Origin of the sequence: Paenibacillus sp. ICGEB2008, assembly GCF_000307675.1 — a bacterium.
GTDB classification, from domain to species: Bacteria; Bacillota; Bacilli; order Paenibacillales; family Paenibacillaceae; genus Paenibacillus; species Paenibacillus polymyxa.
On sequence record NZ_AMQU01000008.1, the window covers coordinates 57,672 to 115,342 of the forward strand.

Below are 57,671 nucleotides of genomic sequence, written 5' to 3' on the forward strand. Positions count from 1 at the left end.
TAAAGAGCTGGAGGTGCGTAGAGCATGAAAGTTAATACGTTGGCGGATTGGATACAGCAATCGCAGAATATTGTTTTTTTCGGCGGAGCAGGGACATCGACGGAAAGTGGTATTCCAGATTTTCGTTCAGCAGCAGGCTTGTATCAGAGCGAGGAAAAATTACCTTATTCTCCCGAGGTTATGCTTAGCCGCTCTTTTTTTGTGAAGCATCCTGAGGTATTCTTCGGTTTCTATCGCAGCAAAATGCTGCATCCCGATGCGAAGCCGAACGGCTGTCATCATTTCCTCGCGTCTTTGGAAAAGCAAGGCCGTCTTAAAGCGGTTGTGACGCAAAATATTGACGGATTACACCAGGCTGCAGGAAGTATGAATGTACTGGAGCTTCACGGCTCGGTACATCGCAACTACTGTATGGAATGCGGTCGCTTTTACGATCTAAATGAAGTGATGAACAGTTCCGAGGTTGTACCTAAATGTCCGGTAGATGGAGGAATGATCAAACCGGATGTCGTTTTATATGAGGAAGAGTTGAATCAAGATACCCTTATTCAATCCATTCAGGCCATTTCTCAAGCAGATCTGCTGTTAATTGGAGGAACGTCACTGACAGTTCACCCTGCGGCAGGCTTGATTGCTTATTTTCGCGGTAAACATACAGTTCTGCTGAATACAGACCCCACCTCATATGATCACAAGGCGGATCTTTTGATCACTGAACCGATCGGTAAAGTTATGGAAAAACTTGCTCATCAATTGGGCTTGTAATCGTTTTCTTGTCAACGCCCGGATAAAAGCGCTATGATGATGTTGTGATGGACATAACAATGTTTCGAGAGAGGCTGTGATAGCATGGTTTATTTAGCTGGCGAAGATCGTTATGAAAGTATGAAATATAACCGTACAGGGAGGTCAGGTCTTAAGCTGCCCGCTATTTCGCTGGGCTTGTGGCACAATTTTGGCGGGATTAACAACGCGGAGAATGGTCGCAGCATGATTACTCGCTCCTTTGATCTGGGCATTACGCATTTTGATTTAGCTAATAACTATGGTCCTCCTGCGGGTTCAGCTGAGGAATTTTTCGGACAAGTGTTAGCCAGTGATATGAAGCCGTACCGGGATGAATTGGTTATCTCCACCAAAGCAGGCTACCATATGTGGGAAGGTCCATATGGTGACTGGGGATCTCGCAAGTATATGATATCCAGTCTGGATCAGAGTCTGAAGCGAATGGGGCTGGACTATGTCGATATATTCTACTCTCACCGCTTCGATCCGAATACGCCGCTGGAAGAAACGATGGGAGCACTGGATCATATCGTACGTTCCGGTAAAGCGCTGTATGTGGGTGTGTCTAATTATAGTGCAGAGCAAACGGCAGAAGCAGCTCGTATTTTGAAGGAGCTTGGCACACCGATGTTGATCCATCAGCCGAGATACTCTCTGCTTGACCGCTGGATTGAAAATGGATTACAAGATGTACTGGACGAAAACGGGATAGGCAGCATTGCCTTTTGTCCACTGGCTCAGGGACTGCTGACCAATAAATATTTGAACGGAATTCCCGAGGATTCACGTGCAGCAAGCACATCGGTTTTCCTGAATGAGAACCATGTGACGCCTGAAACTCTTCGCAAGGTGCGCGCCTTGAACCAGATGGCTGCTGCACGTGGACAAAGTTTGGCTCAATTCTCACTGGCATGGGCTCTACGCGGTGAACGTCTGACCTCTGTCCTGATTGGGGCTAGCCGTGTAAGCCAAATCGAAGAGAATGTTGAAGCCTTATCCAATCTGGAGTTTTCACAGGAAGAGCTGGACCGGATTGATTCGATTCTAAATGCCGGGAACGGACAAGACAGCGGCACAGCCTAATGACAAAAGGCATTTCGGAGTCATTGACCTAATTTCACATTCTCTTATACGATATATACTTAACAGCCCGCATTCGCTTGAAGGATGCGGGCTGTTTGTTATTGGCAGGGAGCTAGGGAAACCTGCCAAAGCTTACTTTACAACTGAGGATACTGCTTAACCTTGCTCCGGTACTCGGTTGGAGACTGACCACAGAAACGTTTGAATTGACGTGAGAAGTATAAAGCATCGGTTAAACCTACAGATGCAGCCACTTGCTCGACCGACAGCTCAGGACGTTCACGCAGCAGTTGACGTGATTTGTCGATCCGTAGTTTAAGCAAATAGGTGACGGGGGAGATGCCCGTTTCTTTTTTGAATATCCGTGATAAGTATGCACGGTTATAACCAAGTCCTTCAGACATTTGCTCAATGGAAACGGGGTGTGCGTACTGAGTGGACATGTATTGAACCATCTGCTTGACTGTACGTCGAATTTGCGAATCCGCCCCAGACGGATCAGTCCAGTCACTTAGGTAATTACTTGCTTCCCCCATAATTAGGTACAAGTAGCCCAAGGCTGAGAGATGGGAGCTAGATTTTCTGCTGTAAAAGGCCAATTGCATTTGTTCCAGATAACCGGGAATAGGACTTTGATCGGCAGCATGGAAAACAGGCTGATGAACACGCAGTCCTGCCTCTTGCACCACCTGCTCCGTATGGTGTCCGGTAAAAGCAGACCAACGATAGCGCCATGGTTCTTCTTCATCAGAGGTATAGCTCACCAGCTGACCGGGATGAATAAGGAAAAAATCGTTTTTTTTAAGCTGATATGTGTGCTGTTCTGTTCGAAAGATGCCTTTGCCCGACTCTACAAAGTGGAGCAGATAGTAATCATAGATTTTCGGCCCCACAGCATGACCGGATTTGGTCTGGCTCTCTCCTGCAAAAAGCACATGCAGCGGGCTATTTTCATAAAACACCGGATTAGAGGCGACAGCATAACTATATGAATGCGCTTGCAAAATAGAGTCATCCTTCCTGCATTTGTGAATAGTTTAGCGGATGCGGTATACTTACATTGTACATGTCCAAGTCACATTTATCCATAGCTTAAACACATGGATGCATTACATTGTGTGACGCTTTCATTTATACTGAAATCATAAGAGATGTCAACCTGATTAAGATATTACAGGGAAATCAGGGAGACTTTTACTAACGGTGAATGAGGTGGATGCGGATATGAACTCTACTGAATTAAAGAAACATTTTATTGAAAAATATGGTGAAAGCAGCAATGAACTGCTGATATTTCATGCACCTGGGCGCGTCAATCTGATTGGAGAGCATATCGACTATAATGGTGGTTATGTACTCCCGGCTGCGCTGGAATTTGGTACGACGCTGATCCTTCGTGCGCGCAATGATGACCAAATTCATTTTGCTTCGACAAACCTGTCGTACGAAGTGTCTATCCCCCGCGGAGAGATAGGTAAAAGCAAAACGGATGAGTGGGTGGATTATCCGGTGGGTGTGCTGGTGGAGTTGGCTCAAAAGGGAGTGTATCCTTCTAGCGGATACGATCTGCTCTATCATGGAGAAATACCGAACGGAGCTGGATTATCCTCCTCAGCCTCGATTGAGGTCGTGACCGGCTACGCTTTCCTGACTACCGAGAAGCAGAAAACCGACACAGTCGAAATTGCTTTGTTATCCCAGCGTGCAGAAAACAATTACGTGGGTGTCAATTGCGGCATTATGGACCAGTTCGCTGTAGCGAACGGAGCGGCTGATCATGCAATTCTGCTGATGTGCGATACGCTGGAGTACCGTAAAGTGCCATTCCGCACGGGAGCTTATAAGCTTGTGATCGGCAATACAAATAAGCGCCGCGGTTTGGTGGATTCAGCCTATAACGAGCGTCGCAGTCAATGTGCGGAAGCACTGTCCATTTTGCAGCAGCAGGAGTCGTCATTGGAGTACCTTGCACAGCTGGATGAGGCTCGGTTTGGAGAGCTTCAGCATCATATTGCAGATGAAACAGTTCGCCGCCGGGCACAGCATGTGGTGGAGGAAAACGCTCGTGTGCTGGCCTCTGTCGAAGCTCTCGCGGCGAATGAACTTGCAGCTTTCGGTCAGTTAATGAACGCTTCACACGATTCATTACGTGACCTGTATGAGGTCAGCTGCACCGAGCTGGATGTTATGGTGGAAGAAGCACGACGCATTCCTGGCACGCTGGGTGCTCGCATGACAGGGGCTGGGTTTGGAGGTTGTACGGTTTCATTGGTTCATGAGGACGATGTGGAACGTTTTGTGAAGGAAGTCGGCGAAGCTTATCAGACCCGTACAGGGCTGGAAGCCAGCTTTTATGTATGCAAGGCAGGAGACGGAGTTAAAGAACTGAAGGAGGACGAATAACATGGCCATTTTAGTCACAGGTGGAGCTGGATATATCGGTTCACATACCGTAGCAGAACTGTTGGATCTGGGAGAAGAAGTTGTCGTGCTGGATAACTTGCAAACCGGACACAAAGGAGCATTACTTGGAGGCAAGTTGTATGAAGGTGATTTGAGAGATAAAGAACTTCTGTCCAAACTGTTCTCTGAAAATAAAATCGACGCTGTTATTCATTTTGCAGCCAACTCGCTGGTTGGGGAAAGCATGCAAAATCCTGGGAAGTATTATGACAACAATGTATTTGGTACGTTGAGCTTGCTGGAGGCGATGAAAGATGCCGGCGTAAGCAAGATCGTATTTTCCTCGACTGCCGCTACTTATGGCGAACCGGAAAAGGTGCCGATTGAAGAAGGTGACCGTACTGAGCCAACTAACGTGTATGGTGAAACAAAGCTGATGATGGAGCGCATGATGTCCTGGTTTGATAAAGTATTAGGCATCAAATACGTGTCTTTACGGTATTTTAATGCAGCTGGTGCCCATGAGAGCGGCAAAATCGGTGAAGATCACCGACCAGAAAGCCATCTGATCCCATTGGTGCTCCAGACAGCATTAAAACAGCGTCCACATATCGCTGTGTTTGGTGAGGATTATGCGACACCTGATGGTACGTGTGTCCGTGATTACATTCATGTAAGTGATTTGGCGGATGCTCATGTGCGCGCAGTGAATTACTTGCGTGAAGGTAATGACAGCAACATATTCAATCTGGGCAACGGGCAGGGCTTCTCTGTGAAGGAAGTTATTGAAACGGCACGCAAGGTTACTGGACTCGACATTCCAGTTGTGACAGAACCCCGCCGTGCAGGCGATCCAGCAATATTGGTTGCATCTTCTGACAAGGCCCGTTCGGTGCTGGGCTGGAGTCCAAAACGTACCCAGCTGGAGGATATTATTAGCGGAGCATGGGGATGGCATCAGTCGCACCCTCAAGGCTACGGCGACGAATAGACGGGAGACGATGACATATGAGCGAGCGCCAATCTGTAGATAAAGGCCAAGACCGGGAACTTTCCCGGCACCTGGCCCATGACATCGACGAAACTGTACAGCAATCGGCTCTATATGCGGTGGAGCAACTGGTTGCTTTCGCACATAAGAAGGGCTTGATTGGTCTGCAAGATACGGATTACAGTCGTAATCTGCTATTGGAGCAGTTCGGGTTTTCGGAGCCTTATTCCGGTGGGGAAGCAGGGGGCATTATTGCCCCCGAAGCTCTCCAGCCTGTGCTTAATGTATTGATAGATTATGGTTTTGCCATAGGGCTTATCCCTGAAAACACGGATACGTATCGTGATTTGCTGGATTCCAAAATCATGGGCCAGCTAATGGCGAGACCGTCTGAAGTCATCCGTGACTTTCATCAAACGGAGGCTGAACGTGGTATAGAAGCGGCTACAGATGCTTTTTATCAATTATCCATCGATTCGAACTACATTCGAATGGATCGGGTGGCCAGCAATGTGTACTGGAATCAGTCAACGCCTTACGGAGATATGGAAATTACGATTAATTTGTCCAAGCCAGAAAAAAGTCCCAAGGAAATTGCAATGGCGAAGCTTTTACCGCCGCCTGTTTACCCCAAATGTCAATTGTGCCGTGAAAACGTTGGATATGCCGGAAGGGTAAACCATCCGTCCCGCCAAAATTTGCGTATTATTCCGGTCGAATTGAATAGGGAACCGTGGTTTTTTCAATATTCACCTTATGTGTATTACAACGAGCATTGCATTGTGTTCCATCATGATCATGTACCCATGAAGCTTACAAAGGATACGCTGCGGCGGTTGCTGGCCTTTACGAAAGCGTTTCCGCATTATTTCATTGGCTCTAATGCGGATCTGCCTATTGTCGGAGGGTCTATCCTAACTCATGATCATTTTCAGGGTGGTCGTCATACATTCCCAATTGAAAAAGCGGGTGTGGACGGCGTATACCATAATGAAGAGTTTCCGCAGGTTACGGCAGGTATTGTAAACTGGCCGATGTCGGTCATTCGTTTTACGTCAACAGATCCCGACGCACTGTTGGAGGCGGGGAATGCTGCTTTTGAAGCCTGGAAGGGTTATAGTGATCCATCGGTAGACGTTCTCTCTCATACCGAGCTGGAGGGGGAAACGATTCCGCATAATACAGTAACGCCGATTGTGCGCCGGGATTCTGAAGGAAGATATCAGATGGATCTCGTACTGCGGAACAATCGAACGAGTGAAGAATATCCGGAAGGTATTTTCCATCCCCATCGCGAGATGCATCATATCAAAAAGGAAAATATCGGTCTGATCGAGGTGATGGGGCTTGCCATCTTACCAGGTCGACTCAAGGATGAGCTGGATGGAATTGCTGATATCTTGTGTGGGGACGACGAATTGGCCGTGGCTATGCAGCAGGAAGGACATCCACTGTTTAAGCATGCAGACTGGATTTACCAGTTGAATACCCGGTTCGGTCGCCTGTCTGATAAGGAGACGGCTGTTCGTACCGTACAAAATGAGGTTGGACTGAAATTCAGTGAAATTTTAGAGCACGCAGGAGTGTATAAACGGAATCCATCCGGTCAGCAAGCGTTTGGCCGTTTTATGAAACAATTGGGCTATACCTTGGGAGAATAAAGTTGCTTATGTTGCCACATAATACAATACGAGAACCCTCCCAAGATGTGAAATGTAACCATACTCCTTAAGGGGTATGGTTTTTTTCTGAAAATAAAGCAATTTGTTTCCTGTAACCATAAAGGTTATAATAGAGTAGTTTCTTAACATTAAACTTTAGAATTATTGGAGGCGAACGTTTGCGATGAAAGCATTCGAATTTTATAATCCTACACAATTGATCTTCGGTAAAGGACAATTGGAGGCTCTCAAGCGTGAAGTTCCTAAATATGGAAAACGTGTACTACTTGTATATGGCGGCGGCAGCATTAAGCGCAGCGGTTTGTACGATAATGTAATAAAATTGCTTGGTGAAATTGGTGCAGAGGTAACAGAACTGGCGGGTGTAGAACCAAATCCTCGCTTGTCTACGGTACATAAGGGTGTTGAATTGTGTAAAACAAATCAAATCGACCTTGTACTGGCTGTGGGCGGTGGTAGTGTACTGGATTGCTCCAAAGCTATTGCTGTCGGTGCAAAATATGATGGGGACATGTGGGATTTTGCAGAGCGTAAAGCGGCTCCCAAAGCAGCCTTGCCATTAGGTACGGTTCTGACCATGGCTGCAACCGGCTCTGAGATGAACGCAGGTTCTGTTATTACAAACGAAAAAACTCAGGAAAAATTGGGCTGGGGTAGCGTACATGCGTTTCCTGCGTTTTCCATTCTTGATCCGGTGAACACATACTCTCTGCCACAAAATCAAACGGTTTACGGAATTGTGGATATGATGTCACATACGCTCGAGCATTATTTCCATTTGGAATCCAATACTCCGGTTCAACTGGGCTGGTGTGAAACGATTTTGCGTACGGTCATAGATGCGGCGCCGGGACTGGTTAACGATCTGGAAAACTACGAGCTGCGTGAAACCATTATGTATTGTGGTACGATGGCACTGAACGGCTTCCTGAACATGGGGCTGACAGGTGACTGGGCTACTCACAATATTGAGCATGCTGTGTCTGCTGTTTATGATATTCCGCATGGTGGAGGACTGGCTATTCTGTTCCCGAACTGGATGAAACATAACCTGCATGTGAAGCCTGAACGCTTCAAACAGCTGGCTGTGAATGTGTTCCATGTAAACCCAGAAGGTAAGAGTGATGAAGAAGTAGCGTTGGAAGGTATTCAAGCGTTGCGTGATTTCTGGAGCTCGATTGGTGCACCAAGCCGTCTGGCTGATTACGATATTGATGCGTCCCAAATTGATGTAATGGCTGATAAAGCTGTGAAATTCGGACCTTTCGGTGGCTTTAACAAGCTCAATCGCGAAGATGTAGTCGAAATTTACAAAGCATCCCTGTAAACAGCATTTGGATCATAATAGGCACGTTTGTGCGTCATTAGACGTACGAACGTGCTTTTTTGGGTTTAATTTGGAATATTGGAGGTAAATTTTGAAACTTTTTAAGGTTGAATACGTAAACATAGTTATAGACTGGAAACCAGGCTGAAAAGGTACATGGAAGGAGGAGTCGCATGGAAACCTTATTTTGGTGGTTGTTGGCAGGAGGCGCAATCTTTACTGTGGTTAGTGTGTTGATCGGGGATGTACTCGGTAGCTGGCTGGATGGGGCGTTAGAGTTGCCGGGCCTTGATTGGTTCAGACCTGTCGTTCTACTTGGGGCTATGACTGCTTTTGGCGGGGCTGGAGTACTACTGACAAAGTATACTGGGCTGACCATGGGCTGGGTTGTTGTGCTAGCTTTAGGGATTGCACTTGTTATTGGAGTGCTAGTGTTTTTTGCATTTATCAAGCCCATGGCGAATTCAGAGGTATCCAGCGGCTTCTCGATGCGTGAACTAACTGGCAGAATCGGTGAGGTTACCATTCCTGTACCTGAGGTTGGTTACGGGGAAGTTATGATCCGCTTGGGTGCAGGCAACACCATACATACAGCATCTAGCTTTGATCACAAACCGCTAGCTGCGGGAACCCGTATTGTCGTGGTTGAGGTCGCAGAGGGCGTCGTCCGCGTAGCGTATCTGGACACATAGACGGCGCATTCGCTTAACTTGAAGGGAGCGTGATCGGGAGTGTCAAGTTTGCAAGATATTGTGTTGATCCCTGGAATTGTTGTCATTGTTATCGTCATATTAGGGATTGCTTTTTGGGCCCGTTACAAAACGGTAGGACCGGATGAAGGAATGATTGTGACAGGTTCTTTTCTGGGAAATAAAAATATTTCCGAGGATGATTCTGGTCGCAAGATTAAAATTGTACGTGGTGGGGGCGCTTTCATTTGGCCTATTTTCCAGCAGTCCGAATTTATCTCTCTGTTGTCTCACAAATTGGACGTAACTACACCGGAAGTATATACAGAGCAAGGAGTACCCGTGATTGCGGATGGTGTGGCGATCATCAAGGTTGGCAGTTCCATTGAGGATGTAGCCACAGCAGCCGAGCAGTTCATCGGAAAGCCGCTGGAAGCGCTTAGAGGAGAGGCTCAAGAAGTGCTGGAGGGACATTTGCGGGCAATCCTCGGCTCCATGACGGTAGAGGAAGTATATCGTAATCGGGATCGGTTTGCGCAGGAAGTACAGGGCGTGGCTGCGCGCGATCTAAAAAAGATGGGTTTGCAGATCGTTTCATTCACCATCAAAGATGTGCGCGATAAACATGGGTATCTGGATGCGCTTGGTAAGCCGAGAATTGCTGCTGTCAAAAGGGATGCAGAGATTGCAGAAGCCGAGGCAGTGCGGGATGCCCGAATTCAGAAGGCACAAGCAGAACAGGAAGGACAGAAGGCCGAGCTATTACGGGATACGAATATTGCCGAGGCGGCCAAGGAGAAGGAATTGAAGGTGGCTTCGTTTAAGAAAGAACAGGATACAGCCAGGGCAGAAGCCGATCAGGCTTATCACATTCAGGAGGCCCGTGCTAAGCAGACTGCTGTCGAGGAACAGATGAAAGTTGAGTTGGTACGTAAGGAACGGGAGATTGATATTCAAGCCAAGGAAATACAGGTACGTGAAAAGCAATATGATGCGGAAGTGAAAAAGAAGGCGGAAGCCGATCGGTATGCAGTAGAACAAGCGGCGGAAGCCGACAAATCACGTAAAATGCGTGAGGCGGAATCGCTGCAATACTCGATTGAAACACAGGCTAAAGCGTCAGCTGAACAAAAACGTCTAAACGGGCAAGCAGAAGCGGATGCAGAACGGGCCAAAGGTACAGCCGATGCAGATGTCATCCGTTTGCGTGGTCTCGCGGAAGCTGAGGCCAAGGAAAAACTGGCGGAGGCGTTCCAGAAGTTTGGAGAGGCTGCCGTGCTCGATATTATCGTGAAAATGCTGCCGGATCTGGCAGGACGCATTGCCGAACCGATTGCATCCATTGATAAACTGACTGTTGTGGATACGGGTAAAGGGGAAGGAGCAACTCGTGTCAGCAATTATGTCACGGAACTGATGGCGACGGCTCCCGAGATGCTTAAGAGTGTATCCGGTATTGATGTAGAGCAGTTGATCAAGGGACTAACCACTGGAAAAAAAGGCATTCATTCCGTACCTTCCTCCGATGATGCGAACAAGCTACACAATCCACCCTTGGTTGAGGTGGCACTAACGGATAAAGAATAACGATAAGCCTCTGGGGAGTAGATTCTCAGCCTTCAAAAGACCGCTTTTCATCACAGCATTTCCTGGAAATTGTGATGAAAAGCGTTTTCTTTTTATTGACCTTTAGCGGAATATTTGGTACTTTAACGTGGATTCCTCTGAGCTTCATGCTATAATTCTTAGGATCAAGGTTCTGATAAAAGAGGTGCGGATGTGAGCAGCCTAAAAGTGGCCAAAGCGCTGAATAACAATGTGATTATAGGGATGCATCCCGAGCATGATGAGGTTGTCGTGATTGGAAAAGGAATCGGTTTCAATCGCAGACCCGGCGATCTAATGCCGTTGGATTCAGTTGAAAAATTATTTATATTAAAAAGCCATGAAGAGCAGGAGCAATACAAACGATTGCTTCCTGAGCTGGATGAAAAGCTCATTGAGGTCATCGGTGAGGTGCTTCATCTTGTTCAGCTTCAAGCAAAAAAGCCTCTTAATGAGCACATACTAATTGCTTTAACTGACCATATTGCCTTCTCCATCAACCGTCATAAACAGGGGATTACGATTCATAATCCGTTCTTGTATGAAACTAGGGAAATATATCCTCAGGAATACAAGATGGCTGAGCAGGCTGTTGCTTTGATCAAGGATAAGATGGACGTGGATCTGGGAGAAGATGAAATCGGATTCGTAGCTCTGCATATTTATAGTGCTATGACGAACCAACATATCTCCGAGGTTAGGAAGGATTCTCGTCTGATTGCTGACATGGTTCAGGTCGTCGAGACGACACTCGATTACCGAATTCCTATCCAATCCCTTGATTATTCCCGTCTGCTGACTCATCTGAGATTTGCGATTGAACGTGTACGACGAGGAGAGATTGTGCAGGAGATTTACCGATTGGACAAGCTTTTGAATGAAGAATATCCAGAAATGTATATGCTGGCCTGGAAACTTACGAAGATTATGGAGAAAAGGCTACGTAAACCGGTGTATCCAGCTGAAGTTAGCTATTTGACGATGCATCTGCAGCGTTTGTCCCAACGCAAGCAGGGAGAGCAACAAACCGTGATAAAGCCCGAATAAAAAAGTATTGCCTCGCATTTAGCGTGGTGCTATAATCAATTTTGCAATGAGGAAGACAACAACTAAACATTTTAACGTGTTACTGATTCGATCAGGCATGAGTTGTTTTAAGTTATGATTGTTTACAGCCTAGTGGGGTATGCTATATCCCAAGGTTGTGTTCAAACATACTTAAATCGGCTCATGCCTTTTTTGTTGTTTTACCTCTGTTCTAAATTTCAGAGAAGGATGTGGATGGTATGTTTAAAAAGCTTTTCGGCGTTTTACAGCGTGTCGGTAAAGCGTTAATGCTTCCAGTAGCCATTTTGCCAGCTGCGGGGCTTTTATTGGGTATCGGCAACATGCTGGTCAATCCTGATTTTCTCCAGTACATCCCTGCGTTAAATGCGGGCTGGGTTCAATCGGTAGCGACAATCATGATGAACGCCGGACAAATTGTTTTTGATAATCTGGCGCTGTTGTTTGCAGTCGGCGTAGCCGTCGGTCTGGCGGGCGGCGAAGGTGTAGCAGGTTTGGCTGCGATCATCGGTTACCTCGTAATGAACATTACGCTGGGTACAGCTGTAGGTGTTACACCTGGTCTGATTGCTCAAAAAGTACCGGGTTATGCGAATGTGTTGGGTATTCCTACACTTCAAACCGGGGTGTTCGGCGGGATTATCATCGGTATACTGGCCGCTGCTATGTACAACCGATTTTTCAAAATCGAGCTTCCTTCGTACCTGGGCTTTTTTGCGGGTAAGCGCTTCGTTCCAATTGCAACAGCAGTATCTTCACTGATTGTCGGACTGGCACTGGTTTTGATCTGGCCCCCAGTTCAACAAGGACTTAACGCTGTATCTCACTTTATGGTGTATTCCAACCCGACCTTGTCGGCGTTCCTGTTCGGAGTTATCGAACGTGCGCTCATTCCGTTTGGTTTGCATCACATCTGGTACTCACCGTTCTGGTTTGAGTTTGGTGAATATGTGAACAAAGCAGGTCAAACCATTCACGGTGACCAGCAGATCTTCTTCAATCAGCTTCGCGACGGTGTGGCACTGACAGCAAGTACGTTCCAAGTAGGTAAATTCCCATTCATGATGTTCGGATTACCGGCAGCAGCACTTGCGATGTATCATGAAGCAAGACCGGAGCATAAAAAATATGTAGCAGGCATCATGGGTTCAGCAGCCTTGACTTCATTCCTGACAGGTATTACGGAGCCACTGGAATTTTCCTTCCTGTTCGTAGCTCCATTGCTGTTTGCAGTACACTGTGTATTTGCAGGTTTGTCATTTATGACGATGCAAATTTTGAATGTTAAAATCGGCATGACGTTCTCTGGTGGATTTATTGATTTCCTGATATTCGGGATTATTCCAACCCGTACACCATGGTGGTATGTAATTATCGTCGGTCTGATTTTGGCGGTTATTTACTACTTCGGATTCCGATTCATCATACGGAAATTCAACTTGAAGACACCAGGACGTGAAGAAGCTACAGATAATGTGGAGGGTGCAGCAAGCGGTAGCAGTGACGAGCTTCCACATAACATTTTGGCTGCTTTCGGTGGTTCATCGAATATCAAGCATCTGGATGCATGTATCACACGTCTTCGGATCGAAGTTAATGAGAAATCAAACGTGGATAAAGCTCGTCTGAAACAACTTGGCGCCTCAGGTGTCCTTGAAGTAGGTAACAATGTACAGGCGATCTTCGGTACCCGTTCCGATACGATTAAAACTCAAATGGCTGATATCATGGCAGGACGTACACCTGCACCTGCTCCTTCAGAACCAGCTCCACAAGAGGAAAAGGAAGCCGGAGAACAAAAGCAAACGATCGTTGTGGAAGATATTGTGATGCCAGTAAACGGTGAATTGGTTGACATCTCGTCCGTTCCCGATCCGGTCTTTGCAGAACGCATGACAGGTGATGGATTTGCAGTTGTGCCAAATGATGGAACAATTGTTTCTCCTGTTTATGGTAAAGTATTCAATGTATTCCCAAGCAAGCATGCGGTTGGTATTCAATCCGATGGTGGTAAAGAAGTGCTTGTTCATATCGGGGTGAATACAGTGAAGCTTAAAGGTCAAGGATTTGACGTTTTGGTGAACGAAGGCGATCTTGTGTCAGCCGGCCAGCCTATTATGAAAGTAGACCTGGAATACGTGAAGGCAAACGCTAAATCCATCATCTCACCTGTCATTTTTACCAACCTTCCAGAAGGATCTTCGGTAACTTTAAATAAAACTGGAGTATTGAAGGCTGGCGAAGATGGTATAATTACGATAAAATAAACTCTATGTGTTTCGGATTAGTTGATTAGGCGGCTTAGGCCGTCTGATCAATTATCCGGTATGCTGCGTGTAAACAAATATTATTTTTAGGAAAGTGGGAGGAACAAATTATGCAAACAACTTTTAGAATTACGGATGAAGACGGTATCCATGCACGTCCTGCAACTGCGCTGGTAAATACAGCTAACAAATTCAGCGGTGCTGAATCTTTCGCCGAAGCTAACGGTAAAAAAGTAACTTTGAAATCCATTCTGGGTGTATTGTCTCTGGGTCTGGAACAAGGGGATACTATTAACATTATCTGCGAAGGCGCTGAAGCTGCTGAAGCATTGAAAGCTCTTGAAAATGTAATCGTTAACGAAGGGCTGGGCGAAGTTCATGCTTAAAATTTCCGGGATTGCCGCTTCGGCAGGCATAGCCATTGCCCGGGCGTTTATCTTGGAGCATCCGAATTACGCTGTAGAGAGACGCGCGGTTGGTGATGTTGAAGCTGAAATCGCAAGATTGGATGCGGCTTTAGCAGAATCTCAAACCGAATTGGAATCGATTAAGGAGAAAACGCTTCGTGAACTGGGTGAGAAAAAAGCAGAAATTTTTGCATCTCACCTGCTGATTCTGAATGATCCTGAATTGATCGATCCGGTTAAAGCTAAAATCAGAGACGAGCAGCTCAATGCTGACTATGCTTTGAATGAAGTAGCTACACAGTTTGTTTCCATGTTTGAAAACATGAAAAGTGCATATTTGCAAGAACGCGCATCGGACATGCGTGATGTAACCAAACGGGTGCTTAATCACCTGCTTGGTGTTCATTTTGTCAGCCCTGCAGAAATTGCCGAAGAAACGATTGTACTTGCGGAAGATTTGACACCTTCCGACACAGCTCAGCTGAATCGTGAATTTGTTAAAGGCTTTGCAACAAATATCGGCGGACGCACTTCGCACTCGGCTATTATGGCTCGTTCATTAGAAATTCCTGCTGTTGTAGGAACAAAAAATATATTGTCTCAAGCTAAAAGCGGCGATTTGATTATCGTCGATGGTCTGGATGGTCACGTGTTCGTGAATCCTACCGAAGAAATCGTTGCAGAATACCGTGCTAAACAGGTGGCATATGACAAGCAACGCGAAGAGTGGCGTAAGCTGCGCGGCGAAGCTACGGTTTCCGTCGATGGTGTCCATGTCGAATTGGCAGCCAATATTGGTACGCCTAACGATGTAGCTGGTGTTCTAGACAACGGTGGTGAAGGCGTTGGCTTGTATCGTACGGAGTTCTTATACATGGGACGCGACAAGCTCCCATCCGAAGATGTACAATATACAGCTTACAAAACGGTTCTGGAAAGAATGGAAGGCAAACCGGTTGTAGTCCGTACTTTGGACATCGGTGGAGATAAAGAACTTCCTTATCTGGATCTGCCGAAAGAAATGAATCCGTTCCTCGGATTCCGTGCTATTCGTCTGTGTCTGGATCGCCAGGATATTTTCCGCACTCAATTGCGTGCTTTGTTGCGTGCAAGCGTGCACGGTAACCTGCGCATTATGTTCCCAATGATTGCTACGCTGAACGAATTCCGTGAAGCTAAAGCTGTTTTGTTGGAGGAAAAAGAAAAGTTGGTAGCCGAGGGTGTATCCGTATCTGAAGAAATTCAGCTGGGCATCATGGTAGAAATTCCTTCTACAGCGGTATTGGCTGACCAATTCGCTAAAGAAGTGGATTTCTTCAGTATTGGTACTAACGATCTGATTCAATACACAATGGCAGCGGATCGTATGAACGAGCGGGTTTCTTACCTGTATCAACCATATAATCCATCCATTTTGCGTCTGGTGAAAATGGTTATTGATGCCGCTCACCGTGAAGGACGTTGGGTTGGTATGTGTGGTGAAATGGCAGGAGACACAACAGCAATTCCGTTGCTGCTGGGTCTGGGACTGGATGAGTTCAGCATGAGCGCAACTTCCATTCTGCCAGCACGTAGTCAAATCTCCAAGTTGTCCCGTGCGGACATGGAGAAATTGGCTGCAAAAGCTCTGGATATGCAAACAGCCGAGCAGGTTGTTGAATTGGTTCAAAGCATCGAAGCATAAGGAAGGGTATCACATTTTCAAAGGTTATATCTTTTTCCAACAAAAATTGCTGTATACATACAGCAGCCGGTATCTCAACAGATACCGGCTTTTTTGTATGCTTGGATTGTTGTGTTTGAATTTAACCTTAACTACATGCGCAATTCAGCACAGGCTTACGGGCTGCAGTGGTTTCATCCAGGCGTGTGAGTGGAGTGGTATAGGGTGCATTGAGCACCAGCTCAGGGTTCTCCTCGGCTTCGCGCGCAATATGAATCATAGTGTCGACAAAAGCATCCAGCGTCTCTTTGCTTTCTGTTTCCGTCGGCTCGATCATGATGCATTCCTCTACATTTAGCGGAAAATAAATGGTAGGCGGATGGTAACCGAAATCAAGCAATCGTTTGGCTACATCCAGCGTGCGTACTCCAAATTTCTTCAAACCTCGCCCTGACATGACAAATTCGTGTTTACAATGCCCAGGATAAGGCAGGTCAAAGTGCGGAGCCAGCCGATGCATCATGTAGTTGGCATTGAGTACAGCGCATTCGGACACCCGCTTCAAGCCATCAGGACCGTAGCTGCGGATATAGGCATAGGCTCGGACGAGAATGCCGAAGTTTCCGTAAAAGGCTTTGACCCGCCCAATAGAATCTACGTGCTCCCGATCCCAGCGGTACACACCCTGCGGATCACGTACGACAAACGGCTTGGGCAAATAGGGAATCAGTCGCTGCTTTACGCCGACGGGTCCAGCGCCCGGGCCCCCTCCACCGTGCGGAGTACTCATCGTTTTGTGCAAATTGAGATGCACCACATCGAAGCCCATGTCCCCGGGGCGGGTAATCCCCATGATGGCGTTGGAGTTTGCCCCGTCATAGTAGAGCAGACCACCTGCGTCATGCACGATCGCGGCAATGTCAGTAATTTGCTTCTCGAACAAGCCCAGCGTGTTCGGATTGGTCAGCATGAGCGCAGCGGTGTCGTTGCCTACCGCTTGGCGGAGCGCGTCCAGATCCACCAGCCCCTCAGGGGTGGAGGGAAGGGTGATTGTTTCGAAGCCCGCTACGGTTGCACTGGCGGGGTTCGTACCGTGCGAGGAATCCGGCACGAGCACCTTGGTACGTCGCTCACCACGTGCCTCGTGGTACGAGCGAATCATCATCAGCCCGGTCCATTCGCCATGGGCGCCAGCAGCGGGCTGGAGCGTGACGGCATCCATGCCGGTCAACGCAGCCAGATCGTTTTGGAGCGTATGCAGCAGATCCATAGCCCCCTGGATGCTATTCTCCGGCTGATATGGATGAATTTTAGCGAAGCCTGCGTAACGGGCGACATCCTCATTCACTTTTGGATTGTATTTCATCGTACACGAGCCAAGCGGATAAAACCCGTTGTCGACGCCGAAGTTGCGCTGGGACAGGGCGGTATAATGGCGAATAACATCTACTTCGTATACCTCGGGTAATGCCGCAGGTTCGCTGCGCAGCGCATAATCCGGCAAAAGCTCTGCCACGGGGCGACGAGGAACGTCGCACTCGGGAAGGGAATAAGCGATGCGACCCGGACGGCTCAATTCAAAAATGAGCGCTTGATCGTGTTCCTTCAACAGCTCTTGTTTCTGATCCGGTCCGGTGTGTGTCATAGCAATCCCTCCAAGGTGTGTATAAATTGGTCAATCTCTTCTTTGGTTCTTTGCTCCGTCACGGCAATCAGCATATGACCTGCAAGTTCCGGATAGTCCCGGCCCAAATCATAGCCTGCGATAAATCCGGCAGCTAGCAGATTGTCCTGAAGTTGGCTCATATTCGTACCTTCAGGCAGCCTAAGGGCGAACTCGTTAAAGGTCGGTGCGTGAAACGAGGCAGTTATGCCATTCAAGCTCAGCAATTGTTCTAACGCATAGCGGCTTTTATGCAAATTCAGCTCGGCTACTTCCTGGATACCCTGTTTACCCATGACAGACAAGTACACAGATGCAGATAAAGCAAGCAACGCTTGGTTGGAACAAATGTTAGACGTGGCCTTTTCGCGGCGGATATGTTGTTCCCGCGCTTGCAAGGTCAGCACGAAGCCGCGTTTGCCGTTGCGGTCCGTGGTTTGGCCTACGATACGCCCAGGGATACGACGCATATGTGCCTGAGAAACGGCAAAGTAACCGCAGGTTGGACCGCCGAGGGAGGACGAGATCCCAAGCGGCTGCGCGTCTCCTACAACAATATCCGCGCCCTGCTTACCGGGCGCCTCCAGCAAGCCAAGTGCCAATGGGTTGGCACTGACGACCATTAGCCCCTTGTGTGCATGGATCAGGTCAGCCATCGGCTTCAGATTTTCCACGGCTCCAAAAAAGTTGGGGCTTTGGATCAAGACAGCCGCCGTCTGTTCCGATACGGCCGCGGCAAGCGCATCGACATCCGTTACGCCGTCCGAACAGCCGATCTCCACGATGTCCAAGTCCAATCCGCGCGCATAGGCTACCAATACCTGGCGTGCCTCTGGATGGACAGACCTTGATACGATAAGCTGTTTACGGCGCGTGGCTGCGGCGGCCAGTGAGCCCGCTTCCGCCAGAGCTGTCGCTCCATCGTACATGCTGGCATTCGCTACTGCCATGCCTGTCAATTCGCAAATATACGACTGGAATTCAAAAATGGCTTGCAGCTCGCCCTGGCTTACTTCCGGCTGATAGGGGGTGTAGGCTGTGTAAAATTCGGAACGTGAGGTGATGTGCTGAATGACGGACGGAATATGATGATCATAAATACCTGCACCAAGAAAGCTGGCATGTGTGTCTGTATTGGCGTTGTGTCCGGCCAGCTCGGCCATGTGGCGAGTTAAGGCTCTTTCGTCAAGCCGAGAGGAAAGAGGGAGTTCCCCTTGGTATCGAATTGCCTCTGGAATGTCACTGAATAAATCATCAATGGATGATACGCCCACCACACGCAGCATTTCGGCTTGATCTTGTTCGGTCATGGGGAGATAGCGATGCTGCTTCATAAGTTCTGGCTCCTTTCGAAAAGCAAAATTTAGATAGTAAATTAGCTAATACATAATCGTAGTTGGAAAATCCAGAATTTCGTATCTGACATGATCATTTTTTTGAAATGAAGAGGATTTAGGATCAGCGTGGCCGCTTATAAAAGGGGGCTGCGACCACTTCCGCACGCAGGCGTTTACCTCGAATTTCGACCTCTAACGGTGTAGATAGGGTGCTAAAACGACTGTCCACCAGGGCTAGCCCCAAATTACGCTTCAAGGTGGGCGATTGAGTCCCCGTTGTGACCTCACCAATGTGTTGGCCTTCCGCGAAGACTGGATAATGAGCGCGCGGGATACCGCGGTCAATCATTTCCAGCCCGATCAACTTGCGAGGAATTCCTTGTTCTTTCTGGTGTTGCAGTGCTTCTCTGCCGATAAAATCTCCTTTATTCAGCTTGACGAAGAAACCTAAACCAGCCTCAAGCGGTGAAATGGTGGCAGATAACTCTTGTCCGTACAGCGGCAGCCGTGCCTCAAACCGTAGTGTATCGCGAGCACCAAGCCCAGCGGGAATTAGCCCATACGATTCACCGCAACGAAGCAAACCATTCCACACGGCGGGCGCTTCCTCAGCAGGTATATAAAATTCAAAACCGTCTTCGCCGGTATATCCGGTTCGGGAGACGAGTGCTTTTGCTCCGAACAATTGCACGTTCTCATGGAATCGGAAAGATGCCAGATTCGTAATATCTGTATCTGTCACGGCTGCGGCAATATGTGCTGCTTCCGGACCTTGTAATGCCAGCAATGCGATCGCATCAGACACATTCTCCAGATGAACCGATGCAGGTACGTGGCGCATGAGCCAATCCCAATCTTTGTCGATGTTGGAGGCATTCACAACGAGCATGTAGCGCTCTGGTCCTTTGCAGTATACAAGCAAGTCATCCACTACGCCTCCATCGGGGTAACACAGGAGTGAATATTGTGCCTGGCCCGGTTCCAACTGGCTGACATCATTCGTGGTTACCCATTGCAAAAAAGCCTCGGCTTCTTTGCCCTCAACCAAAAACTCGCCCATGTGCGAGACATCGAATAAACCCGCGCGTTGCCGGACGGCCTCATGCTCTTTTTGGATGCCGTTAAACTGAACGGGAAGCTCCCACCCGCCAAAGTCAATACAACGAACCCCGGGCTGCGTCCCGTAAGACGAAAATAATGGTGTTCTTCGCAAATTAGACATTTTTTCACTCCTATCCAGTGTAATCGGCTAAACAAAAAAGACAGGCTGAAAGAAACGTATAGACGGCAGTCCATACTCTTCTTTCAGCTCTGTCCTTGATACCAGAAAGTTACCCCGGTGTGAACCAGGTTTCCCCTTGGGTGATCCGCTCTAATCGCGAATGCTCTCCAGAGATGCGTCCGGCAGAGGTCCTTTTGCCTGAGAGATTCACCTGCAATGCAAGTTTACTCCTTCGGCGCTACCTTTTGGATCAACGGTAGGTTACCCGGTTTTGCAGGTAACAAGTTGATCCGAGTTCGCGTGCACAACTGTCTCAGAAACGACAACAGCTATGCGAATTTTTTGGGTAGTCTCTCCCTCCGCGTTCATCCGCGTTTGCAGTTGTCGGGGTATTTCCAAAAGCATTTGCTATAACCCATTAATACGCAAATTCATTCAAAATGTCAATAAAAATGTCATATAAAACAATCCAAAAAACATTTAATGTATAAATAAGGATATGTAAGCGTTTGTTACAAGTTATCATTTTTTAATATTCTATGCTATATGAGATAACATGAAGTATTTTTGTTAGTATTATTGACATGATTGCTCATGTTGTCATAATCTTAACCTGTCTAATACAGGTGATTAAAAGCATTTTATTCATGTGGAAGTGAGGCGAAAGCAGGATGAGTGAAGTGAAACGGGAACTTTGGTATACAGACGAACATGAGTGGGTTCAGCGCACAGCAGACGGGACGTTGCGGATCGGCATTACAGACTTTGCACAGCATCAACTGGGTGATATTGTTTTTGTGGAATTACCTGGGGCGGGAGCAACGATTGAACAGGGGGCAGAGATTGGTACAATTGAATCGGTGAAGACCGTATCCGACCTTTTTGCTCCGGTGGCGGGAACCGTATTGAAAGTAAATGAAGCTCTGGAAAGCACACCTGAGCTGGTGAATGAATCTCCCTATGAAAAGGGTTGGATGATTGAAGTAGAGATGGGCAATGATGTCGAGGAAGCTCTGAGCAAGCTGCTGTCTGCGGATCAGTACGAGCAGTTGATTTCGGATGAACAATAACGAGCAATATAAGATGGAATATTAGCGCTTTATTCTAAATTTTTATATGGATATTGAATTGAATAAAAGCATCGTTAGTCCGCTCGTTTTGTGTATAAAATAGTCGCTATGATCTGACATGGCGGCTATTTTTTTGTTGTCTTTTAGAAGACGTAATTACGTCGATTTATTAGATTTAGAGGTGAGCTCCTCTATATAAGTGTGCAGATTTACAGCACTGTTTTTTCGACTAATTTCTATTGTTATCGGTCATATTAAGAAGAATTATGCAGGTATAATACGTTGTCCGTTATTTTAAATTTAAATGTTGTCATCAACGTTCATGACGAAAGTACGTTTTCATTTCGTTGATGAAGATAGCGCTGTCATTTAGTATGAATTTTAAGAAAAGGTAGTGATGCTATTTACTCACAAGGAGGATATGAATATGAGCACAGTGGACACAAAGTCCAGTTCAAACGGTGGCGCTCGTGTCGCCGTACAACGTTTTGGCCGTTTTCTCAGCGGTATGGTGATGCCGAATATGGGAGCCTTTATTGCGTGGGGATTAATTACAGCACTCTTTATTCCGACCGGGTGGTTCCCGAACGAGGGTTTTGCACAACTGGTTGATCCGATGAAAAATTATTTGCTGCCGCTGTTGATTGGTTATACAGGAGGCACGATGATTCACGGACAGCGTGGAGGTGTGATCGGTGCCATTATGACGATGGGTGTCATTGTGGGGGCCGATATCCCGATGTTCCTGGGAGCAATGGTAGCTGGCCCGCTGGCTGCATGGATCTTGAAGAAGTTCGATAAGGCCATTGAGGGCAAAGTCAAATCAGGTTTTGAAATGCTGGTCAATAATTTCTCGGCCGGGATTATCGGTGCCATTCTAGCACTGCTCGCTCATGTGGGGATTGGCCCGGTCGTGCAAACCATCAGTCAAGTGTTGTCGGCAGGTGTACAGTTCCTCGTGAACGCAGGGCTCTTGCCGCTTGTCAATCTCATTATTGAGCCCGGAAAAGTATTATTTCTCAACAACGCACTGAATCACGGAGTATTGAGTCCGATTGCGCTAGAGGAAGCTGCAAGAACAGGAAAATCCGTTTTGTTCATGCTTGAATCCAATCCTGGGCCGGGGCTCGGCATTTTGCTGGCCTATTGCCTGTTCGGTAAAGGCTCTGCGAAGTCGTCTGCTCCTGGTGCAGTTATCATTCATTTTTTCGGCGGGATTCATGAAATTTATTTCCCTTACATTTTGATGAAGCCGATTCTAATTCTCGCTGCTATAGCAGGGGGCGTTGTGGGAACCTTCTGTTTTATGTTGACAGGTGCCGGACTGGTTGCTGCTCCTTCACCAGGCAGTATCATTGCTTATTTCCTGATGACACCAAAAGGCGGATATTTGCCGATGCTGAGCGGTGTGATCGCTGCTGCAGTCGTATCCTTTGCTGTTGCCGCAGTATTGCTCAAGACAGGTAAGCAAAAGGAAGAGGGGCTGGAGGAAGCTGCATCCCGCCTGAAAGATATGAAAAATCAAAGCAAGGGTGCAAGTGCTAACGCCACTGTAATGGAAGATAACCACGCATCTGATCGTGCTGCTGAGATTGCCGCAGATCGAATGCTCAAGGATAAATCCGAAGTGAACAAAATTGTCTTTTCCTGTGATGCAGGTATGGGTTCAAGTGCCATGGGAGCTTCAATTTTACGCAAAAAAATGAAACAGGCGGGCGTGGGCGTTACGGTAACAAATACGGCAATCAGTGAAATTCCACAGGATGCGGACATTGTCATTACGCAAAAAACATTAACAGACCGGGCTAAAACGGTAGCCCCGAATGCTGAGCACATTTCCATTGACAATTTTCTGAAAAGCCCTGAATACGAAGCGCTGGTTGACCGTCTGAAATCCGACTCTTAATTCCTATAAAGTCAGCCGTCTGTGTACAGTTTGTATTTCCTGCTGAAAGGGAATAGAGCTTGGGAAGGAACGGTATGCGCTTATGAATATTACGAAACGACAATCTGACATCGTGGAGTATCTTTTGGAGCAGCCCCATGAGGTTACGGCCGGAGAAATTGCCGAGAAGATTAATGTCAGCACAAGGACGGTCCATCGGGAACTTGGCGCAGTCGAGTGCTGGTTGGCGGCTCATGAGGTAAAGCTGGAGAAAAAATCAGGGATCGGTATCTATGTGGATGCCGACCCGAATCAGCTTGCAAGTCTACGGGAGCAGTTGCTGCAAACGAAGTCAGACGATTACTCGGCTGAGGAGAGAAAGATTGTAGTGCTGTGCATGCTGCTGGATACACAGGAGCCGATCAAGTTACTGGCGCTGGCATCGGATTTGAAAGTCACAGTAACTACGGTCAGTCATGATCTGGACGAATTACGAGGCTGGATTGCAGATCGAGGGCTCGTGCTAGTGCGCAGACGGGGATACGGTGTCGAGATTACAGGACGGGAGATAGACAAAAGACGGGCGATTTCTGAGCTGGCTCTCGAATATTTGGATGAATCGGCTCTGTTTTCCGGTCGTGAGGAGCTTCGTCCGGTGACACGTGTCACTGAAAAGTTGCTGGAGATGATTGGCAGGGAGAACTTGCTAACCGTGGAGAACGCCCTCTGGCAGCCTCATGATCAATGGCTGAAAAACATGGTGGAAAGCAAATATATGGAACTGCTGATTCAAATTTGCGTTTCTCTGGCACGTCTGCGCCTTGGGTACGTTGTGGATCATCGTCTCTCGTATTCGAAAACAGATTCAGAGGAGAATATCATGCTGCGCACAGCTATGGTGGAGCGTATATGCGCAGAGTTGTCAGCGGCGCTGGATATTGAATTTCCAGAACCGGAACGATGTTATTTCGGGTTGCTGTTCCGTGATGCTGAGGATCATTCCACCCGCTTGCTGCCACTGGATGATCTTGTACTGCTGGAGTCGGTTCATGAGTTGATTCGTCGTGTAGAGGCAGAGACAGGCACACCATTAGCAGAGGATCGTGTCCTGCGTGAAGGCTGATTGCCCATATGGCTCCAGTATTCAAACGTTTGAGGGAAGGGAGAGCGATCCGCAACCCTCTCCTTCAGCAAATCCGCAAGGATTACGGCAGCTTGTTCGACTCGGTCAAAAAGGCTGCGGCGGATATGACAGAAATGGAAGTACCAGATGAAGAGATCGGATTTCTGGTCATGCATTTTGGCGCTTCGTTGGAGCGGCTGCGACAATTGCAGCGGGAGGTTCGAGCAATCGTAGTCTGCACGAGCGGAATTGGGTCTTCCAGACTTCTGGCAACAAGACTGGCCAAGGAGCTGCCACAGATCAAAATCGTGGATAGGGCCTCATGGTACGAGGCAACGCGGATTCCCAAGGAGGATTATGATCTGATCATTTCGACAGTGGAGCTGCCGCTTGAGCCGGATCGGTATCTCAAAATCAGCCCGCTGCTGACGCAAGAGGAGAGTGACCGCCTGCGTCATTTCATCCAGCATATTACACTCAATCAACTCAGTGATCATCGTCAGGAACAGGCTGTTCTCCCCGGCCAGGGCATGGAGTGGCTTACCGGTCTACGGAAAAGCCTTGAGGAGATTGTACACATTGTACAGCAATTTCAAGTATACCCGCTGGAAAATCAAGGGGTGGATATGTCAGCCACTATAGAGGCTATCTGCATGTTGGAGGCAGTGCGGGGAAATGTCACAGAGCCTTCTGTTGTTGCTGAACAACTTGTAGAAAGAGAGCGTCAAGGGAGTCAGGTGATTTCTGATACCTCCGTTGCTTTGATTCATACGCGCAGTCCCTATGTTCGCCAGCCTTCGCTGACCTTGTATAGGCTGGCTGAGCCGCTGCTGGCGGATGTAGATGAGCAGGTAGAATGCGTTCTGCTGATGTTGGGACCTCGTGAGTTGCCGAAAGAAAGCTTGGAGGTATTGAGCGAGATTAGTGCATTACTGTTGCAGGAAGACATGATTACGCTACTGGAACACGGTAGCAGGGATCAGATTGCCAATTATATATCGAGTGAGCTGGCTGAATTTTTCCACAGTAAATTAGGGACAGGGAGGAATCTAACGTGAGTATTATGACGATAGACAAAATAAAAATGAACGCAACCGCCAAAGACAAATATGAGGCGATTCGTATGGCAGGACAAATTCTGCTGGATGCAGGACATATTACAAGTGAGTATATTGACAAGATGCTTGAACGCGAGGAGATCGTATCCACCTATATTGGGAACGGGCTGGCTATTCCACATGGTACCAAGGAATCCAAGACGCTTGTTCAATCCACTGGCATCTCCATCGTTCAGTTCCCGCAAGGCGTAGATTTCGGGGAAGAAAAAGCATACATGGTGATCGGTATTGCAGCCCAAGGCGGCGATCATATGGAGATTTTGACGAGTATCGCTGTGGTATGTGCGGAGGAAGAGAACATGGACAAACTTCGCAACGCAGTGGCTCCACAGGAAATTATAGATCTGTTCGAAAGTGAGCTGGAGTTATGAGAGCCGTTCACTTTGGAGCAGGAAATATCGGTCGTGGCTTTATTGGGCTGATTTTGTCGCGTGCAGGCTATGAGGTTGTCTTTTCAGATGTCAACGAGACCCTAGTATCTGAGTTACGCCGCCGCAAGCAGTATACGGTAGAGTTGGCGAATGATACGAAGGATACGGAGACAGTTACGAATGTAACCGCGATTGACGGTAGAGATGCATCGGCTGTAGCGGACGCGGTAGACCATGCTGATCTGGTCACGACCGCGGTAGGGGTTAGCATCCTCAGGCATATTGCAGCAGGTATTGCCGAGGGCATAGCGCGGCGGGTAGAGCGAGGGGCAGGCCCGCTGCATGTGATTGCTTGCGAAAATGCAATTGGAGGCAGCGCCCAACTGAAAGAGCATGTTTTTGCGCTACTGGATGAGGCGACTCGTGCCAAGGCAGAGGTTTCGGTTTATTTTCCCAATGCCGCTGTAGACCGGATTGTGCCGATTCAGCATCATGAGGACCCGTTGCATGTGCAGGTAGAGCCTTTTTATGAGTGGGTTGTGGATCGCTCGCAAATGGCTCCTGTTCATCAAGAAATTGAAGGCATTCTTTACGTGCAGGATCTGGAGCCTTACATTGAACGCAAGCTGTTCACGGTGAATACGGGCCATTGCGTGGCAGCCTATATTGGTTATGTCGCAGGTTATGCCACGATCCAGGAGGCCATGAAGGATACCAAGGTGGTGGACTCCATACACGGGGCGCTGGAGGAAACAGGAGCGGTGCTTGTGAAGAGCTTCGGTTTGAATCAAGGGGAGCATAAGAAGTACATCGCTAAGATTCTGGATCGCTTCCGCAATCCTAATCTGACAGACGAGGTTACTCGGGTCGGACGTTCACCGCTTCGCAAGCTGTCTCCCAATGACCGTCTTGTACGTCCCGCGCTGCAAGCACAGGAGTATGGTATCCGGACCGATCATCTGGCGTTAGGAATGGCTGCTGCCTGCAAATTTGATATTACGGAAGACCCCGAAGCAGTTGAGCTTCAGCAGGTGATTCGCAGCCAAGGGGTGAGTGAAGCGCTGACACGTTATACGTCCATACCTGCAGATGACCCGTTACATCGACAGGTATTGGAGCAATATGATATTATAAGTTCATAAAACAACGTAATAACACGCACTTATTTCGATTATCCTCTTGAAGACAAAACATCTATATGAGCACAAAAGTGTTCTGTAGAGTTGAACTTCAAGAGGATTTTTATATGCGTGATTTACATCACATAACAACCTGACTAAATTATATATATTGATAATGATTATCATTATCTATAAAATATCATTAACAGTATATATATTAGGGGGATTACAGTGAAACCGATTTATATTACCTTAGGGTTTTTATTTTTGGCACTTGGAGTGATTGGCGTAGTGGTGCCGTTGCTGCCGACTACACCGTTTCTGCTGCTGGCAACCTTTTTCTTTATGCGGGGGTCTGAAAGGATTCATCAGTGGTTTTCGAATACATCTTTGTACCATAAGTATCTGGAAAGTTTTGTACAAACCAGGTCGTTGAAGCTGTCTACAAAAATTACGTCATTGGGCTTAGCGTCAGCTATGCTCATTACAGGCTTTATCTTTACCCCCATTGTGTGGGGCAAGGTGCTCATCGTCTTGGTCATCCTTTTTAAATACTATTATTTTATATTTCGAGTCGGAACTGTGAGGGAAGGTAAGGCGGAAACTCCGTCTTCATCTGAAGCCGTCCCTACTCCGAAAAAAAGGTCTAAAATGGTCGACAGTCGTCTACTAGGCCTGGTGGAGCATTCCCGAAAATATATCATCTTGGGTGTGCTCGTACAGTGGATCGGTCTTTTAGGGAGTATAGCCGCCGTTTTGTCTATGGCCTTTGTGATGCAGCAAGCATGGGAAGGACAAGTAACTCGCCAGCTAATTCTATCCATGACAGTCATTGTTATTGCTGCCATTGCCGTTCGCTTCCTGAGTAATTATGCAGCCAGTATGTTGTCCTATCGGGCTTCAATCAATGCTAAAAAAACGCTGCGCTCACAGATTTACAGCAAGCTGTTAAAGCTGGGCCCCTCTTATACGGATCATACCTCCACCTCAGGGGTTATTCAGGTTGCTGTAGAAGGGGTGGAGCAGCTTGAAACCTATTTTGGTAGATACATGCCTCAGCTATTTTATAGTCTGCTTGCACCTGTAACGTTGTTCATCACCCTCTCTTTTGTCAGCTTCAAAGCGGCTATCATTCTATTGATCTGCGTTCCCTTAATTCCAGTGTCCATTATTGTTATTATGCGAATGGCTAAAAAGCTGTTTCGGAAATATTGGGGCAGCTACGTCAATTTGGGCCACAGCTTTTTGGAAAATGTACAAGGTCTGACCACGCTCAAAATTTACGGGACAGACCAGAATAAACATCAGGAAATGAACACAGCGGCTGAGGATTTTCGCAAAATGACAATGAAAGTCCTGACCATGCAGTTAAACTCCGTAGCTGTCATGGATCTTATCGCATTTGGTGGTGCCGCCGCAGGTGTGCTGGTCGCTGTTAGCGAATATTCATCGGGTCACATTGGCTTGGCGGGAGCGCTCATCATTGTGTTGCTGTCGGCAGAGTTTTTCATCCCGCTTCGTCTGCTCGGTTCCTACTTTCATATTGCCATGAACGGAATGGCAGCAAGTGACAAAATATTCAAAATGTTGAGTACAGAGGATCTTGTACAAGGACAACAAAGCATAGAATCTACAGACATTCGATTGGAACGGGTAAATTTTGCTTACGACGAAAGAGATACCTTGCGTAATATAACCATGGACATTCCTCAAGGCAGCTTCGTTTCCATTGTTGGAGAATCAGGCTCAGGTAAAAGTACGGTAGCCGGATTGATCGTTGGACATCATGAGGGTTATCAAGGAAGCCTGACGATCGGAGGAACCGAACTGACCTTCATTTCGGAAGAAAGCCGCATGCGTCATATGACCTGGATCGGTTTTAACAGCTATATTTTTAAAGGCACCGTCGAAGCAAATTTGAGAATGGGCAATGAGCACGCGGATGAGCTACAAATGCTGGAGGCGTTGCGACAAGTGAAGCTGTATGATTTCATTCTCTCCGAGGGAGGATTGGAGGCAGAGATAGAGGAGCAGGGAGCGAATCTGTCAGGAGGACAGCGTCAACGTCTAGCACTGGCCAGAGCGTTGCTGCACGACAGTCATGTATATATTTTTGATGAGGCTACTTCTAACATTGACGTTGAGAGTGAGGAAGGAATCATGGAGGTCATACATGCACTGGCAGGTCAAAAAACAGTGATTCTCATCTCTCACAGACTGGAAAACGTGATCCAATCTGACTGTATTTATGTGCTGCAAAATGGTTTGGTGGCAGAATCCGGAACGCATCAGGAGCTGTTGAGCCAGCAGGGACATTATGCGGAGATGTATCTCAGTCAGCATCGGATGGAACAGTTTGTGAAAGGGGGTGCTGTATATGCGTAGACCCGGTTTACGAATCATGGGTCAATTGTTGGTCTTGGCAGGACCTCTTTTACCTGTGCTGCTCATCACGATTGTTACAGGGGTGCTCGGCTTTGTGTGTGCTATTGGCATTATTGTGTACGGGGCCCTTGCCCTACTGACAGCAACGGGCATCACGACAGGCTACAGCATGACATTTTTGCTGACTGCCATCGTGCTATGTGCTGTATTGCGCGGTGTATTTCGTTATGGCGAGCAAATGAGTGGTCATTATCTCGCTTTCAAGCTGCTGGCTGTGCTGCGAGACAAGGTGCTTCAAGCCTTGCGTAGATTGGCCCCAGCCAAGCTTGAAGGCAAGGACAAAGGGAATCTGATATCGCTGATTACAAGTGATATTGAGCTGCTGGAAGTATTTTATGCGCATACGATAGCGCCTGTTATGATTGGCATCATCACTTCACTGCTCATGGTATTTTTTATAGGCTCTTATGAGCCTTTACTAGGCTGGATCGCTGCGCTTGCTTACATAACCGTCGGTTTGTTTATTCCCCTACTTACGACACGTATGGGCAAGCGCCAAGGGATGGAATACCGGAGCAGCTTCGGCCAGCTGAGCAGTTATTTTTTGGACAGCTTACGTGGGATGAAGGAAATTGTGCAATATGGGCAAGGGGAACAACGATTAAATGAAATTAACCGTCGTACGGATCAGTTGGATGCCAAGCAGAAAGAGTTGAAGCATCATGAAGGCATCACAAGAGCAGTCACAGATGCAGCTGTAGTCGGATTTTCATTCTTGATGCTGCTAGCTGGATTGTATAGCATGTCTAAAGGACAGATGGATTTTACAAGTATGCTGATTTCAGTCATTGCTCTGTTTAGTTCATTTGGTCCGGTGGTCGCACTGAGCAATTTGTCCAACAATTTGCTTCAAACGCTGGCAAGCGGGGAGCGAGTGCTAAGTCTGCTGGAGGAGAGCCCGGAGGTAGAAGAAAATATGAATGGAATGACCGTTGGCTTTACTGGAGCGCAGATAGACAAGGTGACTTTTGCATACGATGGTCAAACGGTGCTGAATGATGTAAGTCTCACGATACCACACAAGCGAATTATAGGTATTCAGGGTAAAAGTGGGTCCGGTAAGTCAACGTTGCTGAAGTTGCTGATGCGATTCAGGGACCCGCAGAAGGGTGGGATTTTACTATCTGACCACGATTTGAAGGACATTGAGACCCGACATTTGAGAAGCTTGCAAAGCTACGTCGATCAGCATACATTCCTGTTTGACGATTCCATTGCAGCTAATATCAAAATTGGAAAGCCGGATGCTACACATCAACAGGTTGTGGAAGCAGCCCGTAAGGCATCAGTACACGATTTTATTATGACATTGCCTCAAGGATATGACAGCCGGGTCGGAGAGTTGGGGGACAGGCTGTCTGGTGGTGAACGCCAGCGCTTGGGGCTGGCCAGAGCCTTTGTTCATGATGCGCCCCTGTTACTGCTAGACGAACCAACTAGCAATTTGGACAGTTTGAACGAAGCGATTATTTTAAAATCGTTAAAAGAACAGCAGCAAGACAAAACGATTATCCTTGTTTCGCATCGAAGCTCTACTATGCGAATGGCTGACGAAATTTTTCAAATGGATAACCGCCGACTCTCCTGAACGTGATGAAAGCTGGGAAATAAATGTGATGCTTTGAAGGCGAAAGCTGTAGCCTGTTCATCGTTTTGTCATAAAATGGAGTGTGCGTGTTGAAATGGGAGCGTCATCCTTATTTAAATCATCCAGCTTTTCAAGCTTGTCTTATTTTGATAGCCTATGAGGTGAGGATTTTGCAAATCCTGAGGTATATTGACAAGTCATAAACATCATAAATGATGGATGAACAGAGGCTATAAGCCGATGTATAGAAATGGGTGGTGAACAGGAATGTCTAATTTCAATCAGCTCAAGGGACTTGAGCACACAGCATATCCCATATATGAAGGCTATGATTTGGGTCTTACTTATACGCCTGCGGGCAGCAAATTTAAGGTATGGGCACCGACTGCACAGCAGGTTCATATCGCGTTGTATACCGACGCAGGGGTGTACGATCATGAAGGAATCGTTCAGGAGCACGGCGGTGGTCAGGAATTTCTCATGAATCGTGATGGTCACGGAGTATGGTCTATAGAGCTGGAAGGCGACTGGAACAGATATTATTACATGTACAGGCTGGAGTGGGCGGACCACAGCATTCATTATGCTACCGATCCATATGCCAGAGCGGTATCAGCCAACGGGCAACGTACGGCTATCATTGATTTGGATCGAACGAACCCGGATGGATGGGAACAGGATGAGGGACCCGTACTTGAGCGTACGACAGATGCTATTATCTATGAGCTTCATGTGCGTGATTTTTCGATGGACCCCGATTTTAATACGGGTATAAAAGATTTATCTACTGCTCAGGGGCGGTTTGCAGCCTTTACGTATACGGGATTAATGGATTCCGAGGGTAACAGTGTCGGACTGGATCATTTGCTGGAGCTGGGCATTACACATGTTCATTTGCTTCCAGTGGCTGACTTTCATACGGTGAATGACTTTTCGGAATTAGGAACTGAATATAACTGGGGCTATGATCCGCAGCATTATAATGTGCCGGAGGGATCTTACTCTTCCAATCCAGCTGACCCGGAGATGCGTATACGAGAGCTGAAACGGCTGGTACAGTCTCTGCATACTGCTGGCATTGGTGTCATTATGGATGTTGTGTACAATCATACGTATTCGGTGGAAAAGGGTCCGTTTGAGCCGATTGTACCAGGATATTATTACCGTACGGATGAGCAAGGGAAGCTCACCAATGGATCAGGTGTAGGTAATGAACTGGCAACCGAACGTCCGATGGTGCGCAAGTATATCAAGGATTCACTACGCTATTGGGCAGAGGAATATCACATAGATGGCTTCCGGTTTGATTTGATGGCGTTAATTGATACACCGACTGTAGAGCAGCTTACCCGAGAGCTTCGCGCTGAAATACGTCCCGATCTGCTGATCTATGGTGAGCCTTGGACGGGTGGGGAGTCCCCGCAGCCTTTGCTTACATTAAAAGGAACGCAGCGGGATAAGGGCTTTGCCGTTTTTAACGACAATTACCGCTCTGCCATTAAGGGAGATAGCGACGGTACCGGGAATGGGTTTGCCACGGGGGCGGAAAATCAGGAGGAACGGGTACTTCAAGGTGCTTTTGGAGCTATCTATGATTTTACAGCTCATCCATCAGAGACCGTCAATTATGTAACGGCCCACGATAATCTCAATTTGTGGGATAAAATTTTGACGGTGAGACATGTGCGGGAGAACTGTCGTTTTCCGCAATGGGAGCAGGGGAACCCCAAAGATGGAAGGACAGCCGAACAAGCCGTAGCTGAAGCAGACCCGTATCAGGAACTGGATGAAAGTAACCTACTTGAAAACGAAACTGTACGTAAGTCTCTGTTGGCTAACGGCATGATTCTGACATCGCAAGGTATTCCTTTTATCCATGCAGGGGATGAACTGCTGCGTTCCAAATATGGAGACCATAACAGCTACCGAAGCTCTGATGTGGTAAACGCTATCCGGTGGAATAACAAGGCGAGGTTTCGATCCGTGTTTGATTACTACCAGGGCTTAATTGCTTTGCGGCGCAGTCATCCGGCATTCCGTATGGATCAGCGTGAGCTGGTGGAGCAGCATATGGAAGTCCTGCAAAGCAGTGGGCATGTGGTGGCTTTTGCATTGAGGCATCATGCTAACGGCGATGCCTGGAATCATATTGTGGTGATTTATAACGGTTCGGATACAGAGCAGACAATATCATTGCCTTCGGAATCGGATCGTTGGCATGTGGTCGTGGATGCACACGGGGCCGGGAATGAGACACGCTATGAAGTGGTAGGCCATCGTGTGACTGTATCGCGCTGGTCGATGATGGTGTTGTATGATCAGGCTGGACCTCCCCAGGCCTCCTTTTTGACTGAGCAAGATCAAGCTAACGAGCAAGTGGATAACGAAACGAAGGGCTTAGATGAGGGGACGAATCAAGAGATTGCAGGTACAGCAATGACAGATGCCCAGCGAGGAAACGATAGAGCGGTTATTCCGTTTCGTACGATTGAACTGATCTACGAGCGTGCAGACCGGCAATACTCTGGCTGGAATGTGTGGGTATGGGGCACCGGACACCAGGACGGACATGTTGAATTTCACGATTGGGATGATGGTCGGGCAGTAGCCCGCATTCGGGTGGCTCCTGATGTACAGCGAATTGGCTACATTGTCCGACTGAATCACTGGGATGCCAAGGATGTGGAGGCAGATCGATATATTGATGTAGATCCGACCCAGTCTGTGATGCAGGTATTGATTCATAGTGGCAGAGAGGAATATTTATTACTGGTTAACGATAACCGGGCGGGATAGACTTGTATGCCTGGTTGCCATATATACACGAGAAATAGCATTTTTCGATCATTTCGAGAAATGCTATTTTTTTATGCAAATGTGCGTCAGTTTCAGAAAAAAGGGGTAAAATAGAATTATGGACTTGTTTAGTTTTGCCAGCTTGCTGGCTTATATTCTGTAGTACGACTGGTAAACAAGCAAGATTCTTGGAGGAAAATCATTTGTAAGGTAACCTGAAGGAGGTTGTATATCATGAGTTCTAATGGAGGAAGTATTCAACTAACCGCCCAGCCGAGAACAGAGAAGAAGGGTTCGGCCATTCGTGGATTGAGGTTAAAAGGACGGATTCCAGCTGTGGTTTACGGCTCTGAAATCGAGGGAACCCCTGTACATGTCGATGCCAAGGAATTTAATAAAGTAATCAGAACCGGACGTTCAGAGGTTTTTAATCTCACAGTAGAAGGCGGAGAAACGATTCCAGTCATTATTAAAGATTATCAACAGCGTGACAACCAATGGTTGCATGCCGACTTTTTGAAGATCTCCAAAAACAAACCGCTTCGCGTGCGTGTTTCGATTGATTATCAGGGTACGCCTGTAGGTACAAAATCAGGCGGTATTCTGCAAGTTCAAGAAACAGAAGTCGAGGTTGAAGGTTTGCCTTCTGACTTGCCGTCCACTATTGAAGTGGATGTATCCGCACTGGATATTGGCGACAAGCTGAGCGCAAGCGACTTGAAGCTTCCTAAAGGCGTGACGCTGCATGTCTCTGAAGAGGAGTTGCTGGCATCCGTGATCGTTCCGCGTGCAGTCGAAGTAGAGAATGCTGCTGTGGAAGGTGAGGCAGCGGCAACTGAAGGTGCTGAAGGGGCTTCCGAAAACAAGGAATCTTAATGGATTCAGCAGGCACATTGAACGTCTGCCAATTAAAGAAGATGATCAAACCGTGAATTAAAACCGTTCCCTGTTAGGGGGCGGTTTTTCTCTTTAAAGTACGACCATCATTCAATACGCGTTCAGATATGACGATATATATAGTATGGTATTTACATTTTTATTTTATAAATACCTAATATATCTCTAAGGAGCGCGTACACAATCATGGACAGAACGAATGAATTGTTGTGGCAAAGAAACAAATTGGTGATCATTATTTTTTGGATTATGACTTTGAGCAGCATCGTCCCGGCAATATCTAATCCCTCGATGTGGATATCTAGCGGTGTAGGATTAGTAGTCGCGGCAGTTTTGACGATTCTGAATATACAAAAGATAGGAATCCGGCTTATTCCTTGGATTATTACATTTTATAGTGCATTAATATGTATATTTGTGAACTTATCTAGTGTGGAGGTAGTGACTACGATCTTTATTTGTTCATTGTTGCTACTCTACCCATCTTATCCATATTTTCTGGTAGCTATGACTTTAAATTTATGTAATATTTTTATACAAATTACGATCGGTACGCCTGCAACTCTGCCAGCTACCGGTTCTTTGCGTTATGTACATGAATTTATTATTGTAGGGCTGATTGGGTTACTATTGTTAGTGGTATCGGTGTTAAACCAAAAGCAGTTTAAGATAACGGAGGAACAAAATAAAAATATGGATGCCACAAGGCAACGTATTGAATTTCTATTTGAGCAAGTGAGGCAAGCTGTAGCGGGATTACATAGCTTTACAGAACGATTCAGGAATCAAGTGGATGCTACAGGCATTGTGACGAATGAAGTCGCCATCGGGTTTCAGGAGGTTGCCGAAGGGGTAGAGATGCAGGCTTCGAATATCACTGAGGTAACCGATAACTTGGCTCAGTCTGACCGGCATGTGCGCGAGGTTGCCGATCATTCCCGGGAGCTGAAGCAGCTCTCTGAAGATACGAAAAATGCCGGCGGTAGAGGCAGCAGTCAACTGCTTGCATTAACATCTCAAATTAAAGATTTGGGTCAGGTGATGAGTCGTACCAAAGAAGAATTGGATGAGTTTAAATTGCAGAGTGACAATATGTCTGCCATGCTTAAAGATATTACTCAAATCTCAAAGCAAACCAATTTGCTGTCCTTGAATGCATCCATTGAGGCCGCCAGAGCGGGAGAGCATGGAAAAGGATTTGCGATCGTGGCTGGAGAAGTGCGTAATTTGGCTGAGATGGTTGGGAACACCTCAGTGGCGATGGAGGGTATTTTGGAGCAGCTGAGGACTCAGATGGATTCCGTCGTAAGCCAATTTGACATGGGACAGGAAAGATTACAGCAAAGCATGGAGTCGGCACATTCGACCGAAATTGTACTGGAAGATATCCTGCAAAATGCCAATAAAGTATTGGTGCAGGCTGTGGAGGTAGAGTCCAGTACGAATAGTATGCAACAATTTTCGTCTCAGGTCGTTCAAGAGATGATGGAATTTTCCAGTGTGACAGAACAAGCAAGTGCAGCGTCTGAACAAATTTTGGCTGGAGTAGAAGAGCAGCAAAATATAACCTCCAATATGGTGGCGGGATTTAGTGAGCTGGAGGCATTGATTATTCAGTTGAAAGAGCTGGTCCATGATCAGAATGAGAACAACAGCTCTAGTGAAATCGGCAAAAGTAAATAACCGAAAAGCATCATCATCGGACTAGAGATCCGGGGCTTATCGCTAACAAGCGGTATCCCCGGTTTTTTACTTCTTATTGGGAAGAAGGGAATGAAGTGGGAAGTTTTAGAAGCTATAATTAGATGGAAGTTGATGGTATAATTTGTGGCAGTTTAAATGCTTTGGAACAAGGGGGAATGACGATGATGATGGGAAAGCAAGCACCTAAATTAAAAGCAGGAGACGAGATACGCATTCTTTCGCCATCCCGAAGCTTGTCTATTGTTTCTGAGGAAAATCGACTGATTGCTCAGAGTAGACTGGAGGCGCTTGGGTTTAAAGTGAGCTTTTCACAGCATGTGCTGGAAAACGATGATTTTGCATCTTCTTCGATAGAGTCTAGAGTAGCTGACTTGCACGAAGCTTTTGTCGATCCAAAGGTAAAGGGCATTCTGACCTCAATTGGGGGCTATAATGCCAATCAGCTTCTAGCCCATCTGGATTATGATCTGATCGGCGCTCATCCTAAACGATTATGTGGCTATTCGGATATAACGGCGTTAAGCCATGCGATTTATGCCAGAACAGGGCTTATCACGTATGCAGGACCTCACTTTTTGACGTTCGCCATGTTGCGAGGAAATGAATATACGACGACTTATTTCCAAAGGTTAATGTTGGAAGAGGGTAGCATTCAAATCCAATCGTCGCCAGAGTGGAGTGACGATGCTTGGTATCAGGATCAGGATCAAAGAAGCTTTCACCGCAATGCGGGTCCATATGCGATTCATGAAGGCGAAGCAGAGGGTACGATTGTGGGCGGAAACTTGTGTACTCTGAATTTGTTACAGGGAACCCCATACATGCCAAGTCCAAAAGGAACCATAGTGTTTGTTGAGGATGATTACGAAAGCTCTCCCGCTACATTTGACCGGGATTTGCAATCATTGTTGCACCAGCCTGAATTTGATCAGGTTAAAGGAATCATCATAGGTCGATTTCAGAAGGCTTCGCATATGACAGAAGAATTGCTGCGGCAAATCATTCGTTCGAAAAGAGAATTGGCCTCTATACCGGTGATTGCAGATGCTGATTTTGGTCATACCACGCCGCAGTTTACATATCCGATTGGCGGGAAGGTGCTTATTCGTGCCCGTAATGGCAGGGTAGGAATTGAAATATGTGAGTAGTGGTTTTTTATTAATACAACCTATGTAGGCATATCCGTTTTTATTTGGGAGGAACGCATGTGAACGCCTTGCTGGAAATGCTGATGCAGCTCTTTGAGCGCGCAGCATTGTTGCTGATTTGTTTGTTTTTTATTACACGTATCCCCCGATTTAAGGAAACCTTGCAGAAGAACAGTCATTCTCCGGCAGAGCTGACTTTACTAACATTGATTTTCTGTATGTTTGCCCTGTTTGGTACCTACACCGGGATTGAAGTTGAAGGCTCGCTGGTTAACGTTCGAATCATTGCAATTATGGCGGGCGGTATTTTGTTCGGACCCTGGGTTGGGATCATTACAGGTATTGTATCGGGGATCCATCGTTATCTAATTGATATCGGGGGAGTGACCTCGATTCCGTGTCTGATTACAAGTATTCTGGCAGGTGTGGTGTCAGGATATATCGGCCGCCGGGTCAATCGTTCCAAGAGATGGCTGGTCGGCATCGCTGCAGGTATGGTCTGTGAAGCGTTGACGATGCTGCTCATTCTGGTGATGGCAGAACCTCACGGCCTTGGTGTGGACATCGTTTCCAAGATCGGTCTACCGATGATTATCGGAGAGGTCAGTATCGGTTTAATCGTTCTATTGATCCAAAGTGTAGAGGGGGAAAAGGAGAATATCGCAGCAAGACAGGCCAAGCTGGCATTGGATATTGCCAACAAGACGTTGCCTTATTTTCGTTCGATTAATGCGGAATCCTTGCATACGATTTGCTCAATTATAAAAGAAGACATCAAGGCAGACGCGGTGGCGATTACGGATACCCGAGATGTACTGGCTTACGTTGGATTTGGCGAAGAACGCTATCATATCGGGGATGAAATTATTAGCGATGTGACTAAATCGACGATCCGCAGTGGTAAAATCACGATCCGCAACCATATTGCTGACGACAAAACGCCCCAAATCCAGTCTCTGCTCATCATCCCGTTAGAGGAGCGGGGAGAAGTAACCGGAACCCTAAAGATTTACTACCGAAAAGCTTATAAAATCACGTATCCGTTGCAGACGATGGCGATTGGCTTGTCTCAGATCATTTCCACGTTAATGGAAGTGTCGCGTGTGGAGCAAATTAAGGAAGCGGCGAATAAGGCCGAGTTAAAGGCACTCCAGACGAAGATCAACCCTCATTTTCTGTTCAACGCGTTGAATGCCATTGCCTCGACGACGCGCACCAAACCGGATAAGGCGCGAGAGCTGATCATCAATTTGTCAGGCTATCTGCGTTATAATTTGGAGCTGAATGATGATTTGATCGAAATTCACAAGGAGCTTCAACAGGTGTCGGATTACGTAGAAATTGAAAAAGCTCGCTTCGGCAATCGGCTTCAGGTGGAGTATGTAATGGATGAGGTGTCCGTGCGTATTCCGAGCCTAATTATCCAGCCCCTAGTTGAGAATGCGATTAATCATGGAATCCTCAAGAAAAAAGGGCCAGGTACAGTAACCATTTCTGTAAAAGACCGTGGCGAAAAGGTGCGTATTTCTGTAGCTGATACCGGGGTGGGTATACGGGACGATGTAGTGGATAACCTATATCATGATCAAGTTCCGGCTAAACAGATCGGCTTGTACAATGTGCACAGAAGACTCAAGCTTATGTACGGTGAAGGAGTCATTATTCTTAAACATGATCCGGGCACCGAAGTATATTTTGACATACCAAAGGAGAAGTCATGAAGGCCATAATTGTAGAAGACGAACTTCCAGCGCGTGAAGAGCTGGAGTATCTTATTCAGACTCATAGCAGTATTGAGGTGACCGATAGTTTCGAGGATGGACTGGATGTATTCCGGTTTCTGCAAGATCAGGAGACGGATGCGATCTTTCTGGACATTAACATTCCTTCATTGGACGGGATGCTATTGGCACAGAACATTAGCAAATTTGCTAAAAAGCCCTATATTATTTTTACGACCGCCTATAAAGAACATGCGGCGCAGGCTTTTGAACTGGAGGCGTTCGACTACATTCTCAAGCCATATGATGAAAAACGGATCGCATCCATGCTGCATAAGCTCGAAAATGCTTATGAGCAGCGAAACGCTCAGATACAGGAACCTGTCCAGGCTGGGCAACCCCGAGCTGCTGAAACCAGTACCGTTGCTGCTCCGGGGCGTATTAATCTGCTGAAAAATGACAAAATTATCGTAACGGATGCAAACGATATTTACTATGCGTGTGCGCAGGAAAAGGTAACTCGTGTCTTTACAAGGCATGAAGAATATACGATGCCGATGAGCATTTCGGAATTTCATGCCCGCCTGCCGCAGCAGGACTTCTTTCGCTGTCACCGATCGTATACGGTTAATCTGTCGCAAATCCGTGAAATTGTACCTTGGTTCAATCATACGTATCTCTTGCGCTTGCGTGGACTAGAAGCAGAAATTCCGGTGAGTCGCAGTAAGGCCAAGGAGTTTCGGCAAATTATGCGACTTTAAAGGCATTTCATTCCGCTATATGTGCATTTCATTCCTCAAACGATTTCTAGCTGACATGCAGGGTTATAATAACCGTGTAAACAGAATCCTTACAGAATTGCTCTTTCACAGGCGCAAAGCGTACTGGATTCACGGTTATCATCATAACAAATGGATGCTGTAGAGCCGGAATGAAAAGAGGAGATCAATATGAAATCAAACAGCGGAAATCGCCTGCTGGTCGTACTGGGAACGATTATTGTCCAGATGGGCTTAGGTACCATTTACACATGGAGCTTATTTAATCAACCGTTGGTGGACCGCTTTGGCTGGAACCTCAGTTCGGTCGCTATTACCTTTTCAATTACCAGTTTTGCACTCGCGTTTGCTACGTTATTCGCAGGCAAGCTACAGGATAAATGGGGACTTCGTCGTCTGATTTTGTGTGCAGGTGTCGTACTAGGGGCAGGGCTCATGCTTAGTTCACAGGTAACTTCGTTATCCCTGCTGTACATTTTGGCAGGTATTGTCGTAGGTTTTGCGGATGGAACGGCATATATTACATCATTGTCAAATCTGATTAAATGGTTTCCCGAGAAAAAAGGACTTATCTCCGGTATTTCAGTTGGGGCCTACGGAACAGGCAGTCTGATATTCAAGTATATTAACGGTTCGCTGATTCAGTCTGTTGGCGTATCGCAGGCATTTTTGTATTGGGGTATCATCGTGCTGATCATGATCGTCGGTGGTTCTTTCCTGGTGAAAGAAGCAGTAGTTGTGAACAAACCTTCGGAACAAAATGGGGCTGTACAGCGGGACTATACCGTTAAAGAAATGCTGCGCACCAAGCAGGCATACCTGCTGTTCGTCATGTTCTTTACCGCTTGTATGAGTGGTCTCTACCTGATCGGAGTGGTCAAAGATATCGGCGTACGGATGGCTGGCTTGGATGTAGCAACAGCTGCCAATGCGGTCGCTATGGTCGCTATTTTCAACACGGCGGGTCGGATTATATTAGGTGCGCTATCGGACAAGGTAGGTCGTCTGAAAGTGGTAGCAGGTGCACTTTTAACAACAGCAGTTGCAGTTACAGTACTGAGTCTGGTACCCCTGAATTTTGGTTTGTTCTTTGCCTGTGTAGCAGGAATTGCTTTTTGCTTCGGTGGCAATATTACCGTCTTTCCTGCCATCGTAGCTGATTTCTTCGGTCTGAAGAACCAAAGCAAAAACTATGGTATTGTGTATCAGGGCTTTGGCCTTGGTGCGCTGGCGGGGTCATTTATCGCTGCCTTGCTCGGCGGATTTATCCCGACCTTTACCACAATTGCTGTGCTGTGCGTCGTATCGTTCCTGATTGCCCTCACCATTCGCACTCCAGAACAAGGTAAAGGCAAACTGCGCAGCGAACGGAAGAAAAATACCAACGGTGTACGCAGTATGAAGCCAGGTACAAAATTAGGTTAAACGATTTGAGAAAATAGGACCAGATGAATGCCAAAAGACCTGTCATCATTTCTCTAAGGGAGATTATGGCAGGTTATTTGTTTTTCCAATAACCTGATTTACGGTATAATAAAAAGACGTGTAATAAGCCGATATATACAAAAGACATAAGCTAAGAACCTGACAGGAGGACGAGTCATGATCGTGGATACAAGCGGGAATCTGCTTGCCCGCAATACGAAGCTGCGAAATACATATCAAATTCGAAGCGCCTTGTCCCGCAGTGAGCTGGCCATCGTGTATACGGCAAGGCTGTTGGATAACCGAGAAAAGGTGATTGTAAAGGAATTTTTTCCGAATGCGCTGGCTTTGCGGGGGATGGATCGAAAAACGGTCACTTGTAGCGCTTCTATGCAATCCAAATATGTAGAGTTTATGCATTATTTCTTGCGTGAAGGGCAAATGTTGAAGGAATTAAATCATCCGGGGGTTGTCGGTTATATAGATCACTTTGAGGAAAATGGAACTGCTTATCTGGTCATGGAATACTGTGCAGGCAAGACGCTGGATCGAATGATGAAAGAAGAAGCTGTGCCAACGTCTGATCCTACTTTTTTGTACCAAACGCTGCTGCCTTTAATTGATGCCTTGGAGTATATTCATAACAAAGGAATTATTCATCGGGACATTAAGCCAGGCAATATTATGGTTGGGGAACATGGCAACATCAAGCTGATTGATTTTGGCTCTGCTGTGCATTTCGAAGGCAAGGAGCATCCGATCTTCACGACGGCAGGCTATTCTCCACTGGAATTTTACTCTAACCGTTCGCGGCAGGGACCTGTGTCGGATATTTATAGCTTGGCCGCAACGCTGTATTATTGCCAAAAAGGATCACCTCCACCGGACGTGCCAGGCAGATTATTTGCAGATCGGACCGAACGGATTCGGATCGAAAATGCAGGGATTTCACTACTGCCGTACGTGATTCGGCGTGGCCTGGAGGTACAGGCTAACAAGCGTTGCCGCTCACTTCGATGGTTTAAAGCCGCACTACGTGCGGAATATTGGATAAAAAAAGGGAAGCGCCCTACTCTTACGGTTCGTTAATCGTAAGAGTAGGTGCTTCTCTTTTTTTATTCCGACGGGCGTTATCCTGTCGGAGCTTGAATATGGTCGGTGTACACTGAAGTGTTCGGCTTAATCGCCTTGTACCGCAGCTCAATTTCAGTGACGCCGTCCTCAAACGTGATGTACAGTTTATCACCATACGCCATGACCGCTTTTTTGTTACGGCTCAATCTGATTTTTCCATGCTGCAGGGCGCAACGTGTATCATGTTTCACGATCAGAGTCCCTTTTTTACCTGCGGAAAATAGGATTCGTTCCGCTTCTGGTAATGGTTCGTGAACGTCAAGCGTACGGAATAACTCCTGCAAGCTGACCTTATGACCCGGAAAGGAGGTCAGCGGCCAAGATTTTACCGGAATCTCCTGTCCACTCGCTGTAGCGAGAAAATATCCTTCGATTCTTCCAGCAAACTGCGGCTTCGGTCGCAAGAACCAATACAGAAGAGCAGCTATCACAATGCTGATGGCTATCGTCCATTTAATGGCTGTATACCGGGATTGGACTGAAACGGTCAGTGTAGCGCTACTGGATGCACCTTCTGGATCGGTAGCGGTAATCTTTAGCTTCGTGTCACCTGTGTGAAGCTTGGATAGCAGCAGATCATTACCGTTAATCTCGGCATTAATTGTATCCTCAGAGGCTCCTGAATCCAGCTTATAATTCAGCTTGTCATGATTGGGATCAACAATAAAATCCTCTAAACTTCGACGGGAGTCACCGTCTTCTTTTACCAGATGTATCGTCAGGTCTTTTAAAGCTTGTGGTGCTGCATTGGTGGCGTGAACTTTATGTACAATTCCCTTACGGTACCACTGCGGACTATCCAGAGATAGCTGCCATGTATAATCACCCGTTTGTGGGAACGCATATTCGGTATGAAAGGCTCCTGACTTATAGGTCATAGGAACCTTTTTTAGCTGTACCGCCTTTTACAGGGGTAACTATAATATGGGCTTCAAGAGAAGTATATACGGCCTCATCTGTAAGATTTTGGCCATCCGGTAATAGGAGCTGAGCTTGAAATGGTGTCGCTTGTCCCTTCAGCAATTGCATAGGCTTGTCGCCATGAGTTGCTGTTGTTTGCGTTCCTCCTATAGTAGCTTCAGCTTCCAGTCGGTAGCTGCCAAGTAAATTGATTTTAACCAAATCTCCGCGTATGCCCCGTAATTTCAACTTCACTTTACCTGCTTGTGGATGCTCAATTTTCAAAATTGCATATCGGCTCGACTTGTACCTACGGACATTTTCTGAATTGGAGTATAGCTGGGTTTCCAGCAGGGGATGCTCCGACAAAAGCACCAGATTGGCTTCCTCCATACTAGAGTCCGGTAGAGTCACCGTTAATTCTTGCATCTCGCCAGTGGTCGTAATTGCAGCAACTGGAACGAGCTTGGAGCGAATTTGACTGGCAAAAATACGATTCAGAATTTCCGGCAGATCCTCAGCACTACTCGTAATAAAAGAAGCTCCTCCCGTTTGAGAAGCGATCCGTTCGAGTTCTTGCCGGTTTACCGTGCCATCATGGTTCAGGCCAATCGTATACACCGGGTATCCCTTGTTCTGTGCAGATTTGATGACAGAGGATACATCGTTATTCGAGTCACCCTTGGACCGAGAACCAGAAGAGGCACCAAAATCAGTCTCTCCATCTGACAATAAAATCATAAAAGGCTGACGCCCTTGGGATGCTCCGGCAGCTAGCAGTTCTGAGCCTTTACGCAGCCCAAGTCCCAAATCTGTATAGCCAGAACGGTTCAACATTCTGATTTCCTGCTGAATTTGCGATTTTTGCGCTGCCACGCCAATCGAGGTAAGTGGTTTTGAGGCGACAACATGATGGTTGTAGGCGACGAAACCCACGCGTGTACGGTCTGCATCACTTAAGTCCATAAACATACTAATGACTTCGGCGGCAATACCCTCGGGATCCGTGTCTCTCATGGAATAGCTGGTATCCAGTACAAAAACAGCATCGTAACCCTCAATCGGAGCAGTCCCCGAAGATGCTGCATTAGCCTGATTTACAGTGCAAATGACCCCGTTTAAGCCCATTTGGAAAAATAGTACAAAAGTCATGAAAATGATAATTCCTAGTTTCCTTATTCTGAACATAAGCTCCTCCATCGGCGAGACCAATGTGGGCGTGCCAACTCTCCTAATCCTTGGGATATAAGGGATAAAGGATCAAAACAGCTGAAAACCCTCACATTAGCCATGAATTTGATACTTTTACGCTTATCAGAAATATCCAATGAACTTCTATCGGCAATTGGATTCCATTTGTGAATATTTCCCTGAAGAAACAGGTCTAACATATCATAAAAATTACGTAATCACGCATAAAATGAGCCAAAATGCCCTATTTCAATCTGAGACTACAGAAATTGACAAAACTAAAGGGTGCTTTGTATGATAGCTCTCGTATCAACGGCAAAAATTGGGATTGAAGTTAGGAATACGAAATCATAAATTTGAAGTTTCTGTGTTATATGACTTTTGATTTTGAATTTTATCTCATTTGAATGCCTTGCCGTTAAAAGCCGAATAGCGCTTCGGACCGATTTTCGAGGTTATATGCCTGTACCGTAAATGTGGTATAAGCTCAATCCTTTGACGAATTTAAATGTTAAGTAGGGGGGAGGAGGCAAATGAACTAAAAATGAATATTCGTCCGTTTCAAATTGGACATCCCATGTCCGAATATGGAGCAATGGACCTATACTCAAACTTTATTCATTTGTCGACAGCGATGGAAATCATTTATCAAACCAACCGGACAATGCTTTTTGAAGAGATTAACCCGGAAAAGCTGGACCTGATCACCATTGTAGGTGATGTGAAGGGTATCGACAGCTTGAGCGATGAGAAGATCAAGGAAATTAATCAGCACCTTCTGGTGCGCAGCTTTGACGAATTTTTGGATAAGTTTTCACCGACCGTGTATTCATTTTTTAACGCGGCCAATCAAAAGGTCGTCTACACCCTTAAAAAGCCTGAGGGAATTGATGAGGATAGCATTTCTGAAATTCGTATCAATCAAAGCAATGATTTTCTGAAAATGTTGTTTACGCTCATTGATACTAAGCGCAGTCAAGGAATCACCAATGTAGATTTCAAATTTGAAAATCTGCTGGATATGATTTCACCGAAAAAGGTTATGGACGATATTCGTCAAGTCCGCAAAGAAATTCACTATATGTACGGTGAATACGACAAGCTGGATGATGGCGATCCGAAGAAACTCGATATGGGTGACAAGCTCAATGCCATGTTCGAGGAAGCGAGCCAGAACTATAACAACGTTATGGCTATGCTGCCACTGGCCATTGAGGACATCAAAACCCGACTTCTGCTCGGTGGGACCCAAGAGGAAAACGCCGGTGAGTTGATCCAGGTGGGTATGCTCTCCATTGGGGAAAGCGGCGAACTGAAAATTATTGAAGCGCCGAAGAGCGAAAGTACTGAGCTGATGCTGTTGGATGAGAACAGCACTGGCGATCTCTCCCAAGTATTCGAAGAAGATTACAACTCTATTACAGATACGCCTTCTGACTATGTAAAAGACTTGGTGGTTCGCACGTTTGTGCCACTGCCAGCTGTTCAGACCAAGGTTGACACAGCGGTTGAAGTTCAGAACTACAACACGTATCTGGAGTTCTATAAAAATGCCAAGGATGATTTCGTAAAGGCGGTTAAGCCTCTGGTAGAAAAAATCCTCGGTGTCAAAATGTTCTTCGATCAATATGCGACGAAGAGCAAAGGGATGCTGCCGACAATGCTGGTAGCGAATAACAAGCTGGACATGCTGGTGAAAAGTAGCAATATCCCGCGTCTGGAAACGTACCTGAACACCGTAAATGCCAAAAATGAATTCAGCGACACCATCTGGTTCGGGATCGTTCCATCTATCGAGCTTGAAGCAGCCGGTAAGGTAAAAGTTTCTCGTGAACGCTTTAAGGGCAACGAGAAGGTCGTAAAGCAGGGCGGAAATTCGATGGAATCGCTTTCGATGCTGCTGCAAGTCGTGAAGGATTACAAAATTCAAATGTTCTTTAACTTTGAATCCGGTGAAGAGACGACCTTCAACAGTATGGCGACAGCAGGCATCGATAAATATGTCGATAAATGCGCCAGTCTTGTACGCAGAGAATATAGCGAATTTGCGATTCCTTGTGTACCAAACTTTACCATTATTCCGAAGGATAAATCGGGTGTCATTATTGATAGCAAAATGCTACAGACCGAAGACGGTGTGCAGCTCTCCAAGGAAAAAGAAGATATTCTCAAGCTGTGGATTGAGGGCGTATATGTGGGCGCTGCCTATGTGGCCGCTGGCTTGGTCGCTTCCTATCAATGTCCTGAATACCTGCGTGAGACGTTCAAAACGGTCAATAAAAACTTCCCGGGTGTACGCTTCGACATTGAAGCTGGAGACAACAGTCTGCGCACGGTGACGACGATGGCCAAGGAAATCACTGGGTTCACCAACACGATCAAGGATGCCATCAACCGTAAAAACTTTGGCTTTGTATTCTCGTCCGAGAATGCTCAGATTCAGGATAAGGATATCCGCCGGATTACTGTCTACAAGGCAAGAAGCATGGCGATGTCCGAGGACGGCTTTGACTCTATCTACAAAACGCTGGTCAGCACGTACATTGAACGTATTTTGCGCTACCAAACAGGTGACTTCAAGCACGAAAATATCGTCCGCTTCTTTAGTAACAATCCGAGCAGCCAGAAGAGCAAGTGGCTGAGCAGCAGAGGATCTGTGAACTCGATCATTCAGGACGGAGATGATATGAGCTTCATTATTGACGAGAAAAGCAATATGTGTCATATCGATCTGGTCTTCAATGGTAATGTGAAGAACCTGGAAGTCATGATCACTAAGGGAACCAGCTCGGTCAAATCATGATCCGAGCACTACGAAAGATGGTAGAGGCGTTTCTATCCAGAACCGCCTTTATACATAAATCGCGGAGAAGCCCTGCTTCTTCCGCCATCATTTTACCTAATATCAAGGAGGCAACACACATGGGATTCAGATTGAAAGTAGAAGGACAAGAAACAATCGAGCTGGGCTTGGATAACATCCAAACGGTTATTTATGACACCGATACACCGGACGATTCCAATGCACGCTCCACTGACGTAGGCTCCACGCTGCGCATCAGCGGTAAAATCATCACAGCAGTAGATGGTGACAGCGCGGATGACACACTGAAACTGGCTTTGTGGTCTCTGGTTCCTGCTGAAAAAGCAGACAGCTACCGTAAAGTAACACTGGAAGTTATCGCAGCCGATCAAGTAGTGCGTAAAATCTACTTCCCGAATGCTTTTGTTGTAGACTACAACGAGCACTTCGGCGACACAGAAGGTGTAGGTGCGTTTACACTCTACATCAAACAAAAGAAAGACAAAACCGAGCTGGCTACCATCGACGGCGGATATCCAGTTTAAGCTTAACGTCTTAATGTTAAGCGCAGCTTAAACACACACTCACCCGGCGCATACGTGAAGGGTGGATAAATATTAAGAGGCCTACGGGTCTCTTAATATTTATTTTTTTCGGAGAGGGGAACATCAGACAATGACCAACTACTATGAGCTGCTCGGTGTCGGCCGGGATGCTTCGGAGGCAGAGATTAAGCAAGCTTACCGTAAACTGGCCAAAAAGTATCATCCTGATACCAACCAGGGAAGCGAGGAAGCAACGCGCAAGTTCAAGCTGATTCACGAGGCTTACAATACCTTGCGTGACGAAGCATTGCGGCAGGCATACGATGCTGAGCTCATCCGAAAAGCTACGGGAACTAGCGGAGAACAGCAAGATAAAGCGAGAGGGGCAGCACCTTCAGGCGGTACGCGTAGGACAGCTAAAGGATTCAATCTGGCTGACATAGGCACTGATTTTGAGCAATTTTTCGGCTTTCATCCGAAAACGAAGGAGGGCTCACCAGGGAAAAAAACAAAAAAATCCGGTGATCCGACGGATACCTCAGCCATGTTCAACCAATTTTTTGGTATTCGTAAAAAGTGATGATTTCAGGATAGAAACGGGGGAAGCAAGCAGTGAAAACGGCGCAGAGCAGATGGGTTTTCATCATAGATGTTGCCATGTTCGGGCTGATGCTGGCGATCGCCTTTTATGTGTTTAATCGTACAGGCTACAGCGGTTTGAAGACTGTGGTCGCGATAGGTATTGGGATTAGCGTGCTTGTATACATACTGCGCAATCTGGTGTCCGTGGTACCTGTGCCCAAGCCAAAGGCAGAGCGTAAACGGATTACCAAGCTGGTGTTGATTGATGAAGAGGGTGAGTCCGTTAAAGAATGGTACATCGAAAGCGAAACATCATTGTTAATCGGCAAAACGACATCACGCTCTGAGGCAGATATTGATTTAGCAGGTACAGATTATGCTTCCTTGGTAAGTGTGGAGCATGCGGTACTTAACCGGGTAAACAGCGACTGGTTTGTGGAGGATGTGGATTCCGGCAACGGTACCGGGCTACGGTCTGCGAACGAAAGTGTCACCAAAAAGCTGGAAAGTGGCGAGCCTTACCGAATTTACTCAGGCGACTTATTATATATTGCCAATACCAGGCTGCTCGTTAAATAGAAGAAATTGCACAATCCTTAGATTGCTGTAAAGACAATCAAGACAATGGGGGAAGGAACCGACTATGAGTTTGACAAGATGCCCGAACGGACACATGTTCAGTACACGAAAGCACGGAAATACGTGTCCTTATTGTAATTCGGTAGTAAATATAGCCGCACCCAAGAGCGCGGAACCAGCAGCGAAAACAAACGTTGCGGGAGACGATGACAAAACCATGCCGTATTTAGGCGAGACGGTGGGGATTCACCCGGTAACCGGATGGCTGGTATGTATTGAAGGAGCACAGGTGGGTCAGGACTATCGCATTATGGCAGAAAAAAACTTTATCGGGCGCGCAGAGGAAATGCATGTCCGTATTATCGGAGACAACACGATTTCCCGCAGAAATCATGCGGTCATTGTGTATGATCCGAAGAAACGCAACTTTTACTTGCTGCCAGGCGATTCGTCAGGCTTGGCGTATCACAATAACGAGGCGGTATATTCACCAGTGGAGCTGGCTGCTTATGATGTGATCCAGCTCGGACGCAGCAAATTTATCTTTATTCCGCTGTGCGGCGCTCATTTCGAGTGGGATAACGAAAATTAGAACGGAAGTGGGCAATGGTGCAGGGAGGTAACGAGATGCAGCCTTATTTTGTTGTATGTGGAGCTGCGGTGCTGTTCGCTGTTCTTCTCATCATCCGTATACGACTGACGCGAAGTTCCGGCAGCCGTACCGTGAGTGGAATTGAGATTGGAAATGGTCAAACGATCGGGAGCCGGAGCGAGCAGGATGATTATTTCTCCAGTATGACCACCCCTGTGGGTACGCTGGCTGTTGTTGCAGACGGGATCAGTGGGCTGGCTAATGGACGTATGTCCAGTACCTTGGCTGTGACGACTTTTACGAAGGCATTTGCCAAGTTAGAAGATGCAACGAATTTGAACGGATATTTTGCAGAGGCGGCAACCCAAAGCAATCGCGGTATTTTGCAAAATTTGAATGGGCAGGGCGGGGGAACGACGCTCGCGGCGGTCATTGTGTGCGGCTATCAGCTGTATTACGGAGCGGTGGGCGACAGCTTGATTACAATTTACCGCAATGGTCACTTTCAGACAGTCAATTCCAAGCATACAGCGGAAACACTGCTGGAAGAACGAGTGCTTGCTGGACAAATGACCTCAGAGGAAGCTAAAACGAGTCCTGTACGCAATCAACTGGTCAACTACTTAGGTTATGAAGGCTTTGAGAACATGGAACTGGGGAATGCACCGATTCGCCTGTATTCGGGTGATTATGTGCTACTGTGCAGTGATGGCATTCAGGAGGCGCTGACGGAGATTGAGCAGGAAGAGATCATGCGCAAGGGCGGAACACCGCAGGAAATGGCGGATGCCATGATCGACACCATTAACGATAAAGGGTTTAAAAGTCAGGATAATGCGACAGTGCTTATTTTGGCGATAGGATGAAACAAGAAAGACGGGGGTAGCGATGCGCAAGGACAACAGCGATTTTAGTACCGCCTTTGTGTCGGAAGCGGGCTCTTATATAGATAACCGGGACTATTTTGCATTCATGGAGACGGACGACATGGCCTGTTATGTCCTCGCAGACGGTCTGGATTCGGATCAGGAGCTGCGCAGCGCAGAAATGGTAGTCAAAACGGTGCTGGAAAACTTTATGGAGAAGCCTTCCATGTCCAAGCGGCGTTTGATGAGAGATCTGCGTGAAGCGCAGGAATGGCTGCAATTTGAAAGCCGTCGTGTCCGGCTTAAGGCCAGTCTACTGATGGTAGTGACCAACTACAACAAAATGGTGTACGTTTCGTGCGGTAATGTGCGGCTATATCATTTTCGCAATGGAAGGCTTAATTTTCGCAGTAAGGATCATAGCCTGGCTCAGTCACTGGCAGATGATGGTCGTATTCCAGACGAAGCGACCAGTACACACGAGGAACGGGGGAATCTGCTGGAATACTTGGGGAATCCGAATGGGGTTCATGCCCATTACGCCAAAAAGACACAGCTTGCAGATGGAGATGTCATGCTGCTCGCAACATCTGGGATGTGGGAGGACGTTGAACTGGCGGAAATGCTGGGTGCGCTGGAGGAAGCGAAGGACCCGGGTATGCTGACGGATACGTTGGAAGAGGTCCTGCTGAGCAAACAGCGCCGGACGGTGAATAATTACACGGCTGCCGCCATTTATGTAAACAAAGTTTTCCAGGAAAAGCCTAAAAACCGTCGTAAGCTGATCAAACGGATTTTGATTGCGTTGCTCGCCTTTGTAATCGTGGGCGGAGGAGCATGGATTACACTGGCGCGTATGGCTGCGAACAAAGCGGCTGCGCTGGAAACGATGATCGAATCGGCTCAGGCTGCGGATGATTATGCAAGAGCTGGTGATTATGCAAAAGCGCTCAAATCCTACAGTGAAGCGAAAAACGCGGCAGTTAAGATTAATGATAAAATTCACAAGCGGTTGTACACGGCAGAGCAGAAAGTATCTCAATTGATGGTCGACGGAGACGGCTATGTGGAAAAGGCCGATTTTACCAAAGCTGAAGCCAGCTACGATAAAGCACGGAAAAGCGCCGGGCTATATCCACCATTTAATGTGAAGGACATTGAGCATAAAATCGACCAACTGGACAGCTATGCCGAGACGGCGAGCTGGATGAAGGACGGAGATTTAAAATTCCAGGGTGGCGATTACACAAATGCACTCAAGCTGTACAAAAAAGCAAATAAGGCTGCGATGGAATCCGGCTATACGTCCGCGCAAAAAGAGCTGGAGAAGAAGATTACAGAGACCAATGATAAATTGACAGCTATTCAGCAGCAGCTCAAGGAGATTCAAGCTGGCAAGCTTCAGGCCAAAGGGGATCGGCTGATGAAAGATCTCGATTATGAAGGGGCCATTGATGCTTATAGCGGGGCACAGGAGATTTATCAGGAGATTGATAAGCTCGAAAGTGTTCTGGCGCTGGAGCGGAGCATAGCCAAGGCGGAGGAAAAGCAGAGCGCGGAGCAGCAGAAAAATGGACAGCTTCCTGCTGGATTGGGATTGTCTGACGGAGTGTTGAACGACACGGATGCTGGAGACGCAGCGAGTGAAGCTTCATCTTCCGCTGCGGCAACCTCTGCCACAGCATCGCAAACGAAGGCTACGCCGACGGCTTCAGCGGGTCCTACGCCCGCGAAGAAGGAAGCCTCTCCGGCTGCAAAAAGCGGTGGTACGGGGGATGGCAATGCCGCTTCGACCAAGGCGGACACCAGCAAAGAGCAAGGAACTGCTGATTCTGCTTCTAAAGCAGCCGGGGCGTCGAATTCAGAGAGTCAAGATCAGGCTGCTGCGAACGGGAAATAAGTTTTTATGTTCAGAATGCTGGAGCCGGAAAGGAGTGAGACGTCGTGAAAGAGCTGGTACAAGATCGTTTGAGCAAGATGGACGATTTAGAGCAGAGACGTTTACTGAAAAATATGATGGCGGGGGTATTTATGAACCTCGTCGAATATCAGGAAGAAATGACCCGCCAGCTAGAACGGCGGGTATTTGAGGAAATTGAGAATACGGAAGAAAAGTTTGATGTGTATGTGTCATTGACATCGCGTGAGGACTATGACCCGATTCATGAATTTTTATATCCTGTGTTGCCCTCCGATGCAGTAGAAAAACAGGTAGACATCAGTCGTGTGGCAGAGGTGGTGCGCGAAGGCGGGGAGATGCCGCTATTTACGCTTTTTCTCGAAATGGAGACCGAACGAATCTCGGCACTGGTACGCAGCAAACGAATTTTCTCAGGAATGCTGGTCACGGAAACTGCAAATTACCCGATTCGTTTTCGTCTGGAGCATAACCGATCTTATATGTTGGAGATTGAGCAGTTGTATCATACATTTATGCAAAATGGTATGCCGTGGAAAACGATTAATCATCCATACGCTTATAAATTTGTGGACTGTGTATTGATTGGTGGGGACGGCGAGCCGGCCGCTCATGAAGAAATCCATGAAATCTCGATTTCGTTGGAGGAATTCGACGTTTATAAGAAAGCCGATGTTTTTCCGCTGTGGAACATTGAAAGACTGGCCCTAAAGAACAGCGGTTTTCCTATACCAGCTATGGATCGTGTGAACTATGAGCATGTGCTGCCTTTGCGTAAAACAGGATCAGAGCATGGTTACCTGATTGACGGGACTGAAAGTGATATCCGCTATATCAAGCGGACAGAAGAGGAACTGACGATTGTCACACCACGTGATAAATCTGGCGAATGGAATGTGTTGAAGGTTACGAAACCATTTACAACCAAGCTTAGTCGTCAGACTTTTCCGGTATTGTCTAATCGGCGGCAGGACAGCTTTTTGGGTCGCTATGCAGGAAAACAGGCCGTGATTGTCCGGGCTAAAGCAGAGATCACGCGCATCGTTAATTCGTTTGAAGCGGCACAGGGGCTAGAGCTAGAGCGTGTGGACATCTGGGGAGGGGCTGGGCGAAATGATATAAGCAACCTTGTAACCAAAACTCAGACGTATCCGTTAAATCCGTTTGTCAGCGATAATGTACGGACAGAGGATGGCAAGCAGATCATGCGATTGGGGTTCAGACGTGGTTCTGAGGATGTGTTGCCAACCACACCTGCTTACATTTTATCCGATTTAATGAGCTTTCTGGTGTCGGAAGTGCAGATGTATTTTCCAGAGTACAAGTGTGAAGGAGAATGGGTGTGAATTACGTTTGGGATTTGCTCATGCGCGCAAGGAAACAGGGGCTGGATGTAGATAAATTCCGCTTCGTACCCGCTGTCAGCTATTCTCCGTATATGGAGCTTAGCTTGGCTGAGCTGAATACGTCCCATTTGGAGCAGGTAGTGGAGATTAATCCGTACTACCGCTTTTATTCTATTTTTCGGGATCTGTTTCCACCAGATGTAGCAGAGGATCTGGAGCTGAGAGAATCGCTATTTGATATTATGATGCATTTTCTGGCGGAGATCGATTTGTATCAAGGCATGAATCGGCGAGAGTATCATATAAGGTTTGTTCAGCGTGATATTGCGGATGGCATCTTTGGCCCGAAGGTAAAGGAAGCCATTGGACAATTAAACCGTGAGGAACAGGACGCGATTGCTGAAGGGCTGCTGCGCCTGTACGAGACGGGGGAAGCTGTTCATCTGCTAAAACAAACGATGCGTCGCGTCTTTCATCGCTCGATCATTTACACCAACTGTGAGGAAAAAGACGAACTACTCATATATATTGGCCAGGAGGAGACGATGCTCTCACGAATCAAAGTGGATTTGATTCTCGATTTGTTTCTTCCAGCACGGTTTACGACGGAATTGTATTGGACCAGTCATTTCGGCATTTTGGAGGAAGACCCTACGATGAAAATTGACGCTATCGCCCTCTATTAAGGCTAAATGGCTAAGAAAGGACATGTGAACGATGAACGGACCCTATACATACAGGTTGCTAGACCCGCTCACCGATCGAAAAAGCGCTCGTTTCACGACTAAATACACGCAGGCGGAATTGGAGCAAATGACGACCTTTCAGTTGCGCGGGATATGTGATAAAGAGCGACTGGTCGAGGGATTTGCGAATCGTCTGGCACGTGAAGAATTGATTCGCGTAATCTTGCGATTTCGAAGCGCGGAGGAGCATCTACTCATTACCAGACCCAATCCTGACGGTTTTGAACGTATACAATCGGCACTACAGCGCAACTGGAATGACCGTCCGCAGGAGAGTGGCGGTATTCGGGTTCCCGCCAAAATCACGCTGTATCAGGGGGTGCGCACAGGTCGCATGGACAACTATCGGATCGAATCCGATTTGCCTTGGCTGAGCTCATCTAATGTGCTGCTGGTGAATGCGACAGGGGAATTATGTGGTGTTTTAAATTTGGTGAAGGATGAGGGACGAACAGGCGTATATTATCTTTCTCGTCACCGCGATGCTGAACTGCGAGAGACATCTAATCATAGCTATAGCTTGCTGTTTCTGCGAAGACAGGAGTCAGAATATTTTTATAACCTCTACTATGGAGATAAGCCGATGCTACCGCTGAAACTTCAGGGTCACCGAATCCCGGTGGCAGAGCTGATCATTCGGGGCACGGAAACAACCGATGCGGTACTGGCGATTGATTTTGGCACCTCGAACACCACGGCAGGTGCTTATTTGGTTAGTTCCTACGTTACGGCCCCTGATACAGGGATGAGCAGCACAGTAAGGCTGGACGCTATCAATTATGTGTCATTCCCTGGTCCAGAAGGTACGGAAGGCGACTGGATCGAAGTGCTGCCGACCGCCATTCGCGTCGCGGACTGCTCCAATCCCGAGCATATCGTTTATGTATTTGGGGAGGAGGCACTACGTGGAAGTGATGTGGCAGGCAGCCGTGCTACGGTATTGCGGGGGATTAAACGTTGGGTCAATGACTATAAGCGAATCGAAGAATTAATGGATTCTGAGGGGAATACAGCAACCGCTTCCCGCAGCGATATTTTAGCGGCGTTTATCCGTTATGTGATTGCTACAGCCGAGCAGCAATTTAAGTGTCGGTTTCGCAATTTACACTTTTCTGCTCCTGTCAAGCTGCAGCCCCAATTTATTGAGATGTTTAGCGATATTTTGCCTGATTATCGGATTGAAGCGGAGGATGCGCTGGATGAAGGGCTGGCAGTGCTGTACAACACGTTGGCAGATCAGATGGAACGAGGAACTTTTGCAGACGGTGAGGAGTATCAGGCACTTGTCATTGATTGTGGTGGGGGCACGACAGATTTGTCTTCCTGCCGCTTCCGGATTGAAGATGGACGTATTGCTTACAAGCTGGATATTCACACAACGTATGAGAATGGGGATACCAATTTTGGTGGAAATAATCTGACGTATCGGATTATGCAGTTTATGAAAATTGTATTTGCAGGTTATTATGCTGCTGAGACGCGTTTGCCTGACACTGATATTGATGCTCTGATCGGCATTCCTTCGGGAGATTTGTACCGTCATGTGGATGAGTTTGGTGTAGATGCTGTATATGCAGGGCTGGAGGAACGCTATCGTGAGGCAGAGGCGATCTTGCCTACCGCGTTCAAACGGTATGAGCATGCTACACGGGATGAATATCAACGGGTACTGAGTAATTTTCATCTGCTGTGGAGTGCGGCAGAAAATATGAAAAAGGAATTTTTTCTACGTACGGGGATATTGCGCAGCCGCTTTGAATCCGAGCAGGTATTATCTGCTGAAAGCGACCTGAACATTGCCGTAATGGATCGTTGGCTGGTTTCGGTCATTGAGAATGGACAGTTCCGTGATGAATATGGTCTACCTGATGTAGTGTTTAATATTCGTGAAGTACAGCAGCTACTTAAGGCAGATATCTACAATATTGTGCGCAAGTTTCTGGATGATTTTTATTTGGAGGGACGCTTGCAGGATTATTCGATTATCAAGCTAACCGGGCAGTCCTGCCGGATTGACGTGTTCCGCGAAGCACTCAAGGAATTTGTGCCAGGGCGCAGTATTGAGTTTCGACAAAAGGCAGAAGACCTGAGCCGAGTACCTGAGTTGAAAATGGCCTGTCTGCGCGGGGCTATCCGTTACCTGAACGCTAAAAAAATGGGAACCATTGAGCCTGTCATTACCAATCATATTCCAGCGATTCCGTATACGGTCAGCGCATGGACGCATACGGGGCGTGAGAAGGAGCTGATTGCGAGTTTGGAAAGCAATCGGGTACGCGGTTCTATTTCCCGGCCGTCTCAAGCGGTTGAAGTGGAATTCTTCCTGACGGCCAACGGGGGCAAGCTGCGTCAGCGTCATGTGTACCGCAGTCGGCCAGATGCCTTTGAACCCATGCCGTATGAGGAAATTGCTGTGCTGTACGGGCAGGATATTCCACAGGATGATACGGACTCCATTCGCAATGAGGAGACGAAATATTTTGTTTTTGTCGGGGATAGTCGTTGGGGCTTTTACGTCGTGCCGATTACTCGCCGTGATGAATTGCTGTATCTGGGTCCGAAGCGCTTTTATGCCTTCGAAAATGATCTCTCCGAGCTGGATTTCTTTGACGGCACGAAATAATAAATTAAGGATTTTGCAAAATGCAGAAATCAGAAAAGCACACAACACATGGAGGGAATAACATGCTGTATGCAGGTTTTTGGAAACGAACTTTGGCCTATATCATTGACAGCCTTATTTTAGGATTTGTATTTATGGTTATCGGACTGGTCTGGATCATCATTCAGGCCATTGGAGATTGGGTGCCATCTCCGGCAGAAACCTCTATGCTGACAGACGGGCCGACTGCTATTTTTACTATGCAATTATTAGGACAAACTTTGATGAATTTGGGGGCTTCATGGTTGTATTTTGCGATCATGGAATCGTCCAAATGCAGAGCTACGGTGGGCAAGCTGGCTCTTGGTATCGTTGTAGTAGATGAATTTAACCAAAAGCTGAGCTTTGGACGTGCGAGTGCCCGCTACTGGAGTAAAATTGTATCGAGTATCATTTTGTGGATCGGTTTTATCATGGCAGGCTTTA

Annotated in this window: 42 protein-coding genes, 2 pseudogenes and 2 riboswitches (2 of these 46 cut by a window edge); of the genes and pseudogenes, 39 read left to right on the top strand and 5 right to left on the bottom strand. The window is 47.0% G+C overall.

From position 1 onward, the window contains the following. The 3 genes from C400_RS0109080 to mgrA all read left to right on the top strand — a co-directional run. A protein-coding gene (locus C400_RS0109080) for an HAD family hydrolase (protein ID WP_017426733.1) crosses the window boundary here: on the top strand, nt 1-28 show its 3' portion. The gene continues 743 nt to the left of window position 1, outside the view; 28 of the gene's 771 nt are visible here — the last part of the coding sequence; its start codon lies off the left edge, out of view; its stop codon occupies nt 26-28. Further along, nucleotides 25-765, top strand: coding sequence for an NAD-dependent protein deacylase (locus C400_RS0109085; RefSeq protein ID WP_017426734.1), 741 nt, complete (start codon nt 25-27; stop codon nt 763-765). The genes C400_RS0109080 and C400_RS0109085 overlap by 4 nt, the downstream gene beginning before the upstream one ends. A gap of 84 nt (nt 766-849) precedes the next feature. Then, nucleotides 850-1,869, top strand: a complete 1,020-nt coding sequence (gene mgrA / locus C400_RS0109090; protein ID WP_017426735.1) for an L-glyceraldehyde 3-phosphate reductase — start codon at nt 850-852, stop codon at nt 1,867-1,869. A gap of 137 nt (nt 1,870-2,006) precedes the next feature. Here mgrA and C400_RS0109095 read toward each other — a convergent pair whose 3' ends face one another. After that, on the bottom strand, nt 2,007-2,873 hold the full coding sequence (locus C400_RS0109095) for an AraC family transcriptional regulator (RefSeq protein WP_017426736.1): 867 nt from the start codon (nt 2,871-2,873) through the stop codon (nt 2,007-2,009). Nucleotides 2,874-3,093: 220 nt separating this feature from the next. Here C400_RS0109095 and C400_RS0109100 point away from each other — a divergent pair, with 220 nt between their 5' ends. The 10 genes from C400_RS0109100 to ptsP all read left to right on the top strand — a co-directional run bounded on the left by C400_RS0109100 (nt 3,094) and on the right by ptsP (nt 15,989). Continuing rightward, nucleotides 3,094-4,272, top strand: a complete 1,179-nt coding sequence (locus C400_RS0109100) for a galactokinase (RefSeq protein ID WP_026065404.1) — start codon at nt 3,094-3,096, stop codon at nt 4,270-4,272. A 1-nt stretch (nt 4,273) separates the two neighbouring features. Next, a complete protein-coding gene (gene galE, locus C400_RS0109105) occupies nt 4,274-5,263 on the top strand; it encodes a UDP-glucose 4-epimerase GalE (protein ID WP_016819067.1) in 990 nt (329 codons plus the stop codon). A 17-nt stretch (nt 5,264-5,280) separates the two neighbouring features. Next, nucleotides 5,281-6,924 (top strand): UDP-glucose--hexose-1-phosphate uridylyltransferase, encoded by a 1,644-nt coding sequence (locus C400_RS0109110; protein ID WP_017426738.1) that lies wholly within the window; start codon nt 5,281-5,283, stop codon nt 6,922-6,924. A gap of 184 nt (nt 6,925-7,108) precedes the next feature. Beyond that, on the top strand, nt 7,109-8,272 hold the full coding sequence (locus C400_RS0109115; protein ID WP_016819065.1) for an iron-containing alcohol dehydrogenase: 1,164 nt from the start codon (nt 7,109-7,111) through the stop codon (nt 8,270-8,272). A gap of 173 nt (nt 8,273-8,445) precedes the next feature. After that, nucleotides 8,446-8,964 (top strand): hypothetical protein, encoded by a 519-nt coding sequence (locus tag C400_RS0109120; RefSeq protein WP_013372583.1) that lies wholly within the window; start codon nt 8,446-8,448, stop codon nt 8,962-8,964. A gap of 48 nt (nt 8,965-9,012) precedes the next feature. Continuing rightward, nucleotides 9,013-10,548: a flotillin family protein gene (locus tag C400_RS0109125; protein ID WP_017426739.1), complete on the top strand. Its 1,536-nt coding sequence runs from the start codon at nt 9,013-9,015 to the stop codon at nt 10,546-10,548. A 192-nt stretch (nt 10,549-10,740) separates the two neighbouring features. Further along, entirely contained in the window at nt 10,741-11,613 is an 873-nt protein-coding gene (gene glcT / locus C400_RS0109130) for a glucose PTS transporter transcription antiterminator GlcT (protein WP_017426740.1), read from the top strand. 239 nt (nt 11,614-11,852) lie between these two features. After that, nucleotides 11,853-13,898, top strand: a complete 2,046-nt coding sequence (gene ptsG, locus C400_RS0109135; RefSeq protein WP_017426741.1) for a glucose-specific PTS transporter subunit IIBC — start codon at nt 11,853-11,855, stop codon at nt 13,896-13,898. A 110-nt stretch (nt 13,899-14,008) separates the two neighbouring features. Next, complete coding sequence (locus C400_RS0109140) at nt 14,009-14,284, top strand: HPr family phosphocarrier protein (protein ID WP_013372579.1); 276 nt, start codon at nt 14,009-14,011, stop codon at nt 14,282-14,284. Further along, complete coding sequence (gene ptsP, locus C400_RS0109145; protein ID WP_017426742.1) at nt 14,277-15,989, top strand: phosphoenolpyruvate--protein phosphotransferase; 1,713 nt, start codon at nt 14,277-14,279, stop codon at nt 15,987-15,989. The genes C400_RS0109140 and ptsP overlap by 8 nt, the downstream gene beginning before the upstream one ends. Before the next feature lie 127 nt (nt 15,990-16,116). On the opposite strand, the gene gcvPB is transcribed toward ptsP, so the two are convergent. The 3 genes from gcvPB to gcvT form a co-directional block, all read right to left on the bottom strand. Continuing rightward, on the bottom strand, nt 16,117-17,613 hold the full coding sequence (gcvPB, locus tag C400_RS0109150) for an aminomethyl-transferring glycine dehydrogenase subunit GcvPB (RefSeq protein WP_017426743.1): 1,497 nt from the start codon (nt 17,611-17,613) through the stop codon (nt 16,117-16,119). After that, nucleotides 17,610-18,965, bottom strand: a complete 1,356-nt coding sequence (gene gcvPA / locus C400_RS0109155; RefSeq protein WP_017426744.1) for an aminomethyl-transferring glycine dehydrogenase subunit GcvPA — start codon at nt 18,963-18,965, stop codon at nt 17,610-17,612. The genes gcvPB and gcvPA overlap by 4 nt, the downstream gene beginning before the upstream one ends. A gap of 124 nt (nt 18,966-19,089) precedes the next feature. Beyond that, nucleotides 19,090-20,190: a glycine cleavage system aminomethyltransferase GcvT gene (gene gcvT, locus C400_RS0109160; protein WP_017426745.1), complete on the bottom strand. Its 1,101-nt coding sequence runs from the start codon at nt 20,188-20,190 to the stop codon at nt 19,090-19,092. 79 nt (nt 20,191-20,269) lie between these two features. Next, a riboswitch (glycine riboswitch) is annotated at nt 20,270-20,366 on the bottom strand. Beyond that, nucleotides 20,367-20,559: riboswitch (glycine riboswitch) on the bottom strand. It abuts the riboswitch before it with no gap. Between the two features lie 302 nt (nt 20,560-20,861). Here gcvT and gcvH point away from each other — a divergent pair. From gcvH to C400_RS0109235, 15 genes and pseudogenes are all read left to right on the top strand, one after another. Next, on the top strand, nt 20,862-21,260 hold the full coding sequence (gcvH, locus tag C400_RS0109165) for a glycine cleavage system protein GcvH (protein WP_016819056.1): 399 nt from the start codon (nt 20,862-20,864) through the stop codon (nt 21,258-21,260). 427 nt (nt 21,261-21,687) lie between these two features. Beyond that, nucleotides 21,688-23,166, top strand: coding sequence for a PTS mannitol transporter subunit IICB (locus tag C400_RS0109170; RefSeq protein WP_017426746.1), 1,479 nt, complete (start codon nt 21,688-21,690; stop codon nt 23,164-23,166). A gap of 82 nt (nt 23,167-23,248) precedes the next feature. Next, nucleotides 23,249-25,326, top strand: a pseudogene (locus C400_RS28555) (BglG family transcription antiterminator). Continuing rightward, nucleotides 25,323-25,757: a PTS sugar transporter subunit IIA gene (locus C400_RS0109180; RefSeq protein ID WP_016819053.1), complete on the top strand. Its 435-nt coding sequence runs from the start codon at nt 25,323-25,325 to the stop codon at nt 25,755-25,757. Before C400_RS28555 ends, C400_RS0109180 begins: the two are co-directional and overlap by 4 nt. Further along, nucleotides 25,754-26,899, top strand: coding sequence for a mannitol-1-phosphate 5-dehydrogenase (locus C400_RS0109185; protein WP_016819052.1), 1,146 nt, complete (start codon nt 25,754-25,756; stop codon nt 26,897-26,899). Before C400_RS0109180 ends, C400_RS0109185 begins: the two co-directional genes overlap by 4 nt. A gap of 210 nt (nt 26,900-27,109) precedes the next feature. Further along, a complete protein-coding gene (locus C400_RS0109190; protein WP_017426747.1) occupies nt 27,110-29,263 on the top strand; it encodes a DUF454 family protein in 2,154 nt (717 codons plus the stop codon). After that, a complete protein-coding gene (locus tag C400_RS0109195; protein ID WP_017426748.1) occupies nt 29,256-30,911 on the top strand; it encodes an amino acid ABC transporter ATP-binding/permease protein in 1,656 nt (551 codons plus the stop codon). The genes C400_RS0109190 and C400_RS0109195 overlap by 8 nt, the downstream gene beginning before the upstream one ends. Before the next feature lie 267 nt (nt 30,912-31,178). Then, nucleotides 31,179-33,707, top strand: coding sequence for a type I pullulanase (pulA, locus tag C400_RS0109200; protein ID WP_017426749.1), 2,529 nt, complete (start codon nt 31,179-31,181; stop codon nt 33,705-33,707). Between the two features lie 234 nt (nt 33,708-33,941). Next, nucleotides 33,942-34,583: a 50S ribosomal protein L25 gene (locus C400_RS0109205; RefSeq protein ID WP_016819048.1), complete on the top strand. Its 642-nt coding sequence runs from the start codon at nt 33,942-33,944 to the stop codon at nt 34,581-34,583. 207 nt (nt 34,584-34,790) lie between these two features. Further along, entirely contained in the window at nt 34,791-36,287 is a 1,497-nt protein-coding gene (locus tag C400_RS0109210; RefSeq protein ID WP_017426750.1) for a methyl-accepting chemotaxis protein, read from the top strand. Nucleotides 36,288-36,469: 182 nt separating this feature from the next. Next, nucleotides 36,470-37,456, top strand: coding sequence for a S66 family peptidase (locus tag C400_RS0109215; RefSeq protein WP_017426751.1), 987 nt, complete (start codon nt 36,470-36,472; stop codon nt 37,454-37,456). 59 nt (nt 37,457-37,515) lie between these two features. Then, nucleotides 37,516-39,177 (top strand): sensor histidine kinase, encoded by a 1,662-nt coding sequence (locus C400_RS0109220; RefSeq protein ID WP_016818665.1) that lies wholly within the window; start codon nt 37,516-37,518, stop codon nt 39,175-39,177. Beyond that, nucleotides 39,174-39,938 (top strand): LytR/AlgR family response regulator transcription factor, encoded by a 765-nt coding sequence (locus tag C400_RS0109225; RefSeq protein WP_013372559.1) that lies wholly within the window; start codon nt 39,174-39,176, stop codon nt 39,936-39,938. Before C400_RS0109220 ends, C400_RS0109225 begins: the two co-directional genes overlap by 4 nt. A 189-nt stretch (nt 39,939-40,127) precedes the next feature. Next, nucleotides 40,128-41,381, top strand: coding sequence for an L-lactate MFS transporter (locus C400_RS0109230; RefSeq protein WP_017426752.1), 1,254 nt, complete (start codon nt 40,128-40,130; stop codon nt 41,379-41,381). Nucleotides 41,382-41,558: 177 nt separating this feature from the next. Then, nucleotides 41,559-42,470: a serine/threonine protein kinase gene (locus C400_RS0109235; RefSeq protein ID WP_016818667.1), complete on the top strand. Its 912-nt coding sequence runs from the start codon at nt 41,559-41,561 to the stop codon at nt 42,468-42,470. Between the two features lie 41 nt (nt 42,471-42,511). On the opposite strand, the pseudogene C400_RS28560 reads toward C400_RS0109235, so the two are convergent. Then, a pseudogene (locus tag C400_RS28560) lies at nt 42,512-44,615 on the bottom strand (vWA domain-containing protein). 625 nt (nt 44,616-45,240) lie between these two features. On the opposite strand from C400_RS28560, the gene C400_RS0109245 reads away from it, so the two are divergent. The 11 genes from C400_RS0109245 to C400_RS0109295 form a co-directional block, all read left to right on the top strand. Then, entirely contained in the window at nt 45,241-47,409 is a 2,169-nt protein-coding gene (locus C400_RS0109245; protein ID WP_038978091.1) for a hypothetical protein, read from the top strand. 119 nt (nt 47,410-47,528) lie between these two features. Continuing rightward, complete coding sequence (locus tag C400_RS0109250; protein WP_007431573.1) at nt 47,529-47,954, top strand: hypothetical protein; 426 nt, start codon at nt 47,529-47,531, stop codon at nt 47,952-47,954. Between the two features lie 130 nt (nt 47,955-48,084). Continuing rightward, nucleotides 48,085-48,534, top strand: coding sequence for a J domain-containing protein (locus C400_RS0109255; RefSeq protein WP_017426754.1), 450 nt, complete (start codon nt 48,085-48,087; stop codon nt 48,532-48,534). 32 nt (nt 48,535-48,566) lie between these two features. Beyond that, nucleotides 48,567-49,115 (top strand): FHA domain-containing protein, encoded by a 549-nt coding sequence (locus C400_RS0109260; protein WP_017426755.1) that lies wholly within the window; start codon nt 48,567-48,569, stop codon nt 49,113-49,115. A gap of 64 nt (nt 49,116-49,179) precedes the next feature. Continuing rightward, nucleotides 49,180-49,707 carry an FHA domain-containing protein gene (locus tag C400_RS0109265; RefSeq protein ID WP_025365579.1) on the top strand — a complete coding sequence of 176 codons (528 nt, stop codon included), beginning with the start codon at nt 49,180-49,182 and terminating at the stop codon, nt 49,705-49,707. A 35-nt stretch (nt 49,708-49,742) separates the two neighbouring features. Beyond that, nucleotides 49,743-50,573: a PP2C family protein-serine/threonine phosphatase gene (locus C400_RS0109270; RefSeq protein WP_017426756.1), complete on the top strand. Its 831-nt coding sequence runs from the start codon at nt 49,743-49,745 to the stop codon at nt 50,571-50,573. Between the two features lie 22 nt (nt 50,574-50,595). Beyond that, the gene (locus C400_RS0109275; RefSeq protein WP_017426757.1) at nt 50,596-52,473 is read left to right on the top strand and encodes a serine/threonine protein phosphatase; all 1,878 of its coding nucleotides are present in this window, start codon (nt 50,596-50,598) and stop codon (nt 52,471-52,473) included. A gap of 44 nt (nt 52,474-52,517) precedes the next feature. Then, nucleotides 52,518-53,837, top strand: a complete 1,320-nt coding sequence (locus C400_RS0109280; protein ID WP_017426758.1) for a hypothetical protein — start codon at nt 52,518-52,520, stop codon at nt 53,835-53,837. Then, nucleotides 53,834-54,523 carry a hypothetical protein gene (locus C400_RS0109285; RefSeq protein ID WP_017426759.1) on the top strand — a complete coding sequence of 230 codons (690 nt, stop codon included), beginning with the start codon at nt 53,834-53,836 and terminating at the stop codon, nt 54,521-54,523. The genes C400_RS0109280 and C400_RS0109285 overlap by 4 nt, the downstream gene beginning before the upstream one ends. Before the next feature lie 31 nt (nt 54,524-54,554). Beyond that, complete coding sequence (locus tag C400_RS0109290) at nt 54,555-57,206, top strand: molecular chaperone (RefSeq protein ID WP_026065406.1); 2,652 nt, start codon at nt 54,555-54,557, stop codon at nt 57,204-57,206. Between the two features lie 62 nt (nt 57,207-57,268). Then, nucleotides 57,269-57,671, top strand: partial view of an RDD family protein gene (locus tag C400_RS0109295; protein ID WP_017426761.1) — the 5' portion only. The gene runs 110 nt beyond the window's last position; the window shows 403 of its 513 coding nt (coding positions 1-403); its start codon is at nt 57,269-57,271; the stop codon falls past the right edge of the window.

What these genes read in the sequence shown, in the direction of transcription:
- C400_RS0109215 (WP_017426751.1), top strand. Translation starts at nt 36,470, where the DNA reads ATGATGATGGGAAAGCAAGCACCTAAATTAAAAGCAGGAGACGAGATA.
- gcvPA (WP_017426744.1), bottom strand. Translation starts at nt 18,965, where the DNA reads ATGAAGCAGCATCGCTATCTCCCCATGACCGAACAAGATCAAGCCGAA.
- C400_RS0109170 (WP_017426746.1), top strand. Translation starts at nt 21,688, where the DNA reads ATGAGCACAGTGGACACAAAGTCCAGTTCAAACGGTGGCGCTCGTGTC.
- C400_RS0109185 (WP_016819052.1), top strand. Translation starts at nt 25,754, where the DNA reads ATGAGAGCCGTTCACTTTGGAGCAGGAAATATCGGTCGTGGCTTTATT.
- C400_RS0109100 (WP_026065404.1), top strand. Translation starts at nt 3,094, where the DNA reads ATGAACTCTACTGAATTAAAGAAACATTTTATTGAAAAATATGGTGAA.
- pulA (WP_017426749.1), top strand. Translation starts at nt 31,179, where the DNA reads ATGTCTAATTTCAATCAGCTCAAGGGACTTGAGCACACAGCATATCCC.
- C400_RS0109275 (WP_017426757.1), top strand. Translation starts at nt 50,596, where the DNA reads ATGCGCAAGGACAACAGCGATTTTAGTACCGCCTTTGTGTCGGAAGCG.
- C400_RS0109110 (WP_017426738.1), top strand. Translation starts at nt 5,281, where the DNA reads ATGAGCGAGCGCCAATCTGTAGATAAAGGCCAAGACCGGGAACTTTCC.
- gcvPB (WP_017426743.1), bottom strand. Translation starts at nt 17,613, where the DNA reads ATGACACACACCGGACCGGATCAGAAACAAGAGCTGTTGAAGGAACAC.
- C400_RS0109210 (WP_017426750.1), top strand. Translation starts at nt 34,791, where the DNA reads ATGGACAGAACGAATGAATTGTTGTGGCAAAGAAACAAATTGGTGATC.
- C400_RS0109205 (WP_016819048.1), top strand. Translation starts at nt 33,942, where the DNA reads ATGAGTTCTAATGGAGGAAGTATTCAACTAACCGCCCAGCCGAGAACA.
- C400_RS0109235 (WP_016818667.1), top strand. Translation starts at nt 41,559, where the DNA reads ATGATCGTGGATACAAGCGGGAATCTGCTTGCCCGCAATACGAAGCTG.
- C400_RS0109225 (WP_013372559.1), top strand. Translation starts at nt 39,174, where the DNA reads ATGAAGGCCATAATTGTAGAAGACGAACTTCCAGCGCGTGAAGAGCTG.
- C400_RS0109245 (WP_038978091.1), top strand. Translation starts at nt 45,241, where the DNA reads ATGGAAATCATTTATCAAACCAACCGGACAATGCTTTTTGAAGAGATT.
- C400_RS0109085 (WP_017426734.1), top strand. Translation starts at nt 25, where the DNA reads ATGAAAGTTAATACGTTGGCGGATTGGATACAGCAATCGCAGAATATT.
- C400_RS0109115 (WP_016819065.1), top strand. Translation starts at nt 7,109, where the DNA reads ATGAAAGCATTCGAATTTTATAATCCTACACAATTGATCTTCGGTAAA.
- C400_RS0109120 (WP_013372583.1), top strand. Translation starts at nt 8,446, where the DNA reads ATGGAAACCTTATTTTGGTGGTTGTTGGCAGGAGGCGCAATCTTTACT.
- C400_RS0109230 (WP_017426752.1), top strand. Translation starts at nt 40,128, where the DNA reads ATGAAATCAAACAGCGGAAATCGCCTGCTGGTCGTACTGGGAACGATT.
- C400_RS0109290 (WP_026065406.1), top strand. Translation starts at nt 54,555, where the DNA reads ATGAACGGACCCTATACATACAGGTTGCTAGACCCGCTCACCGATCGA.
- C400_RS0109255 (WP_017426754.1), top strand. Translation starts at nt 48,085, where the DNA reads ATGACCAACTACTATGAGCTGCTCGGTGTCGGCCGGGATGCTTCGGAG.
- C400_RS0109195 (WP_017426748.1), top strand. Translation starts at nt 29,256, where the DNA reads ATGCGTAGACCCGGTTTACGAATCATGGGTCAATTGTTGGTCTTGGCA.
- mgrA (WP_017426735.1), top strand. Translation starts at nt 850, where the DNA reads ATGGTTTATTTAGCTGGCGAAGATCGTTATGAAAGTATGAAATATAAC.
- C400_RS0109270 (WP_017426756.1), top strand. Translation starts at nt 49,743, where the DNA reads ATGCAGCCTTATTTTGTTGTATGTGGAGCTGCGGTGCTGTTCGCTGTT.
- gcvT (WP_017426745.1), bottom strand. Translation starts at nt 20,190, where the DNA reads ATGTCTAATTTGCGAAGAACACCATTATTTTCGTCTTACGGGACGCAG.
- C400_RS0109250 (WP_007431573.1), top strand. Translation starts at nt 47,529, where the DNA reads ATGGGATTCAGATTGAAAGTAGAAGGACAAGAAACAATCGAGCTGGGC.
- gcvH (WP_016819056.1), top strand. Translation starts at nt 20,862, where the DNA reads ATGAGTGAAGTGAAACGGGAACTTTGGTATACAGACGAACATGAGTGG.
- ptsP (WP_017426742.1), top strand. Translation starts at nt 14,277, where the DNA reads ATGCTTAAAATTTCCGGGATTGCCGCTTCGGCAGGCATAGCCATTGCC.
- galE (WP_016819067.1), top strand. Translation starts at nt 4,274, where the DNA reads ATGGCCATTTTAGTCACAGGTGGAGCTGGATATATCGGTTCACATACC.
- C400_RS0109140 (WP_013372579.1), top strand. Translation starts at nt 14,009, where the DNA reads ATGCAAACAACTTTTAGAATTACGGATGAAGACGGTATCCATGCACGT.
- ptsG (WP_017426741.1), top strand. Translation starts at nt 11,853, where the DNA reads ATGTTTAAAAAGCTTTTCGGCGTTTTACAGCGTGTCGGTAAAGCGTTA.
- C400_RS0109265 (WP_025365579.1), top strand. Translation starts at nt 49,180, where the DNA reads ATGAGTTTGACAAGATGCCCGAACGGACACATGTTCAGTACACGAAAG.